49 protein-coding genes, 2 tRNA genes, 6 pseudogenes and 1 riboswitch (1 of these 58 cut by a window edge) are annotated in these 53,852 nt (G+C 69.8%); of the genes and pseudogenes, 26 read left to right on the top strand and 31 right to left on the bottom strand.

The features are described 5' to 3' along the window. Nucleotides 1-732 precede the first annotated feature (732 nt). Nucleotides 733-960, top strand: coding sequence for a hypothetical protein (locus tag ACWDAS_RS09195; protein ID WP_450388212.1), 228 nt, complete (start codon nucleotides 733-735; stop codon nucleotides 958-960). A gap of 35 nt (nucleotides 961-995) precedes the next feature. On the opposite strand, the gene ACWDAS_RS09190 is transcribed toward ACWDAS_RS09195, so the two are convergent. Then, nucleotides 996-1,184: a hypothetical protein gene (locus ACWDAS_RS09190; RefSeq protein WP_450388211.1), complete on the bottom strand. Its 189-nt coding sequence runs from the start codon at nucleotides 1,182-1,184 to the stop codon at nucleotides 996-998. A 486-nt stretch (nucleotides 1,185-1,670) separates the two neighbouring features. On the opposite strand from ACWDAS_RS09190, the gene ACWDAS_RS09185 reads away from it, so the two are divergent. Together ACWDAS_RS09185 and ACWDAS_RS09180 are read left to right on the top strand one after the other, a co-directional pair. Next, on the top strand, nucleotides 1,671-2,426 hold the full coding sequence (locus ACWDAS_RS09185; RefSeq protein ID WP_450388210.1) for a DUF899 family protein: 756 nt from the start codon (nucleotides 1,671-1,673) through the stop codon (nucleotides 2,424-2,426). A 487-nt stretch (nucleotides 2,427-2,913) separates the two neighbouring features. Then, nucleotides 2,914-3,102 (top strand): annotated as a pseudogene (locus ACWDAS_RS09180) (mycothiol transferase); the annotation flags it as partial. A 217-nt stretch (nucleotides 3,103-3,319) separates the two neighbouring features. Here the strand turns inward: ACWDAS_RS09180 and ACWDAS_RS09175 are convergent. Continuing rightward, nucleotides 3,320-5,464, bottom strand: coding sequence for a SpoIIE family protein phosphatase (locus tag ACWDAS_RS09175; RefSeq protein ID WP_450388209.1), 2,145 nt, complete (start codon nucleotides 5,462-5,464; stop codon nucleotides 3,320-3,322). Between the two features lie 209 nt (nucleotides 5,465-5,673). On the opposite strand from ACWDAS_RS09175, the pseudogene ACWDAS_RS09170 reads away from it, so the two are divergent. The 4 genes and pseudogenes from ACWDAS_RS09170 to ACWDAS_RS09155 all read left to right on the top strand — a co-directional run. Beyond that, a pseudogene (locus ACWDAS_RS09170) lies at nucleotides 5,674-5,835 on the top strand (tyrosine-type recombinase/integrase); the annotation flags it as partial. A gap of 450 nt (nucleotides 5,836-6,285) precedes the next feature. Beyond that, a complete protein-coding gene (locus tag ACWDAS_RS09165) occupies nucleotides 6,286-6,513 on the top strand; it encodes a ferredoxin (protein WP_450388232.1) in 228 nt (75 codons plus the stop codon). Beyond that, nucleotides 6,510-7,880: pseudogene (locus tag ACWDAS_RS09160) on the top strand (NAD(P)/FAD-dependent oxidoreductase); the annotation flags it as partial. The gene ACWDAS_RS09165 and the pseudogene ACWDAS_RS09160, both read left to right, overlap by 4 nt. A 243-nt stretch (nucleotides 7,881-8,123) precedes the next feature. Next, nucleotides 8,124-9,137 carry a cytochrome P450 gene (locus tag ACWDAS_RS09155; RefSeq protein WP_450388231.1) on the top strand — a complete coding sequence of 338 codons (1,014 nt, stop codon included), beginning with the start codon at nucleotides 8,124-8,126 and terminating at the stop codon, nucleotides 9,135-9,137. Nucleotides 9,138-9,520: 383 nt separating this feature from the next. Here ACWDAS_RS09155 and msrB read toward each other — a convergent pair whose 3' ends face one another. The 3 genes and pseudogenes from msrB to ACWDAS_RS09140 form a co-directional block, all read right to left on the bottom strand. Further along, complete coding sequence (msrB, locus tag ACWDAS_RS09150) at nucleotides 9,521-9,934, bottom strand: peptide-methionine (R)-S-oxide reductase MsrB (RefSeq protein ID WP_450388208.1); 414 nt, start codon at nucleotides 9,932-9,934, stop codon at nucleotides 9,521-9,523. 349 nt (nucleotides 9,935-10,283) lie between these two features. Next, nucleotides 10,284-10,697, bottom strand: a complete 414-nt coding sequence (locus ACWDAS_RS09145) for a hypothetical protein (RefSeq protein ID WP_450388207.1) — start codon at nucleotides 10,695-10,697, stop codon at nucleotides 10,284-10,286. A 269-nt stretch (nucleotides 10,698-10,966) separates the two neighbouring features. Then, nucleotides 10,967-11,188: pseudogene (locus tag ACWDAS_RS09140) on the bottom strand (GNAT family N-acetyltransferase); the annotation flags it as partial. Between the two features lie 767 nt (nucleotides 11,189-11,955). On the opposite strand from ACWDAS_RS09140, the gene ACWDAS_RS09135 reads away from it, so the two are divergent. Next, nucleotides 11,956-12,675, top strand: a complete 720-nt coding sequence (locus ACWDAS_RS09135) for a DinB family protein (RefSeq protein WP_450388206.1) — start codon at nucleotides 11,956-11,958, stop codon at nucleotides 12,673-12,675. 96 nt (nucleotides 12,676-12,771) lie between these two features. On the opposite strand, the gene ACWDAS_RS09130 is transcribed toward ACWDAS_RS09135, so the two are convergent. Further along, the gene (locus tag ACWDAS_RS09130; RefSeq protein WP_450388205.1) at nucleotides 12,772-13,005 is read right to left on the bottom strand and encodes an e9imm peptide; all 234 of its coding nucleotides are present in this window, start codon (nucleotides 13,003-13,005) and stop codon (nucleotides 12,772-12,774) included. Continuing rightward, nucleotides 13,002-13,421 carry an NUDIX hydrolase gene (locus tag ACWDAS_RS09125; protein ID WP_450388230.1) on the bottom strand — a complete coding sequence of 140 codons (420 nt, stop codon included), beginning with the start codon at nucleotides 13,419-13,421 and terminating at the stop codon, nucleotides 13,002-13,004. The genes ACWDAS_RS09130 and ACWDAS_RS09125 overlap by 4 nt, the downstream gene beginning before the upstream one ends. Before the next feature lie 17 nt (nucleotides 13,422-13,438). On the opposite strand from ACWDAS_RS09125, the gene ACWDAS_RS09120 reads away from it, so the two are divergent. Continuing rightward, nucleotides 13,439-13,720: a tetratricopeptide repeat protein gene (locus ACWDAS_RS09120; protein ID WP_450388204.1), complete on the top strand. Its 282-nt coding sequence runs from the start codon at nucleotides 13,439-13,441 to the stop codon at nucleotides 13,718-13,720. 455 nt (nucleotides 13,721-14,175) lie between these two features. After that, a complete protein-coding gene (locus ACWDAS_RS09115; protein ID WP_450388203.1) occupies nucleotides 14,176-14,484 on the top strand; it encodes a hypothetical protein in 309 nt (102 codons plus the stop codon). Between the two features lie 82 nt (nucleotides 14,485-14,566). On the opposite strand, the gene ACWDAS_RS09110 is transcribed toward ACWDAS_RS09115, so the two are convergent. After that, nucleotides 14,567-15,256: an HAD family hydrolase gene (locus ACWDAS_RS09110; protein WP_450388202.1), complete on the bottom strand. Its 690-nt coding sequence runs from the start codon at nucleotides 15,254-15,256 to the stop codon at nucleotides 14,567-14,569. Nucleotides 15,257-15,490: 234 nt separating this feature from the next. Here ACWDAS_RS09110 and ACWDAS_RS09105 point away from each other — a divergent pair, with 234 nt between their 5' ends. Beyond that, nucleotides 15,491-15,943 (top strand): hypothetical protein, encoded by a 453-nt coding sequence (locus tag ACWDAS_RS09105; protein ID WP_450388201.1) that lies wholly within the window; start codon nucleotides 15,491-15,493, stop codon nucleotides 15,941-15,943. A 501-nt stretch (nucleotides 15,944-16,444) separates the two neighbouring features. Here ACWDAS_RS09105 and ACWDAS_RS09100 read toward each other — a convergent pair. After that, on the bottom strand, nucleotides 16,445-16,564 hold the full coding sequence (locus ACWDAS_RS09100) for a DUF7660 family protein (protein WP_450388229.1): 120 nt from the start codon (nucleotides 16,562-16,564) through the stop codon (nucleotides 16,445-16,447). A gap of 155 nt (nucleotides 16,565-16,719) precedes the next feature. On the opposite strand from ACWDAS_RS09100, the gene ACWDAS_RS09095 reads away from it, so the two are divergent. Continuing rightward, nucleotides 16,720-17,787 (top strand): IS701 family transposase, encoded by a 1,068-nt coding sequence (locus ACWDAS_RS09095; protein ID WP_450388200.1) that lies wholly within the window; start codon nucleotides 16,720-16,722, stop codon nucleotides 17,785-17,787. 269 nt (nucleotides 17,788-18,056) lie between these two features. On the opposite strand, the gene ACWDAS_RS09090 is transcribed toward ACWDAS_RS09095, so the two are convergent. The 3 genes from ACWDAS_RS09090 to ACWDAS_RS09080 form a co-directional block, all read right to left on the bottom strand. After that, a complete protein-coding gene (locus ACWDAS_RS09090; protein ID WP_450388199.1) occupies nucleotides 18,057-18,575 on the bottom strand; it encodes a hypothetical protein in 519 nt (172 codons plus the stop codon). 107 nt (nucleotides 18,576-18,682) lie between these two features. Beyond that, nucleotides 18,683-18,826: a DUF7660 family protein gene (locus ACWDAS_RS09085; protein ID WP_450388198.1), complete on the bottom strand. Its 144-nt coding sequence runs from the start codon at nucleotides 18,824-18,826 to the stop codon at nucleotides 18,683-18,685. Between the two features lie 73 nt (nucleotides 18,827-18,899). Beyond that, nucleotides 18,900-19,334, bottom strand: a complete 435-nt coding sequence (locus tag ACWDAS_RS09080; protein ID WP_450388197.1) for a hypothetical protein — start codon at nucleotides 19,332-19,334, stop codon at nucleotides 18,900-18,902. A gap of 1,209 nt (nucleotides 19,335-20,543) precedes the next feature. Between ACWDAS_RS09080 and ACWDAS_RS09075 the strand changes: the two genes are divergently transcribed. From ACWDAS_RS09075 to ACWDAS_RS09055, 5 genes and pseudogenes are all read left to right on the top strand, one after another. Continuing rightward, a complete protein-coding gene (locus ACWDAS_RS09075; protein WP_450388196.1) occupies nucleotides 20,544-22,334 on the top strand; it encodes a virginiamycin B lyase family protein in 1,791 nt (596 codons plus the stop codon). A 44-nt stretch (nucleotides 22,335-22,378) separates the two neighbouring features. Beyond that, nucleotides 22,379-22,549 (top strand): annotated as a pseudogene (locus ACWDAS_RS09070) (site-specific integrase); the annotation flags it as partial. A gap of 278 nt (nucleotides 22,550-22,827) precedes the next feature. Beyond that, nucleotides 22,828-23,313, top strand: a complete 486-nt coding sequence (locus ACWDAS_RS09065) for a hypothetical protein (protein ID WP_450388195.1) — start codon at nucleotides 22,828-22,830, stop codon at nucleotides 23,311-23,313. A 362-nt stretch (nucleotides 23,314-23,675) separates the two neighbouring features. Next, nucleotides 23,676-24,644, top strand: a complete 969-nt coding sequence (locus tag ACWDAS_RS09060) for a tetratricopeptide repeat protein (RefSeq protein WP_450388228.1) — start codon at nucleotides 23,676-23,678, stop codon at nucleotides 24,642-24,644. Nucleotides 24,645-25,199: 555 nt separating this feature from the next. Next, a complete protein-coding gene (locus ACWDAS_RS09055) occupies nucleotides 25,200-25,511 on the top strand; it encodes a hypothetical protein (protein WP_450388194.1) in 312 nt (103 codons plus the stop codon). A 205-nt stretch (nucleotides 25,512-25,716) separates the two neighbouring features. On the opposite strand, the gene ACWDAS_RS09050 is transcribed toward ACWDAS_RS09055, so the two are convergent. Continuing rightward, nucleotides 25,717-25,786: transfer RNA gene (locus ACWDAS_RS09050), tRNA-OTHER, on the bottom strand. A gap of 276 nt (nucleotides 25,787-26,062) precedes the next feature. Here ACWDAS_RS09050 and ACWDAS_RS09045 point away from each other — a divergent pair. Further along, nucleotides 26,063-26,422, top strand: a complete 360-nt coding sequence (locus ACWDAS_RS09045) for a hypothetical protein (RefSeq protein ID WP_450388192.1) — start codon at nucleotides 26,063-26,065, stop codon at nucleotides 26,420-26,422. Between the two features lie 1,944 nt (nucleotides 26,423-28,366). On the opposite strand, the gene ACWDAS_RS09040 is transcribed toward ACWDAS_RS09045, so the two are convergent. Continuing rightward, on the bottom strand, nucleotides 28,367-28,705 hold the full coding sequence (locus ACWDAS_RS09040; RefSeq protein ID WP_450388227.1) for an NUDIX hydrolase: 339 nt from the start codon (nucleotides 28,703-28,705) through the stop codon (nucleotides 28,367-28,369). Nucleotides 28,706-28,765: 60 nt separating this feature from the next. Here ACWDAS_RS09040 and ACWDAS_RS09035 point away from each other — a divergent pair. Further along, nucleotides 28,766-29,901, top strand: a pseudogene (locus ACWDAS_RS09035) (tyrosine-type recombinase/integrase). Between the two features lie 92 nt (nucleotides 29,902-29,993). On the opposite strand, the gene ACWDAS_RS09030 reads toward ACWDAS_RS09035, so the two are convergent. Both ACWDAS_RS09030 and ACWDAS_RS09025 read right to left on the bottom strand, forming a co-directional pair. Continuing rightward, nucleotides 29,994-30,068 (bottom strand) — tRNA-Val (locus ACWDAS_RS09030). 64 nt (nucleotides 30,069-30,132) lie between these two features. Beyond that, nucleotides 30,133-31,383, bottom strand: a complete 1,251-nt coding sequence (locus tag ACWDAS_RS09025) for a cytochrome P450 (protein ID WP_450388191.1) — start codon at nucleotides 31,381-31,383, stop codon at nucleotides 30,133-30,135. A gap of 430 nt (nucleotides 31,384-31,813) precedes the next feature. Here ACWDAS_RS09025 and ACWDAS_RS09020 point away from each other — a divergent pair, with 430 nt between their 5' ends. Beyond that, entirely contained in the window at nucleotides 31,814-32,983 is a 1,170-nt protein-coding gene (locus tag ACWDAS_RS09020) for a steroid 3-ketoacyl-CoA thiolase (RefSeq protein ID WP_450388190.1), read from the top strand. Nucleotides 32,984-33,024: 41 nt separating this feature from the next. On the opposite strand, the gene ACWDAS_RS09015 is transcribed toward ACWDAS_RS09020, so the two are convergent. From ACWDAS_RS09015 to ACWDAS_RS08990, 6 genes are all read right to left on the bottom strand, one after another. Beyond that, nucleotides 33,025-33,915, bottom strand: coding sequence for an ECF transporter S component (locus ACWDAS_RS09015; protein WP_450388226.1), 891 nt, complete (start codon nucleotides 33,913-33,915; stop codon nucleotides 33,025-33,027). Further along, the gene (locus tag ACWDAS_RS09010) at nucleotides 33,867-35,480 is read right to left on the bottom strand and encodes an ABC transporter ATP-binding protein (protein WP_450388189.1); all 1,614 of its coding nucleotides are present in this window, start codon (nucleotides 35,478-35,480) and stop codon (nucleotides 33,867-33,869) included. Before ACWDAS_RS09010 ends, ACWDAS_RS09015 begins: the two co-directional genes overlap by 49 nt. Continuing rightward, on the bottom strand, nucleotides 35,477-36,664 hold the full coding sequence (locus tag ACWDAS_RS09005) for a CbiQ family ECF transporter T component (protein ID WP_450388188.1): 1,188 nt from the start codon (nucleotides 36,662-36,664) through the stop codon (nucleotides 35,477-35,479). Before ACWDAS_RS09005 ends, ACWDAS_RS09010 begins: the two co-directional genes overlap by 4 nt. Then, on the bottom strand, nucleotides 36,661-37,287 hold the full coding sequence (locus tag ACWDAS_RS09000) for an SCO2322 family protein (RefSeq protein ID WP_450388187.1): 627 nt from the start codon (nucleotides 37,285-37,287) through the stop codon (nucleotides 36,661-36,663). Before ACWDAS_RS09000 ends, ACWDAS_RS09005 begins: the two co-directional genes overlap by 4 nt. Further along, complete coding sequence (locus ACWDAS_RS08995) at nucleotides 37,284-38,480, bottom strand: prenyltransferase/squalene oxidase repeat-containing protein (protein WP_450388186.1); 1,197 nt, start codon at nucleotides 38,478-38,480, stop codon at nucleotides 37,284-37,286. Before ACWDAS_RS08995 ends, ACWDAS_RS09000 begins: the two co-directional genes overlap by 4 nt. Before the next feature lie 27 nt (nucleotides 38,481-38,507). After that, nucleotides 38,508-38,631: riboswitch (cobalamin riboswitch) on the bottom strand. 62 nt (nucleotides 38,632-38,693) lie between these two features. After that, a complete protein-coding gene (locus ACWDAS_RS08990; protein ID WP_450388185.1) occupies nucleotides 38,694-39,698 on the bottom strand; it encodes an MBL fold metallo-hydrolase in 1,005 nt (334 codons plus the stop codon). Between the two features lie 113 nt (nucleotides 39,699-39,811). On the opposite strand from ACWDAS_RS08990, the gene ACWDAS_RS08985 reads away from it, so the two are divergent. After that, a complete protein-coding gene (locus ACWDAS_RS08985; protein ID WP_450388184.1) occupies nucleotides 39,812-41,275 on the top strand; it encodes an aldehyde dehydrogenase in 1,464 nt (487 codons plus the stop codon). Between the two features lie 4 nt (nucleotides 41,276-41,279). Continuing rightward, the gene (locus ACWDAS_RS08980) at nucleotides 41,280-41,513 is read left to right on the top strand and encodes a ferredoxin (protein WP_450388183.1); all 234 of its coding nucleotides are present in this window, start codon (nucleotides 41,280-41,282) and stop codon (nucleotides 41,511-41,513) included. Between the two features lie 35 nt (nucleotides 41,514-41,548). Here ACWDAS_RS08980 and ACWDAS_RS08975 read toward each other — a convergent pair whose 3' ends face one another. Continuing rightward, the gene (locus tag ACWDAS_RS08975) at nucleotides 41,549-42,166 is read right to left on the bottom strand and encodes a TetR family transcriptional regulator (RefSeq protein WP_450388182.1); all 618 of its coding nucleotides are present in this window, start codon (nucleotides 42,164-42,166) and stop codon (nucleotides 41,549-41,551) included. A 406-nt stretch (nucleotides 42,167-42,572) separates the two neighbouring features. Between ACWDAS_RS08975 and ACWDAS_RS08970 the strand changes: the two genes are divergently transcribed. Genes ACWDAS_RS08970 through ACWDAS_RS08960 form a run of 3 tightly spaced genes read left to right on the top strand, consistent with a single transcriptional unit; the run spans nucleotide 42,573 to nucleotide 45,729 of the window. Then, nucleotides 42,573-43,898: a glycosyltransferase family 4 protein gene (locus tag ACWDAS_RS08970; RefSeq protein WP_450388181.1), complete on the top strand. Its 1,326-nt coding sequence runs from the start codon at nucleotides 42,573-42,575 to the stop codon at nucleotides 43,896-43,898. Next, nucleotides 43,892-44,629: a methyltransferase domain-containing protein gene (locus tag ACWDAS_RS08965; protein WP_450388180.1), complete on the top strand. Its 738-nt coding sequence runs from the start codon at nucleotides 43,892-43,894 to the stop codon at nucleotides 44,627-44,629. The genes ACWDAS_RS08970 and ACWDAS_RS08965 overlap by 7 nt, the downstream gene beginning before the upstream one ends. Beyond that, on the top strand, nucleotides 44,626-45,729 hold the full coding sequence (locus tag ACWDAS_RS08960) for a prenyltransferase (protein WP_450388179.1): 1,104 nt from the start codon (nucleotides 44,626-44,628) through the stop codon (nucleotides 45,727-45,729). Before ACWDAS_RS08965 ends, ACWDAS_RS08960 begins: the two co-directional genes overlap by 4 nt. Before the next feature lie 7 nt (nucleotides 45,730-45,736). Here the strand turns inward: ACWDAS_RS08960 and ACWDAS_RS08955 are convergent, their stop codons facing one another. After that, on the bottom strand, nucleotides 45,737-46,024 hold the full coding sequence (locus ACWDAS_RS08955) for a hypothetical protein (RefSeq protein WP_450388178.1): 288 nt from the start codon (nucleotides 46,022-46,024) through the stop codon (nucleotides 45,737-45,739). Nucleotides 46,025-46,139: 115 nt separating this feature from the next. On the opposite strand from ACWDAS_RS08955, the gene ACWDAS_RS08950 reads away from it, so the two are divergent. Next, nucleotides 46,140-46,706 carry a hypothetical protein gene (locus ACWDAS_RS08950; RefSeq protein ID WP_450388177.1) on the top strand — a complete coding sequence of 189 codons (567 nt, stop codon included), beginning with the start codon at nucleotides 46,140-46,142 and terminating at the stop codon, nucleotides 46,704-46,706. On the opposite strand, the gene ACWDAS_RS08945 is transcribed toward ACWDAS_RS08950, so the two are convergent. The 7 genes from ACWDAS_RS08945 to ACWDAS_RS08915 all read right to left on the bottom strand — a co-directional run. After that, the gene (locus tag ACWDAS_RS08945) at nucleotides 46,693-47,706 is read right to left on the bottom strand and encodes an LLM class F420-dependent oxidoreductase (RefSeq protein WP_450388176.1); all 1,014 of its coding nucleotides are present in this window, start codon (nucleotides 47,704-47,706) and stop codon (nucleotides 46,693-46,695) included. The genes ACWDAS_RS08950 and ACWDAS_RS08945 overlap by 14 nt on opposite strands. A 129-nt stretch (nucleotides 47,707-47,835) precedes the next feature. Continuing rightward, nucleotides 47,836-48,222, bottom strand: coding sequence for a hypothetical protein (locus tag ACWDAS_RS08940; RefSeq protein WP_450388175.1), 387 nt, complete (start codon nucleotides 48,220-48,222; stop codon nucleotides 47,836-47,838). 163 nt (nucleotides 48,223-48,385) lie between these two features. Beyond that, nucleotides 48,386-49,222, bottom strand: a complete 837-nt coding sequence (locus tag ACWDAS_RS08935; protein WP_450388174.1) for a hypothetical protein — start codon at nucleotides 49,220-49,222, stop codon at nucleotides 48,386-48,388. Between the two features lie 130 nt (nucleotides 49,223-49,352). Beyond that, a complete protein-coding gene (locus tag ACWDAS_RS08930; RefSeq protein WP_450388173.1) occupies nucleotides 49,353-50,222 on the bottom strand; it encodes an N-acetylmuramoyl-L-alanine amidase in 870 nt (289 codons plus the stop codon). 22 nt (nucleotides 50,223-50,244) lie between these two features. Continuing rightward, nucleotides 50,245-50,907, bottom strand: coding sequence for a class I SAM-dependent methyltransferase (locus ACWDAS_RS08925; protein ID WP_450388172.1), 663 nt, complete (start codon nucleotides 50,905-50,907; stop codon nucleotides 50,245-50,247). A 986-nt stretch (nucleotides 50,908-51,893) separates the two neighbouring features. Continuing rightward, nucleotides 51,894-52,532, bottom strand: coding sequence for a response regulator (locus ACWDAS_RS08920; RefSeq protein WP_450388171.1), 639 nt, complete (start codon nucleotides 52,530-52,532; stop codon nucleotides 51,894-51,896). A 42-nt stretch (nucleotides 52,533-52,574) separates the two neighbouring features. Then, on the bottom strand, nucleotides 52,575-53,852 hold the 3' portion of the coding sequence (locus tag ACWDAS_RS08915) for an amidohydrolase (RefSeq protein ID WP_450388170.1). 354 nt of this gene lie beyond the right edge of the window; only the last 1,278 of its 1,632 coding nucleotides appear in the window; its start codon lies beyond the right edge, outside the window — the gene reads right to left on this strand; the stop codon is at nucleotides 52,575-52,577.

The following is a 53,852-nucleotide window of genomic DNA, read 5'->3' as shown; positions in this document are numbered from 1 at the left end:
TCGTCACGCGGGGTGGCCATGTCGTAGGCGAAGCTCATGCCCATGGCGCCCAGGCCGATGACGCCGACCTCAGGTCCGTGCGTGCCCAGGGTGGTAGTACGCATGTCGGTGTTCTGCCTTCGTGTCGGATCGGAGCGATGCTACGACCGGTGCTAACTCGGCGACCGGTCGACTACTTCGAACGTAGGGGGCTGGGCTGGGGGAATCCAAGGCCAACAGGCCTTGGATCGGAACCTGCTTCCTCTCAACAGATAGGCCTGGACTCCCAGTGCACGTCGGCGCTGAACTCGGCAGCGATCGGTTCGTCCCAGACCGCAGTGGGGAACGGCCTTTCTTGGATCCGGCCAGGCGAGTGGTACAGGGGCGGTGCCATCGTCGGGCAGCCAGGACGGCGTGACACACGAGCAACAAGGTCGGTGGAACGACTTTGGCCGGGAGCTGCTTTGGCGCGAGTGATCACGGCCCCGTAAGCTTCCGGCGCGTCGGGCAGTCTGTGGACCTGCCCGGCAAAGCACGACGTTGGGGCCGTGATCTTCGAGGCTCGCGCCAAAGCGGCTGGCTGAAGTCGTGGAGCCGACCGCCCCAGCCACAACGGGTTTCCCTCCTCGCCCGCATGCGCCCGGCGCGCCGCCGGGCGCGGCCAGCCGGGCGGAGACAGGAGGCAGGCCGCGCCGCAGAGGCGGCGCGCTCCCGCGCCGGGTCACCGGCGACATCTCTGGCCCGCACCGGCGGGTGGTCGGCGGGATCGGCCTGGCGCTGCTGGTCCTCGCTCTTGCGCCCTTCGCCTTCATGGGCGGGAGGGACTCCGTGGAAGGCTGGTCCGCAATCTTCGCCCTGCTGTCGGGTGTCGTGATCGGCAACCTGTGGGCGTTCCTCCGGGTCCGCCGGTCACTGCGGGCGACAGAAGGCGTCGACATCCTCACCGGGATCGACACCGGCGGCTTCGCAGGGAAGCAGTAACCGACCGAGGCCCTGTGGTGGGTCTCGGGATGCCGCTACTCGTCGACCTGATGGAGGAGCCTGGTGCGGATCTTCCCAGCCTCAGCGGCGGTGTCGGCCTGCTCGGTGAGGCGGATGTCCTTCTTCGTGAGCCGGTCACGCCCGGCGTGGACGCGTACCCGGAAGCCGTCCCCGTGAGGCCGGATGCCGCCGCGGTGACTTCGCTCGGTTGTCGAGTTCGCCATGACAACGGAACCTATTCGTGGCCTCGGCAGGATTCGAACCTGCGACACCCGCTTTAGGAGTTCCTGAGGGGTGCTCAGCGAACGGTCCGTAGTCGCCTCTCGTCCGGACGGGGTGTCTCTGGTCGGGTTTCTGAGTACTGCAGCGTGCATACCCGTTGCCGTCAACCGTTGCCGTCAGGCGGTGCTGCATGTGCTGGAGTGCGGGGTGACCAGTTCCAACCGCCGGACTCGTACGGCAGGTCCTTCTGCATGGACCAGATACAGGTGGTGCTCATCGGCTCCGTAGCAGCCGGCATGGTCGCCCTCGGCTATGTCTGTATCAGGATTATCGGCGGCCGGCGTCAGACCGCAGGCCAAGCCGACGTTGCGCATGGCCAACCGGTCCTCTCCATCGCCAGGACCGTGTACTCCGGGGAGGTCGTGGTCAGCAGGGCCTGCCTCGGACTGCACCGATGAGTTCTTGTGGGCTGTGGGGTCAGTACGGGCATGACTGCTGTGAACAAACCGCCGGTCGCCTCCCGCCGGGAGTGGCTGGCCGCCGTCGACACCCTGCGCGCCCGGGAGAAGGCGCACACCCGGGAGGGCGATGCGATCGCCGCCGCGCGGCGACGGTTGCCCATGACCGAGGTGGACCCATCAACTCCGATCGTCGGAGGCAACGGAGAGGTCCCCCTGATCGACGTCTTCGACGGCCGCACCCAACTGTTCGTCTCGTATCACATGTGGCACGACGGCCGCCCCGCAGCCGACCAGTGTGAGGGCTGCACCTTCTTCACCGGGCAGGTCCGCGAACTGTCCTATCTGCACCAGCGTGACGTCACCTTCGCCGTCTTCTGCCAGGGCCCGTTCGACGAGTCCGACCGCTACCGCCGTTTCATGGGCTGGGACATGCCCTGGTACTCCGTACCCGCCGAGTCACGCGAACCGCTCCTCGCCGGTCGTCACTTCGGAATGAAAGCGAGCTACCTTCGCGACGGAGACCGCGTCTACGAGACGTACTGGACCACCGGCCGCGGCGTCGAACCCATGGCGCCCTCCTACGGCATCCTCGACATGACCGTCCACGGACGGCAGGAGAAATGGGAGGACTCCCCTGCAGGCTGGCCGCAGCCGTACGAAACCCTCGGCCAGCAGTTCCGCAAGGATGGACGGCCGACCGCGCAATGGGCACGGATCACCGCAGGCCACGACGACCTCCACAGCGGACAGCCCAGCACGAGCGGCTCAGGCTGCTGCGCCTGAACTTGAACCCGACGGCGGTCCCGGCTGCACGGTCGAGGCCCCGTATTCCTGCGGACCGCCCACACCCGGTTACCGTGAGCGTGCTTCAACGGGCCACATCCCAGCAAGCGCGAAGAGGCCCCGTCTGGGCCAAAAGCGCTGGGGGCCAGCCCTTTTACGTGACGCACTGTCGGTTTCCGGGCTTGAGAGGTTGTCGCATTTGGTGAAGCGGAGACCCTGCGGCGACTGGAGAAAGAACCAGCGGGGCCCTCCCGGTCCTGGCAACACCACAACCGCGGAGAGGAGGATGACCGCCGCGGGTAGTGAAGTCCCAGCTCAAGGCATTTCCAACTCCGTACACAGCTGACGTTCTGGAGAGGATGCGGCGCATGAACTGCACGAGTGAGTACGCAGGTGAGGGTGGCATCACCGCGCTCGCTGCCGCCATCGAGTGCCTGGCAGCAATCAAGCAGTGTGGCATCCGGGAAGTGGCGAAGTGACCGTGGTGGTGGACGCTGAGATCACGGCGTTGCTGCGTGTCTTGCAGGTGCAGCGAGACCACGTGTTGGGGACCGTGGAAGGGCTCAGTGAGGAGGCGTTGCGGCGACCGGTGCTGCCCTCTGGGTGGAGTTGCCTGGGGATGGTGCAGCACCTCACGCTGTCGGTGGAGCGGCTTTGGGCTGGAGCTGCTTTGGCGCGAGTGATCACGGCCCCGTACCGTTCGGTTCCTCCATGTCCTGGCGGGCGACGAGCGCCGAGACAACAACGCCTTGCCCGGTGAGGACGTCATCGATGTGCTCGCAGAGGTCCACGCGCTCGACGGTGTAGTACCCCCCATCGTCCTCGCACCGTCGAGCGCGGTGCAGCACCTCAAGGCCGTTTCGACTCCGAGTACGCGTTCGTGATCAACGCCATCAAGATCGGCCTCCTTGCCGGAGTCCGGGGCGATCTTGGGAGGCGACCTGGCTCGGGCGAAGTGCGCGGGTCCGGGCGAGGAGCAGGGTGACGTCGTCGGATGCCGCGGTCGGCATCGCGTTGACGATTGCTGCGCAGAGGTCATCCAATGGACGGCCTGGTTGCGCAAGTGCGGCGCTCAGGCGGTCCATGCCGGCGCCAATGTCGTGGTCGCGGTCCTCGATCAGGCCGTCGGTGTAGAGGGCGAGCACGCTTCCCTCGGGCAGTTCCAGCGTCACGGACTCGAAGGGGATCAGTCCAACGCCGAGCGGCGCTCCGGAGGGCAGGTCGGGGAAGGTGACGCCGCCGTGCGGGTCGATGATCGCGGGCGGGGGGTGGCCGGCCCGGGCCATCGTGCAGCTTTGGGTGACGGGGTCGTACACGGCGTAGAGACATGTGGCGGCCATCGTCACGGCGCCCGGGTCCCGGGGGTCGGCGTCTTCCGCCGCGAGGCGGAGGCCGACCTCGTCCAGGTGGGTCAGCAGTTCGTCGGGGGGCAGGTTCAGGTGCGCGAGCGTGCGGACGGTTGCGCGGATTTGGCCCATGGTGGCCGCGGCGGTGATGCCGTGCCCGACCACGTCGCCGATGACCAGGGCCACCCGGGCGCCGGACAGCGGGATCACATCGAACCAGTCGCCCCCGACGCCGTGGTGGCTGTCGGCCGGCAGGTAGCGCCAGGCCACGTCGGCGGCGGACCCGCCCGTTGCACGGTGAGGCAGCAAGTGGCGCTGCAGAGCGAGGGCCGCGGAGCGTTCGCGCGCGTATCGGCGGGCGTTGTCCAAGGACAGCGCGGCCATGCTGACGAGTTCCTCGGCCAGGAGCAGGTCGTCCTCCTCGAACGGCATGGAATCCCCCATCCGCATGAACTTCGCCACGCCCAGCACGTCGCCCCGCGCGTGGATCGGGACGACTATCAGAGAGTGCATCTTGTGTTCGCGGACCTTCTGCACCCATGCGCGGTTTTGCAGGGTAGGCCAGACGCCGCAGGAGGTATCCAGAATCGGCTCGAAGTGGGACTTTCTGGAGCGCAGGACGTCGGTGATGGGGAGCGACGTCGGTGCGACGAAGACCGGCTCTCCCTGGAGAAACAGGGACTCCGGGGCCCCCTGGTTGATCGAGGCCACGCCCGCGCGCCAGAAAGTGGGGATTTCTCCGCCCTGCGAGCCGAGGCGGGCCAGGGGCTCCCCACCGAGCGGGACCGAATCCGCCAGATTGACGGTGACGAAGTCCGCAAGACCCGGCACCGCGAGGTCGGCCAGTTCCTGCGCGGTCCGCATGACATCCAAGGTGGTTCCGATCCGCGTACTGGCCTCGCCCAGGACCGTGAGACGCTCTCGCGCCTGCTGATAAGAGGCGACATCCACGCCGATAGCGCACACGCCCAGCGCACGGTCATCCGCATCCTCAAGGCGGAAGAAGGAGCCCACCAGCGTACGGTCCCCGCGCCCATGCGCCGGCAGGAAGGCCCGGTACTCCACGTTGATCGCCGGGATGCCGCTCTCCAGCACCTGGCGCATCACCGCCTCGAGTGCTTCGGCCTCCGGGCCGGGCGCCGTCTCCGTCAGCGTATGCCCCAGCTGCTGCGAGACAGGGATGGCGTCTTTGAAGCCCTCGTTTGCCAAGATGCAGCGCAGCTCGGTGTCGCGTATCGAGACCCCGATCGGTAGGCGGCTCGGGAAGCGTCGCGCAGCCGGGAGCGACTCCACCGCTGATCCATCGGCCGCGTACGAGGGAAACGTCGCGCTGTCATCGGTCGCCGAGACGAGCCACCGGGCCCGGCCGTCCTGTCCGGACAGCCAATGCACGGACAGGCGCACGTCGATCCCGCGGCCGTCGCGGTGACGAACCTTGGTGAAGCGGGACCAGGGAGCCGAGGCACGGCCGTGCACCGAAAGCGCCGATGCGATCGCCCGGACGTCGGCGGCCGCAAGCAGGACGGCAGCGGACCGGCCCACCACTTCAGCGGCCGAGTAGCCGACCAGCTGCTGGGCGGCCCGCGTCCACCCGACCACCGTCCCCTCCGCGTCGAGCACGGCAATCGCCGAGTCGATCGCCTGAAGGGCCGTCTGAGCTGCGATGATTTCCGTTTCCGTAGGACTGTCCATCGATCATCCCTTCTGCGTCCCCCCGCGATGAGGTTCTCCGTGTGCTCGGCCGGTCGCGTGCGCGCCGCTCACCGGCCGTCGTGGTCCTGTCGCTCTCCCCGAGGGCACTCCTTCCGTGCGCTGCCCCGGCGGGCGGCGAAGGACATAAAAGTATATAGTAGACCAGTCGTCTAGACGTGGGGATTCCCATCCAAAATGCCACCCAACCCCGCGAACACGGGGTGCACGCGCTGCGGCACTTCTACGCCTCCGTGCTCCTGGACGCAGGCGAGAACGTCTGAGACCTGAGCAGTTACCCGGGTCACACGGACGCGGGGTTCACGCTTCGCGTCTATACGCACCTCATGCCGAGCAGCGAGGGACCGTCCTGATGACTCCCGGAGCGACCGCGTAGACCCTGATCCTCTGCGGCCCGAGCTCCTGGACGAGCGGACGCCTCCCGCCTCGGCAACCTGGCGTCACCTCGCGCACACAACCATCCGAAAGCCCAGGCCACGTGCCCAGCGCGGGCAGATTGCGCCGATCGGCCGTATGCCGCCCTGACCCCGACCGCGGGTGGCTCCGGCACCAGCCGGCAGGCCCCCTTCCCGGAGTGCGGGTGATGCGCGTGCGAGCTAGGTTTTACGGTATAATATGAATTTTTCTGGGATTTTCAGGTGCCGATCGCCTTAGCCGCGATGATCAATTCTTTCCATGGAGACCCGACGAGCGCGTCCCCCCCCCGCATTTCGCAGGAGTGGGCGGCGGCCGAATCCCGCTCGATGCACGCCGGAGTACGCCGGCGTGAGGGTCTGCGGCTCCCACTCCCTGTGGAGGTCGGGGTGAAAGTTGTCGTTGATCTTTCCCGATGTGAAGGGTATGCGCAGTGCGCGTTCCTGGCTCCGGAGGCGTTCCGGATGCGCGGTGAGGAAGCGCTCATGTACGACCCGAACCCCGATGACGCCTGGCGCGACCAGGTGCTACGCGCCGCGGCGGCCTGCCCGGTCCAGGCGATCCTGGTCGACCAGCTGGCGGCGCGGCACGCACCGGCGGAGGCGTCGCCGTCATGACCAGTGCCGACAATCTGCAGGCGTTCAAGCGCGATGGCCGCATCGTGGTCGTCGGGGCGTCACTGGCGGGACTGCGGGCCGCGGAGGCGCTGCGCGACGAGGGCTTCACCGGATCGCTGACCATGATCGGCGACGAGTTGGGCGAGCCCTACGACCGGCCTCCCCTGTCCAAGCAAGTACTCACCGGGTGGGTGCCGGCCGGGGGCACCGCTTTGCCCCGCCGTCGTGGCATCGATGCGGAGTGGCTGCTGGGCGTGCCCGCCAGCGGGCTGGACCTCGCGACGAACCACGTGCGACTCGCCGACGGACGCGAGGTTCCCTTCGACCGTGTGCTGATCTCCACCGGGGTACGGGCCCGGCCATGGCTCGTCGAGTCCGAGGGGGCCCTGGACGGGGTGTTCGTCGTACGTACACGCGAGCATGCCGAGAGCCTGCAGCGAGCCCTCGCTGCCGGGCCTTCCCGCGTTCTGGTCATCGGTGCGGGATTCACCGGCTCCGAGATCGCCTCCATCTGCCGAGAGCGGGACATCCCGGTGACCGTCGCCGAACTCGGGCCGGCCCCGCTGGTCGGGGCGCTCGGCACCATGATCGGCGAGGTTGCGGCCGACATGCAGCGCGCTCATGGTGTCGACCTGCGGTGCGGTGTCAAGGTCGCCCGGCTGGAGGGCGACGCGCAGGGACGGTTTCGCCGCGCTCACTTCGACGACGGCAGTACGGTCGACGCCGATGTGGCGGTGGTGGCACTCGGGAGCATCCGCAACACCGAGTGGCTGCGGGAGTCGGGACTGGCGGCGGGCGTGTGGGGAATCACCTGTGACACGGGTTGCCGCGCCCTCGACATCAATGGCCGCGTCACCGACGACGTCTTCGCCGCGGGAGACGTGGCACGTTGTCCGAACCCCGTCTACGAATACCGGCTCGTCTCACTGGAGCACTGGGCCAACGCCGTGGAGCAGGCAGAGGTCGCGGCACACAACATGGTCAGCGCCCAGGCGGACCGCCGGCCCCACCTGTCCATCCCGCTGTTCTGGTCGATCCAGTTCGACGTCAACATCAAGTCCGTCGGCGTGCCGACCTTCGCCGACGAGGTGGTCGTCACCCAGGGATCGCTGGACGACCACCGTTTCGTCACCGCATACGGCTATCGGGGCCGTGTCACGGCTGCCGTGAGCTTCAACAACGGCAAGTGGCTGCACCACTACCGACGGTTGATCGAGACGGCCGCATCTTTCCCGCCCCCCTGCCCCACACCGGACCGGCCGGCCGACATGAAACCGGCGCGCGTCGACTTCCCCGGCCCCGCCCTGCTCGCGCAGGGCGCCACGGTGGTCGTCACAGGCCATGACCCGGGTGAGCGCCGCGTCACGGCCGTGCGCCGGCATCGGCAGGAGGAAAGCCGGACGACCACTACCGGGACGCCCGGCACGCTGCGACGGATCTTCGACTACTCCGCCCGGGCCGACCCCTACCCGCTGTATGCCGAGTTGCGCAGGACGCCGGTGGCTCGGCAGGAGGACGGCAGCTACGTCATCAGCACCTATGGCGAGATCACGGACATACTGAATGACCCGCATCTGAGTTCCGACTTGCGCAATCTGTCGCGTCCTCCGATGCCCTCAGTCGAGGGGGAGGCCACGTCGTCGTTCATCCACATGGACGCGCCCGAGCACGATCGCCTGCGGCGTATGGCGACGCGTCACTTCGGCCCCCCGCACACCCCTGGACTGGTGACCGGACTTGAAGGCTTCCTGACCGCCACCGTCGGCAGCCTGATCGACGATTTGGCGGGCAAGGAGCGGATCGACGTCGTCGACGACTTCGCCTTCCCGTTCCCCGTAACCGTGATCTGTCACTTGCTCGGCGTGCCACGCGAGGACGAGCCGAGGTTCCACCTCTGGGTGAACGACATCATGAACTCGATCGACTACGACCCCGAGACCGACCCGAAGGAGAAACTGGACAAGGGCGTACAGGCCCGCAAGGACCTGCGCCAGTGCCTCGGCGAGCTGGTGGAACAGCGCCACGGCCGGCCGGGAGACGACCTGCTGTCACGGCTGGCCAACGACGACGGGCCCGACGGTCGGATGGCCGACGCCGAAATCGTCGCCACCGCCAAACTGCTCCTCATCGCCGGCCATGAGACCATCGTCAACCTCATCACCAACGGCATGCTGACGCTGCTGCGCCACCCGCAGGTGCTGCAGCGACTGCGCGACGAACCGGACCTCGTCGTGCCGCTGGTCGAGGAATTGCTGCGCTACGAGCCCCCCGTGCAGATCATTCCCTGGCGGACGGCGTACAGCGACATCACCGTCGCCGACACCGTCATCCCCAAGGGTTCGCAGATCATGCTCATGTTGGCCTCAGGCAGCCGCGATCCGAAGCGCTTCCACGATCCCGACCGCTTCGACCCGGATCGACGAGACAATCAGCACCTAGGGTTCGGCAGCGGCATCCACCTGTGCTTCGGCGGCCCGCTGGCCCGGCGGGAAACCCAGATCGCGCTGACCGAGCTGGTACGCCGGCTCGACCGCCCCAGGCTGGTCGCCGACCCGCCGCCGTACCGGCCCAGCCCTGTCCTTCGGGGTCCGATCCATCTGGACATCGACCAGGGTGACGGTTGACGCTTGACGCGGCAGCCGAGGGCGGCCCGCTCGAATGAGCGAGGTCGACGCATCCTGCGTGGCGTGCACCCCGCCAACAGAGTGACCCGCAGCATTCCGGATGCTGGCTAGAAATGTAGAGCACTGGATTACAGCGTTACTGCTGGGTCCTGCACTAATATCCAGCCAAACGTGGGATAGTTGGCCAGGTGGAGTATCCGCTCTGGCCGGTCCTGCCGTAAAGGTCAAAGCTGCTGCGGCCATAAAGAGAGCCGCAATTGGAGCGAACAATCTGTTGATTTTGCCGCGACCCAGCGCCGGGAATGGCGATTGGGTTAGCATGTTATTCCCTGTCGTCAGATGCAAGCAGGCTGGGCTGGGCAGGGGAGGCGCGTTGATTCAGGTCATTCGGAATCGGCAGGCTTCAGCCGCAGAGCGAGGCTGTTGATGCAGAAGCGCTTGTCTGTGGGCGTGGCGAATCCCTCACCCTCGAACAATTCTCCAAGATATGATCCGCAACGAGCGCACCGAACCACGGGGGGGTTCAGGCCGAACAGTGACCGGTGCCGCTGTATCTCGACGGAGTCGAGGTCCTTGGGGTCGTAGAACGAAGGCCAGCCGCAGCGAGAGTCGAATTTCTCCTCAGAAGTGAAAAGCTCGGCACCGCAGGCCCGGCAAGAGTAGACGCCCTTTTCCTTCGTGTCGGTGTACTCACCCGTGAACGGCGCTTCGTCCGAAGCGCCACGCAGCACCCTGTACTCGGCTGGAGTGAGCTCTGCGCGCCACTCGGCTTTTGACTTTTCGACATCGTACGCCATAACGTCATCCTTTAAAGGTGAAATGCCATTTCGGGCCGTTGAACCCTTGTCGCCGTCGACGAGTCCAAAATCAGGCAGAACATGCCAGATCGCAGGACTTCAAGGTGCGAAACTCCGCGTGCCCGACCGGGTGCTTCCTGTCGGGGGGACATGGCCAGATCCCACGGACATCCACTCCATGTGCGTACGGAAACTGCGCCCTCACCAGGTGCGTGATCAGTGACTGCAGATCATCGCAGGTCGGGGCACCGTCTCTGTTTCCGGGGGCGCTCAGCCATCAAGGCTCGGGCCGCCGTGAAAGACCGAAGCCTGGCCGGGACGGACCCGGCCTGCGCCTGGGATCGTTTCTTCAGGACTCGTCGGAGAGGAAGTGCTCGGCGAGGGGGGTGCCGGCGAACTTCTCGTGCATCATGCGGGAGAAGAGCAGTAGCGAGTTGCGCGGCCGGTGGAGCACCGCGAGGTTCTGGGCCTGTCCCGCGGCGTTGCGGGTGACCGTGACGACAACCTTCAGGGGCTGGCCCTGGATCGAAGACTCGTAGATCTCCAGGAAGCCGTCGTCGCCGAAGTCGTCGGCGTAGCTGAAGTCCTGGAACTCGTACAACTCGCGAGCCTTGACCACGATGGTGCGCACCGCTTCCGGCCCATGCGCCGTGCCGTTCATCGCCCCACCTTCGAGGGTGACGTCGTCGGCCAGGTTGTCCAGCCACCACGGGTAGTAGGTCAGGCCCTGCTTGTCGGCGTCGTCGCGCCCCTGGTTCGCCATGTCATGTCTCCTTCGATGGTCCGGCCGCGGGCGGCCGGATCGCGGGTGGGTCTGATCGGCCGCGAACGCTGCCTGCCCATAGATAAGAGCATATGCTCCTATTTTGAAGGGGGCAAGTGAACGTTCGACGGGCGTCGACGACGGGATGGACCTGTGCTGGGCTCGGCCCTTGTCGAGGGATGCCGCCAGGCAGCATGGGCGATGGATGCGGATCGGACGCCGCCTCGTGAAGTGAAGGTCACCGCCTTGACTGAACTTGCCGCCGACGCTCAACTGGACGGCGTGACCCGGGGGCCACACGCTCCGAACCACTGCTCGGCGCCCCGCTCCTCGGACCGTTGCACCTCGGTGAACCCCAGCTTCGCGGCGAGGCGCATCGAACGGTCGTTGGCAGTCTGGGTGCAGAGCACCACCGGCCCGCCGGGAAGCGTGTCGGCGAACCAGCCGAGCGCCGCCGCGCACGCCTCGGTGGCATACCCGCATCCCCACGCTTACGGCAGGCCGTTGACCTGCAGGCGGATGCGGGGCCGGTTGCGCTCCGGGTAGGCCTCGGTGACGGCGACCGGCTCGGCGCCGGCCCCGGGGCGTCGGGGCGGCACCTCCTCAGCACCACGTCAATCGCTCACGTGTTCGACTGTAGCTGTGGGGCCGCCCACCCGAAGAGCGGAGGCGTGCCGATCACCCGAACGAGGCCTGCCCGAAGGTCTCCGGCATGGCTGCTCCTCCCGACACGCGGAGCATGGCATGCCCTCCTCCGTGTTGGCGCTGGTCACAGCCTTGCAGGCATGCGCGGCTCTCTAATGGAAGGGCTCATGCGGCCCGTCATCCGATCAGCCGTTCGCGATCCCGGCGACCCGCAGGGCCCTCGGTCTGCGGGGGAACTCTGTGGTTCCCGAAGCGGTGAGAGGTGATCCCTGCGGGCGGCCTGGTCCACGATGCTAACGACTCCGATGCCCCGTCCCCGGCGGATGCCGGGGACGACCACCACACAGGGCCGGCTCTGTCTTCAGAGGTCAGTGCCTCAGGAGCGAATACGGCTCACCACGTGCCGGTCATCCCCAACATCTTACGTCCCCATTAGGAGCGGCGGTCCGAGGCGCCGGGCCGCGCGCCGCCGCGCTCTGCGCGGCGGGAGCGTCTTGATGAAGTAGAGAAAGTCTTACCGCGCAGCGATCGCTTCATGATCGTCTGAGGCCTGTCCCGTAAGTCGCGACCCGGGGATGCTGGCTTGTCGGTGCTCGGACCTAGTATGCGGAGCATGACGCGGTATGTTGACGAGGATCTGCACGGTGCGGAGTTCCGCGAGTGCGATCTGACCGGGGCACGCCTGATCGGCGTCGTCATGCAGGATGCCGTGATAGACGGGCTCATCACCAACCTCGTGGTGAATGGTGTCGAGGTCACCGAGTACGTCGAGGCAGAGCTCGACCGGCGTCATCCGGTGCGGGTGCTGATCCGATCCGAGGACCCTGCCGATCTGCGCGAGGCATCGCGTCAGCTCCATGCCGGCTGGGCCGCCACGATCGAGCGAATCCGCCGTACGCCCGGCATCGAGCGCCGCAGCGTGAACGACGAGTGGTCGGCGGTGCAGACGATGCGCCACCTGGTCTTCGTCCACGACTCGTGGTTCCGCCGCTGCTGCCTGGGCTCGACGGAGCTGTTCACGCCGATGGGCATCGGGACGACCGTCGAGCCCTACTGTGGAGCGCACGGGCTTGACCTCTCGCTCGATCCGGTCCTCGACGAGATCGTGAGCGTGCGTGACGCACAGGCCGCCGAGCTCGAGGCCTGGCTCGACGAGGTCACCGCTGTGCAGCTCGCAGCGCGAGCGCCGGTGCCCGACGACGATGTCTGGCCGCCGTACGCCCGGGGCCGCTTGGTGCGGCAGTGCCTCGGCGCGGTGCTCAACGAGACCTTCGAGCACCACGGCTTCTGCGTCCGCGACCTCGACCTGATCGAGGCACAGGACGCTGAGTAGGGCCGGCTACGGACTCGAGCCAGCCGTGGGGTCTGCCATGGTCGGCGGTCGTCAAGCATTACCCGGCGCAAGCCTCAACCGGAGCTCCGACAGGCCTCAGAGAGCGAGGGGCCTGTACGCCATGGCTCGGTAGACGACCTGCTCCGTGGTCAGCGCAGGGTCGAAGTCCCAGAAGATGTAGTCCGAGATGTGCGGGCACCGCAGTCCACGCTCCAAGGCGGCCAGGAGCTCAGAGGCTTGCGCCTCATCGGCTGTGTCGCCGGTCAGGAGGCGTTGGACGAGGGGTATTGCCTCGTCGCGGCTCATCCTCTGGCTGCGTTCGGTGTTCATTGGACGGTGGTGAGGCGCTTGCCGTCGTGGCTGCGGACGTGCGGGCCGGCACTGTCCAGGGCGTCCAGGAGACGGATCGCGTAGACCTCGGAGATGCGTTCTGCGATCTCTTCGGGTGTGAGCCAGTCGACGGCTGTGGACTCGTCGGAGGTGCGTTCGGTGCCGCCGGAGGGTTTGCATCGGAAGATCAGGGCGACGATGCCGCGGGTGGTGTTCTTGTAAACCCCGGTGAGCTGGTCCACTTCAACGTGGATGCCGGTTTCTTCCCAGACTTCGCGCTTGATGCCGTCCTCGGGTGCCTCGTTCAGTTCCAGGACGCCGCCGGGGAGTTCCCAAGTGCCGTTGTCGGCGCGGCGGATCGCCAGGAGTCCGCCGTCCTCGCGCACTACGGCTCCAGCCACAGATACCGAGTGCAGTGGTGCAGTTGACGTCGATGGCTGCGAGTTGGGCCACCACAAGGGCCAAGCCGTGGCATGGAGCAACCTCGGCAACACCCTCCGAGAGAGAGCTGCGCCGTTACGACGAGTCCCTCGACGCCCATCAGCGCGCCGTCGACGTCTTCGGCGGTCTCGGCGACATCCACGGCCAAGCCACGGCGTGGAACAACCTCGGTATGGCGCTGCGGGGCCATGGCGAGCTCGGCTCGGCGGAAGAGGCAGGGAAACGGTCGGTAGTGCTGTTTCGAGCAGATAGGGGACGGCTTCCAGCGAGGTAAGGCACTCATCGAGTTGGCGCGGACGTAGTGGCAGGCGGAGCGCGCGGATGGTGAGGTCCAGGCAGTGCGGCAGGCAGCCGCGGAGTCGCTGCGCGCGGTCGGTGCCGACGAATAAGCGCAGCGCGCGCTAAGAGGGATCGAGGATTAGCACTCCAGCCGCCATCTGGCGAACCAGAAATACTCCCTATGGACAAAGACCAGGACAATGACGTCTGAGGACCATGCGCGTCCACGTCTTCCTCCCGCGTGAGCATCCGGGCCCCCGAACAGGCCGAACCTTGAGCACACGCAGGCTGTCCACCACGGGATGGCTCCAGCCCGACACACCGAACAAGATCGCCCGAAAGGTGGGGAAGCAACCCGAGCAGGTTTGCCCCACAAGCAGATCACGCCCGGGGAGATTCAAATATCCCCATCAACGCCCGGGATGCCAAGTCGGCTCCCTAGAGCAGAACATGACGCGAGCTTGGAGCCTTCCGACCGACCCGGTCCTGCCCGGGGAGACCGTCGTCGACGGCCTGCACCGCATCCTCGCGAGGGGCTTTGGCTACTTGGACGCCGAGATCACCGGCTTCCTCGGCACCATCGACACCGACGACTCGGCCACCCGCACCTTCGTCTTCGCGATCAGCACCGGCCAACCCGACGGCATCTGCCGCGACGGCCAGATCCCGCACCGCTGGATCGACAACGTCACCATCAGCGACCTCGTCCCCGGGATCAACCCGGTCCTCCGCACCTACTACGCGACCGACCACGACTGACCCTCACCGATCGCCAGGGCCCGACGACCTTCGGTCGCCGGGCCCTCAACATCGCGCCGAAAGTCGCGTCGGTCTGGCCACTTCAAAGGAGTTGGAGCACATCGGCCAGTGCGCCGGGACGCCGGTCCACGGGCAAGGGATCGACCAGGTGGACCTGGCACCCCAGCTCGGCAGCGCCGACGTCCGCAACTGGCTCGTCTCCCACCATGAGTGCTTCGCCGGGCGCCACTCCGAGCTTGTCGCACGCCATCTGGAAGATCCGGGGATCGGGCTTCTTCACCCCGCACTCGAAGGAGAGGAAGTAGGCGTCTACGAGGTCAGCGACACCGTGGTCGCGGAAGACGGGGCGCATGTCCCAGCCGATGTTGCTGACGACAGCGACCGGGATGCCTCGCCCGCGCAGGGCGCGGAGGGTTTCCTCGGTGTCGGGATACGGCTGCCATGCCCCGGGCACTTGGGAACGTTCATACAGGGCCTCGGCCAGGTCAGCCGCAGGCAGCTTCGCTTCCCGGGTGAGGGCTGTGAAGGCAGCCCGGTGTCGTTCCGCGGTCAGATCGCGCTCCCGCCACAGTGCCTCCAGATGGGGCGGCACTGTGCGCGGAGGAACCCCACCGGGCTGAGCCCCGAACTCTTCCAGCCGGCTGACGCACGCGTCGAGTTCACCCTTGGGCACGTCCAGACCGGCCTTCGTTGCCACCGCGCGCAGCCACTGCGCGGCCGATTCAATCCGGAAGAGGGTCCCGGAGAAGTCGAACATCACACCCTTGATCATGCAGCCGATGCTGGCGGCGCCGACGAGCCGGCCGCAAGACCAAGACGATCAGGATCTGCAACCCGAGCGATCCGCCACGTCCTCAGATCCTTGATGTCCGAATCAGCTGAGGAAAAAGATCTACGCTGGTCGATTTCAAGAATCGCCATCAGCGTGGCCTTTGGAGTCCGCTGGTGGAGGGGCGCCGGAGGCGTGCATGTCCGCTCTGGCTCCGGCCCCTGGCAGGATGGCGACATGGAGATCGTCCCCGGACGCGGTGTCGACCTCGTCAAGATCGGCGACCACCGCTCGCTAGTCGAGGAGCACATCGGGCTGCCCCATCACGGCCCTGGCGGCGAGCGCGCGGTCTACAACACCTCGCCGATGTTGGTGATCAACTATGCGGCGGACGACACAGTCGAACTCGTTGAGATCAGTTACAGCGGCGCGGGAGGGGATGCCGAAGCCGAGTTTGACGGAATCCAGCTGACCTACCGATTTCTCGATGATGTCGTCTCCGAACTCCATGCCCGGGGGTACACCAGCACCCCCTCCGACATCGGTCACGATTTCCATGCTGGCTTCGCAGTGTGGTCCATGCATTCGCTGTGGGCAGGCGACCTCGATCCAGCAGCCAGCGAGGACGATGAACGCGCCGTTGCGGAGGGCGTGTCTGTGGCGCCGCACGCCTACTTCTGCGGGGGATGAGACGTAGACCTGAGAGATGCGAATGCCGCTGAGGCCGGCGGAAGCACAACCGTGCAGCGCTGCGTAGTCCGGTCGCAGCACCAGTTTGGAAGACGCCGTATGCGGGTGACTGCTGACCTGGCGACTCCCTGACCTGGTTCGGAGCGAGGTTGGCGCCGCCGTTCCCCGCGAGTCACCGCTGCGTCCCCTCCGAACGGGCACGCAGCGGGCACGATGAACCCCTCGATGCGAACTATGGGCACGACGGTCGCTGAGGCCTGCTGGGCACGCCGGCCGGTTGCCGGGGGTCGGTGGCGGTCATTCGTAGACGCGGAGGTTGCTGTACTCCGCTGCTGTACGGCCCGTCGCGCCACCGCTTTAGGAGCGAGGTGGGGGCGATCTCGGGCGTGACCTGTGGGTTTCCTGCCTTGGGCGGAGTCCGGCGGGACGTACTCCTGTGCACCCCGATTCCCCGTGAGTCCCCCTCCGTTCTGGCACGGATGTGGCACGACCGCTCTCAGCTCACTCGTAGACCGTGGCAGCAATCAGCGCCCGCGCCAAGAAGGTCCAGTCACCTTGGGCTGGCAGCTCTTGGCGGAAGTTGCGGTACCAACCGGGAGACCCCTCGACCCACGCCGCCAGTGCCTCTAGTACTCCAGCCGTAGATCGTGATCTTGCTGGTCGGGGCCGGTGCGGAGACGGCTGCGGCCACCGTTGATCATCGTGAGTTGTGTCGACAAACGAAGATCAGGCGGTGGCCGCAGATCACAGCTGTAGTTCCTGCCCGGTGGCGGTCGATGTTCGACCAGCTGACGGGCCGTATCGCGGGCCGGTTCACGCGCGTTGAACGACGCCGCCGCGCAACGGCGCTGGTCCTTGGCCTGCTGTCCGACCTGCCGAAGAAGAACTGCTGGACCTTGGCCGAGCACGCGGGCGATGCCACCCCGGACGGCATGCAGCACCTGCTGCATCGGGCGAAGTGGGATGCGGACGCGGTTCGCGACGACGTGCGCGCCTACGTGGTCGAGCACTTGGCCGACGACGAGGCCGTGCTGGTGGTCGACGAGACCGGCGACCTGAAGAAGGGCGCCGCCACGGTCGGCGTCCAGCGTCAGTACACCGGTACTGCCGGGCGGATCGAGAACTCTCAGGTCGCCGTCTACCTCGTCTACTCTGCCGCCGGCGGGCACGCCGCGATCGACCGCGCCCTGTACGTGCCGCGCTCGTGGACCGACGACCCCGGCCGCTGCCGGGCCGCCGGCATCCCCGACAGCCTCGCCTTCGCAACCAAGCCGGTCCTGGCGGCCCGGATGATCGGCCGGGCGCTGGACGCGGGAACGCCCGCCCGCTGGGTCGCGGGCGACGAGGTCTACGGCGACAACCCGCACCTGCGGGCCGCACTCGAACACCGCCGGATGGGCTACGTCCTGGCAGTCTCCAGGCACCCTCCAAGTCTCCACCGCCGCAGGGACGTTCCCGGCCAAGGCCATCGTGGCGAAGATCCCAAAGCGGGCCTGGCAGCGGCGCTCGACAGGAGCGGGCGCCAAGGGCGAGCGGTACTACGACTGGGCCCAGGCCGACATCCATGGCCCCGCCGACCGACCCGGGCACTGGTGGCTGCTGATCCGCCGCAACCAGCGAAGCGGCGAACTTGCCTTCTTCCGCTGCTTCTCACCCTGTTCTGTCCCGCTGACCGACCTGATCCGGGTGGCCGGACGGCGCTGGACGGTCGAGGAGACGTTCCAGGCCGGCAAGGGCTTGGCAGGGCTGGACGAGCACCAGGTCCGCCGCTGGACCTCCTGGCACCGCTGGGTCACCCTCGCGATGCTCGCCCACGCCTTCCTCGCCGTTACCGCGGCCGCTGAACGCCGCGACCACTCCCTCTCCGACGACCTGATCCCCTTGACCTGCAACGAGCTCCAGCGTCTGTTCACCACCATGACCAGCCCGGCCCACGACCTCGTGCACCGACTCCGGTGGTCGCACTGGCGCCGCCGCCACCAGGCCCGCGCACGCAAGTCTCACTACCAACGGCAAGCGGCCACCCAGCTGTGACTGAACGCTGTAGTTGGCCCGTCTGGCCATGTAGGGGCTCAGTCGTAGCTTGCCATGCAGACCGAGCCCGGCCCAGAAGCTAGCGGCCGACGGTGCTCCAATCGGCGGGGGCGGGCGGCACCGTACGGCCTGCGGCATGTTCGCGGAGGCGTCGGGTCAGTTCCGGCAGGTCGTAGGCGGGGAAGCTCACCTGGAGGAGGCGCAGGCCGAAGTGCGATGGTTGGTCCTCCTGGAACATCGCCGCGTCCATCGGCTTGATGTTCACATCCCAGGCGTCCGGGGCGGCCCAGTGAGTCATCCGCACGTAGAAGGCGTCTCGCGGGCCGGCGTTCGCCGCGGCCGAGAGGAAGGCGAGGCCGCTGTCGACCGGGAAGTCGATGAGCATCCAGCCACGGCGGGACTCCACCCACTCCGCCATGTGCGGCAGCTTCTCCGGCCAGTCCGCGTTGCTCTCTGCCAGGTCCTGGCAGCAGGTGAACGTGTCGAGGCCGCACTCCCAGATTGCCTGGATCGTGGGTGCGAGCTGTTCGTCGATTTGGGCATGGCGGCTACCCACCCGGACGAGAACGGTCCGATGCGTTCCTTCGTAAGACGTCATCGCAGGAGTATAGAAGCGGGGCACGACATCGAGGCGGGCGGAGCCCCAGGCCGCTTGGGCCGCTCCCCGGGCCAACTGGAGAGCACACCGGCCATGAAGATCACGATCTACGGCTGGAGTACTAGGAAGCGATCAAGTGTCGGGTTCTCCCACTCGTCTCCCCGCTGGATGAAGTCGTCATGTAGTTCCCGCAAGAACGTGATGAACGCCTCTCGGTCGGGAATCTGCTCGTCAGGGCGCAAGAGCGGCATGGGGGCACGCTACCGCTCGGGCGGTAGCGCGGGGGTGGAAGATCAGTTCTTCTGGTTTTGATGTGGGTTTTACCTACAGGGACATGCCGCAGTACAGGCGTCGTCGCGGCCCGGCGTCGCGGGCGAGTTCGCCGAGGCGTTCCAGGAAGTCGGCCATCAGCCCGGGGTCCTCCCCGCCACCGTCCTCCGTGTGGGTCCATGCGGTGGCGGCTTCGAGCAGGCGCTTCGGGGTGGCCGCCGCTAGGGCGTCACGGAGGGTGTCTGTGAGCGAGAAGAGCCAGGGCCCTTCGTGCTCAGGGTCGTTGAGCAGTTTGCAGAAGCGAGGGTCAGCTTCCACTTGCTCCTCGGATACTCCTGTCAGGTGGGCTTCGACGGTTCCGAGGATCAGGTAGGGGTCTGCCCCTTTGAGGCCGAGGGTGCCAAATGGGTCAGCTATGCAGTCGTCTTCGAACAGCGCGAGGGCCTGCGTGTCGTCGGTGGCCGCGTAGTAGTCGTAGATGGTTCCCATGGCTGGATTGTGGCAGCCCGGGGGAGCGTCGTTCAGTGGTGCCGTCGGATCGGATCAGGTGATGTTGAGGGTTGTCAGGGGACGGGTGGCGTCTCGGCTGGGCCTGCACAGGCCGGCGTGGAGAGGCTTTGGGCTGGAGCTGGCATGGGGCGAGAGATCGGGGCCCGTACGCTGGCCGCGAACCGGGCTGGCTCCTTGCCTGCCCGCAATAGCCCGATGTGGGCCCCGATCTTAGAGGCTCGCCCCATGGTGGCTGCGTAAAGCCTCGGAGCGCCGGCCGCCCCAGCCACCGCGGTTCTCACCTCATGCCCCTTGGCCTACCCCACCTGAGCGGCCGGCGGGTCAAGAGGCCGGACGCCGATGGTCCATCTGGCACGTAAGTGGCACGGCGGTCCTCACGCAGGGCAAAAGATCAAGGCCCAGGTATCCGGACTCACACCGGTTGACCTGGGCCTTTTGCTTGCCACGGGGCTGGTGGGCATGGACGGTTTCGAACCGCCGACATCTGCCTTGTAAGTTCGGGCCAGGTTCTGGGCGGACTGCAAGAAGGCGCCCACACGGGCGTGCTTTGGTCGGTCTTCGGCTGCCTCGTGCCCTGGTTGTCCCCGGGCGTTGATGTCATCTAGTGATGTCAGCCACGACCGAGCCGGCGCTTAGAAGATGCGGGCACACCCCCTGTAGCTCGCGCCGGCAGGCTTCCGGGACCGCTGCGGAGGGTTGGTGAGAGTTGCCGTCGCTCGACCGAATGACTCACGTGCACGCTTTCCAAGTCTGCGTATGCCAGTCACAGGTCGGTACGGGATCATTCCCCTCTGTTCACGTTGGCTCGTTCCTGCAGGTTTCGGCCGGAGGCGGGACTCGTCTGGACGGGGCTGAACGCCCTGGCCGTCACGACGCTATCTGCGCCCATGAGACGTCCACGATGACGCTGCGTGAAGCGCAACAGAAACATTCCTGAGCTCATGAGAGAAGTCCCGGGAAGCGGTCACGTTCAGAGCATTCCGGCTGGCAGAGCACCGTGGCGGCCCAAAGGATGTGCATTGACGGAAGGCGGGGCAGTCAGTACTGCTCAGCCGTCGCAACTCATCATGACGACTCCCAAGAGCCGACCAGCCTGGAGGAACAATGTCCCTCGTCCCCCCTGAGCTCATATCCGGCGGCGTCTTCGCAGACTTACGCCGTAGCGCAGGGCACCAGTGGCTCACCCGGTTGAGCGTCATCCTGGCAGCGCTTTCCCTCGCCCTCCTGCCCACCGCTGCTCCTCACGCCTCCGCAGCAACACACAAAGACCTGCTCCACAATCGCTTGAACCCCGCGGGCGGATCCGAGGTGCCCGCTGTGCAGGGGCGTGTGGCCGCGCCGTTGAGCGCGGCGTTCTCCACGGTGACGATCCCGGCGGGCACGACCCCGCTGGCGGTGGCGGTGGCGCCGAACGGCAACGTCTATGTCGGGAACGCCAATTCGGCCAACGTGACGGTGATCAGCAGCACCACGAACACCGCCCTGGCCACCGTCCCCGTCGGCTCGGACCCGGCCATGATCGCGGTGGCGGCGAACGGAAACGTCTACGTCACCAACCAAAGCTCGAGCAACGTAACAGTGATCAGCAGCGCCACGAACACCGTCCTGGCCACCGTCCCCACCGGCGGGGGCCCGTTCGCCTTGGCGGTGGCGCCCAACGGCCGCGTCTACGTCGCCAACTCGACGTCGAACAACGTGACGGTGATCGACAGCGCCACGAACACGGTCGTCGGCTCCCCGATCCCCGTCGGCGCGGTCCCGGACGCGGTGGCGGTGGCGCAGAACGGCAACGTCTACGTCGCCAACCGCAACGACGGCACCGTGACGGTGATCGACAGCGCCATGAACACCGTCCTGACCACCCTCTCCTCCGGCGGGTTCCCGGGCGCGGCGGCGGTGGCGCAGAACGGCAACGTCTACATCGCCAACCAGACCTCGAACAACGTGACGGTGATCAGCAGCGCCACGAACACCGTCCTGGCCACCGTCCCCGCCGGCTCGGTCCCGGGGGTGTTCGCGGTGGCGCCGAACGGCAACGTCTACGTCACCAACACCGTTTCGAACAACGTGACGGTGATCGACAGTGCCACGAACACCGTCCTGGCCACTGTCGGCACCGGCCGGGGCCCGTTCGGGATAGCGGTGGCACCGACCGGCAATGTCTACGTCGGCAACTCAAATTCGAACAACGTGACGGTGATCGACAGTGCCACGAACGCGGTCCTGGCCACCGTCCCCGTCGGCGCGTTCCCGTTCTCGGTGGCGGCGGCGCAGAACAGCAACGTCTACGTCACCAACGCCAATTCGGCGAACGTGACGGAGATTTCGCCATTGACGGTGACGACCTCACCCACGTCGCCGACGTGCGGGCAACCGGTGACGTTCCGCATTTCCGGGGGCACTCCGAGCGGTACAGCGGTGGTGGACTTCGGGGACGGCAGCGCCACGGTCACCGTCGCCCTGGATGCCACCGGGAGCGGGCAGACCACCCACACCTACGCCCCCGGTACGTTCACCGCGACCGTGAACGGCAACCCCACCTCCGTCACCGTGCCGAGCGGATCCGGCAAGGGGTGTTGTCGCGATTGGTCCCACCCGGGCGATGGCGCTAAGCCTTCGCGGTCACCCCGACCGCACTGCTGCGCCGACATGGGCCCGTCAAAGGCAGATGGACCTTCGCCCAGCACCGTCGCTCCGGCCGCCCATCCATCGCCCCGACCGTCAAGCGGCTCATCCTGCCCTTGGCCCGCGAAAACAGCAGCTGGGGCCACCGCCGAGCACAAGGCGAACTCGCCTGCCTCGGCTACCCGATCGCCCCATCCACAGCCTGGGAAATCCTTCATGCCGCCTGAATCGACCCTGCCCCGCAATGCTCCGGCCCGACCTGGCGCCAGTTCCTCACCGACCAGGCCCGCGGCATCATCGCCGCCGGCTTCCTGCACCTCGACACCGTCTCACTCAAGCGCCTGTACGCCCTGATCTTCATTGAGCACGGCACCCGGCGCGTCCACCTCGCCGGCATCACCGTGCTGCTGACCGCGGTCGGCGTCGCGCCCCGCGTGGTGATGGAGATCCTGGGCCGTAGCCAGATCGCGGTCACGATGAACGTGTACACGCACGTCGTACAGGACACCCAGCGTGAGGCCGTGAGCCACATGGACCGGCTGCTCCGGAGGCGTCCCGGCCGTGAGTGAGCGTGGCCGTTGATGTCGGATCCGGATGTCAAAGACCCCCAGCCATGACCGGCTGGGGGTCTTCTCACTGGTGGGCGTGGACGGTTTCGAACCGCCGACATCTGCCTTGTAAGCCTGGTGGTCAGGGTCATCGAGGGTGCGCAGGTCAGAGCGGCTTTGAAGGAACCCCAGTTCAGCGGGGCGTCTCGACTGCGGCGAACCGTCATTGACCGTGGCTGACCGTCCGATGTGGCACGGTTGTGGCACGCCTGTCGTCGGCGGCCTGCGAACATGGGGCGGTGCACACCGAGTGGGAGCTCCCCGGGTTGATGGCGTCGTTGGCTCGGGAAGAGGGAGTCTTTGGCCGCGTGTCGCCCGACGCTGAAGGTCCCGTCGAGGAGCAGATCCGAGATCTCGTTGCCGAAGCCGACCGGGGCTGGCAGCGGTACGTCGTGCCGGGGGCAGTCGGACCTGACTCGCCGACAGAGGTAGCAGAGGCGCTAATTCAGGTCGAGCCAAAGCGCGCGGTGGAGCTCATGACTTACCTCGCGGCGGACGATCTCGTGTTCCATGGCAAGCCGAGACGTGATCGCGCCCATGCTCATCAGGCTGCGGCCCGCGTGGTGGAGCTGCTGGGCTACAGGTCCACCTGGCACACGAACATCAGCGATCTCTCGGAACAGGTGCGCGCCTGGAACTCCGTAACCCGGTACACCTTCGACGGCGTCGTCGCCGGCACCGGCAACGGCGTCGTCGTGGTGCTATTGCAGGTAGGCGAAGACTGACCCTGTGGTGATCCTTGCCTTGTAAGTTCCATTCCTGCACCCAGCGATCTGCCGGAACCACGAGCAGCGGTGGCTCCCGATCCACTGGAGGTCCGCTCGATCCACCCACGTCCGACGACGTTGATGTCAGCAGTGGATGTCAGAGACCTTCTGAGCCGTAGGATCGGGCACCCCGTTGGGAAGGTGTGGCTCGCCTCCTCCCGGAGTGATCGCCAACGGTGGTGATCATCGGCCTCTGTGCGCCGTCGTTGCCGTCAGGGTTGCTGTCACTTACGGATCAGGGGCGGTTGCGCCACCGCGCAAGCAGAGGGTTTCACAGAACCTCGGGCCACGGATATTCTCCGGCGATGTCGAATCAGTCAGTGACAACAGGAGTCGCTCTCGCCGGTGTGATGGCGCACTGCGGTGGAAGCCCGGTCGGCGCCGTGGAGTTTCTGGTGGGGGCGATAGCCTCCGCGCCGGCGGCCCCGGAGCCCTACGCTGCCCTCGCCGAGTTGTGGCGGGACCGGCGCTCGGAGCTGAAGGAGGGTCTCGAAGGGGACGGATCCTTGAGCGCTGTGCTGGCGCAGGCGTACTTCCTGTTCCTCGACGGGGACATGGACAACGCGGTGATGGCCCTTGGTTCGGTCACGGGCGTGCGGCCCGACGTGCCATGGGGCGCTGCACCCTGGTTCGGAGATGCACACTTTCTCGGCGCGGTTAGTGTCGAGGCGCTGGCCGAGGCGTGTCTGCGGACGTTGGACTACGGCCACGACCTGGACACCGACGAGATGCGGGAGCGGTTCGCGCCCTGGTTCCACGCTGTCGACGTGGTGTCCGAACGCAGTCCCGTACCGGAGTCGCTGGCGGCCATGGCCCGGCTGCCCCGGGCCTGCGGTCGCTACGAGTTGTCCTTCGCTCTGTGCGACCGCGCCGATGCCGTCGATCGGGTCATGTGGACCGCAGTCGCACGAGCGGCCACATGGCGCGTGACGGGCGACTTGGACCAGGCTGCGGCGGCCTTCGAAGAGGCCCTGGCCCTGGACCCTGCCAACTGGTCCCTCTACCTGGACCTAGCCGACGTGCGTGCCGAGCAGGGCGACTTCGCCGCAGCCGCGAGCCTCGTCGAGCAAGGCCTGGAATACGAACCACACGAAGTCTCCCTGCGCGCAGCGGGCGCCGCCTATCGCACACGCCTGTCCGGCTCGTCCGACGATCTGCGGGCCCTGATCGCCCTGGCGCCGGAACTCGCGAACACCTCCTACCGGGACCTGCTGATCGACTACGCGTGCGCGGGGCCGGGGCTTCCCCCGAGTCTCGTGGCCAAGGCCCGACGCATCAGCACGAACTGAACACGCATCATGCCTGAGGAGCTGGCGTGGCCTGGTGACCGACTCCGGACGCGCGTACATCGAGCTCGGGGCCCTAAGGATCGGTTCAGCGACCCAGCTCCTCGAAGCCTTGCCCTCGCGAAAATGAAGGTAGCGGTGCCTCGGCAGGACTCGGACCTGCGGCCAAGCGCTTAGAAGATGCGGGCACGCCCCCTGCAGCTCAGGGCGGTAGGGTTGCGCCATCGCCGTAGCGGGCCATTGCCAGTTGCTGTCGTTCGCCCTCGTTGCCGTCAGCGCTGCCGTCACCCCGAGACTTCCCGACTGACGTCGCGTGCAGGTGGCACGACGGGTCGACAAGCCGGGCTCACTTGACGGTGTCCGCACGGGCGGCGGACAGACTGAGGCATCCGCTATGGGGCCTGCAGGCCTGCGGCTGACGTACCTTGTAGTGCAAGTATGTAGGGTGCGAGCATGCAGCCCGTGACAATCTCCTCTAGATCATCGTTTGGCAGTACGGCTCCGTTCTTCCGCTGGGTGGCCGCTATCCGTAGGGCCCCGGTCAGCTCGGCGAAGGACGTGGCCGACTTCCACCAGGGCATTGAACTCCGGGTACGTGCACTGTTCGTCAGGCCGGACAGCAAGGTCAAGGTGCAGTGGGGTGAGTTGCGCCTGTCGAACTCCGCGGACGCCATATGGGAAGGCAGGCTCGGCAAGGATGCGCTGACGATCCCGCTTGCCACCACCACTATCGCCCCCGCGGACAAGCACATCTCCATGGGCACTGCCGCATTCGATCTCACGCTTGCCGACGGGAACGTGCAGCGCATGAGGGTTTACACCCGAGACGCCAGTCTGATCAATGCCGTGTTCGGCAAGACTGGCGAATAGGACCGACCTGCAAACCTGGTGGCAAACCCGACACTGCCACTACTGGCGATTCGAAGTTCCCCGGTGTTCCCCGCTCGTGCCTGCACCATCGGGGAACACCGCGCGCACGTGTGCCCTCAGGACCCTGGGCTGTCGGCGCCCCGTTGTGGATCATAGACGGCAATACGTTTTGCCCCGGACCATGGTCGGTCCGGGGCCGTTGCGCTGGTGCCGCCGACAGGATTCGAACCTGTGACACCCGCTTTAGGAGTTCGATCCGGGTCCGCTGCGGCGGCTTTCGTCGATTGGTGCGACGGCCGGGCAGAGGTGCTGGAGTACGCACCCTTCCAGCGTCGTTGATGTCAGCCGCTGATGTCAGCCCCCGCACGCGGTCTTTGCAGGGGGGCGACGCTGTTGAGCGATTTGGGCTGTCCCTGGCGTGGCGGAGGATGGTGCTCATGTGCGCTCTTTTCGACCCCCCTGAGCCTCGCGGCGTCTCGCCGGGCGAGTACCCAGTGTGGGACCAGGCTCTCGCCCTTCTGAACCGGGACCTGGCGGTGACGCTTCCCCAGTTGGAACCCCTGCAGCTGCTGGCCTTTCCGTCCTACGACGCGGATGAGCCGGAGAACGTCTACGTCGCCATGGCCAACGGCGAGTGGCACGGTAACCACTTGGACCCGAACTCACAGGACAGCCTTGCCTCTGCACTGGCGAGCGTTGCCGATGCCGCGCAGGAGACTGTCATGGAGCTTCTGCGGCAGGCGTGGCCTCTGTGCCCCGAGCATGGCCTGGGCATGCATCCAAGGGAGGACACAGAAGAGCGACTGTCCTGGTGGTGCGCGGGAGAACGGTTGCGTCGCGGCCCGGCTCATATCCACGCGGCCGTGGGTGCACTCGACGCTCTGGGAGCGTCGATCCGTACACGGTCTTGAAAACCGTCGTGGCAGCGATGTCACCGTGGGTTCAAATCCCACACTCTCCGCAGTAGGCCAGCGAAGGCGCTGGACAGAAGGGGTGCCCCAAGACACGGGGGCGCCCCTTCTTCGTGCTCGTTGGCACCGTGGTTCCCCGCGGTTTCCCGTGCGATCGGGCACGACAGGGGCACGGGCTGGGACGGAGTGCATGCCCGCCGCGTAGGCTGTCGCCCGATGAGGTCGCCCGCACGGTAAAGGACGGGACCTGGGGTGCGGACAGGGTCGTCTGCCTCATCCATCTAGGGGCACGGTGGACAACCAGTTTGGAAGACTGAGGCCCCGGATCCTGTCTCACCTGGGCGGACGCTGACCTGCGGCAAAGCGACCCCGTCACCGCTGTTCCCCGTGGGTCCCCGTTCGGCACCGCCTCACCTGGCACGGCTGTGGCACGCCCGATCCCCTCGATGCGAACTATGCGCACGGAGGTCGCTGAGGTCTAGTGGTCTGGTCAAACGGGCTGTCGGGGGCATGTGCGGTTGGCGTCGGTCGGCGGGGTTGCTGTACTTCGCTGCTGTACCGCACAGGCGCCGGAGGCCTGTGACCCCTACCTGTTCTGACCCTCTACCTTCCTGATCCGGCGAAGGTGCACGGCTCCGGCAATCCAGCTTGCGAACAGCAGGCCAAAAGCGGACTCAAGCATGGCGACCCAGCGGTCCCCATCCGTGATCAACTCGGCAAGGTAAATCCCCGCGTCAAGGCTCCCCAGCGCGAAGAGGTAGACCGCAGCAACACCAAGCGATCCCCGTGTCTTGCCCGTTCTTGCTCCCACTTGGACACTCTGCATGCCGCTCATGATGACTGCGATCAGGCCGCATGGCCATATCCCTACGGCTCTCGTGACCATGGGACGATGCCATGACTCGCCCACGCGGTCGGCGGAACGACTTTGGCCGGGAGCTGCTTTGGCGCGAGTGATCATGGCCCCGTAAGCTCATGGCGAGTCGGGCGGTCTGTGGACCTGCCCGTTAAAGCACGACGTTGGGGCCATGATCTTCGAGGCTCGCGCCAAAGTGGCTGGCTAAAGTCGTGGAGCCGACCGCCCCAGCCACAGCGGGTTTCCCCCTCGTCCGCCCGCAGCACGTAGCGCGCCGCCGGGCGCGGCCAGCCGGGGCGGAGACAGGAGGCGGGCCGCGCCGTCGAGGCGGCGCGCGCCCGCGCCGTGCGCGGGCCTTGATGAAGTAGAGAAAGTCTTACCGCGCTGCAATCGCTTCATGATCGTCTAGGGCAATCGTCACGCATCACCCGACGCCAAGCCTCAACTGGGCGCTGCCGCCCTACGTCACAACGCGCGCCGCCCCGAACGGCCGCTCGCCTACCTCGGCCTCACATGATCACAAACCGGACGTCATCCAGCTTTGCCGAAGCCCTGGGTCCGACGGTTGAGGTTCATCTACTCTGTCGTCATGGCATGCAGGGTATGTGGACTCGGTGGGCACAACAGTCGCACATGTCAGGGTGAACACCCCACGTGTCCGAACTGCGGTAAGCCGACAGCCAACATGAGCGACTATTCCGAGCGACACGACAGCGATTACTGCTCTCCGTTTACCTCATCCGATTGCTGGGGTGATGCGCGGTGACAGCGCTTGTCTGTACAGGGTGTGACGCTCTCGTCGAGAACGCGACTGACTGGGACGAGGAGTCTCAGATGTGCATCGCTTGTTTTGAAGTCAGCGGCGGCCCCACGTACTGCTGCGGCGTTATGTACGACGATGGCGAAGACGCCTGTAGGAGTTGCGGCGACCCGCTTTAAGAGACCGTTGTGCTCCAATGTTGCGTCGCGGGCCTGCGATGCAACGCCCGCGACCCCCAATGGCTCCTCGCGCTCCCCGGCCTCGGATGATCACAAACCGGACGCAACGCGACTACGTCGAGGCCCTGTCCTCTGACTGGGCTCGACGTTCATTGGGCGGTGGTGAGGCGCTTGCCGTCATGGCTGCGGACATGCGGGCCGGCGCTATCTAGGGCGTCCAGGAGCCGGACCGCGAAGACCTCGGACATGCGCTCTGCGACTTCTTCGGGTGTGAGCCAGTCGACGGCTGTGGACTCGTCGGAGGTGCGTTCGGTGCCGCCGGATGGTTTGCAGCGGAAGACCAGGGCGACGATGCCGCGGGTGGTGTTCTTGTAGACACCGGTGAGCTGGTCCACCTCGACGTGGATGCCGGTCTCTTCCCAGACTTCGCGCCTGACACCGTCTTCGGGTGCCTCGTCCAACTCGAGCACGCCACCAGGGGCCTTCATCGCGGCCCACACGGTCCAGCCGGTCACGAGCGGCGCGGCGCGGCTGAAGGCGGTGGCCTGATGGCGAATTCCAAGGGGCGCCGTCGTCGCTTCGGGTCGGTGCGGAAGCTGCCTTCGGGGCGTTTCCAGGCGCGCTATCGGGGCCCGGACGGGCTGATGCGGACGGCGGACAAGACCTTCGGCAGTCAGACCGATGCGGACCGCTGGCTGGTGAAGCAAGAAGCCGAGATCCTTCACGGCGACTGGCAGAACCCCGACGTCAAGATCGCGTTCGGTGAGTACGCCGAGACCTGGTTCAAGGACCGCGACTACGCCGCCACCACCCGCGAACGGAACGGCAGCGCGCTGAATTGCACATCCTGCCGACCTTCCGCGCGGTGCCGCTCCGGGACATCACCACCCCGCAGGTCCGGCGTTGGCGGACGACCCTCCTTGACCAGGGCGTCGGCGGGGCGACCGTCGCCAAGGCGTATCAGATCCTCCGCGCCATCATGAACACCGCCGTGGACGACGGCCTGGTCCAGCGCGATCCGTGCCGTATCAAGGGCGGTGCCACCGCACCGAGTGCCGAGCGCCCGTTCCTGTCGGTGGCGGAAGTCTTCCGGCTCGCGGACGCCGTACCCGCGCGCTACCGCGTGATGATCCTGCTCGCGTCCTTCACTGCGCTGCGCTTCGGGGAACTGGCCGGCCTCCAGCGGTGGGACGTGGACCTGGAGCGACGCACCATCTCGGTCCGCCGGTCGGTCGCCGAGACCCGGTCGGACGGACTGACGGTCAAGGCTCCCAAGTCCGCGGCCGGCGTGCGCACCGTGGCGTTCCCCGCCTCGCTCACGGTCGAGCTGGCTGCGCATCTCGCCGAGTATGCCGAGCCTGGCCGCACGGGTCGGGTCTTCGTTGGGCCGCGCGGGGGAGTGCTTCGGCGGAACAACTTTCGGCGCATCTGGCTGCGTGCCATCGCTACGGCCGGCCTCGGGGACGTCCACTTCCACGATCTGCGGCACACCGGCAACACCCTCGCCGCGACGGGCGGGGCATCCACGCGGGAGCTGATGCACCGCATGGGGCACTCGTCGGTGCGGGCCGCGCTGATCTATCAGCACCTCGTCAACGGCCGCGACCACGAGATCGCCGGGCACGTGGACGACCAGATCCGGCGGGTCCAGGGGCCGGACGCAGAGGATCCATCTGGCACGTGAGTGGCACGGCGGCCCTCACCCAGGGCAAAAGATCAAGGCCCAGGTTTCCGGACTCGTGCCGGATGACCTGGGCCTTTGCCATGCGCTGGGGCTGGTGGGCGTGGACGGTTTCGAACCGCCGACATCTGCCTTGTAAGGGCAGCGCTCTACCGCTGAGCTACACGCCCGCTGGACATGCGAAAGCACAGCCTACCCTGCCATACCCCGTGCCCAGCAAACGCACGCGCGCGGTCAGGAGTAGGTCACGCGGAGTTCCTTTACGCCGTTCAGCCAGGGGGAACGCAGGCGGCGGGGCTCGCCGGCGAGGCGGATGGCGGGGAGGGTGTCGGCGATGGCGTTGAAGATGAGGTCGATCTCGAGGCGGGCGAGGCTGGCGCCGAGGCAGAAGTGGGGGCCGCCGCCGCCGAAGCCGAGGTGGGGGTTGGGGTCGCGGGTGATGTCGAAGGTGTCCGCGGCCGTGAAGACCTCGGGGTCGTGGTTGGCCGAGGCGTAGAAGATGCCGACCCGGTCGCCCTCGCGGATCTTGGCGCCGCAGAGCTCCGTGTCGTGCGTGGCGGTGCGCTGGAAGGAGGTCACCGGCGTGGCCCAGCGGACGATCTCGTCGGCGGCGGTGCGCGGGCGCTCGGCACGGAAGAGGTCCCACTGGTCGCGGTGGGTGAGGAAGGCGTGCATGCCGTGGGTGATGGCGTTGCGCGTGGTCTCGTTGCCCGCGACGGCCAGGACGAGGACGAAGAAGCCGAACTCGTCGGTGGTGAGGTTGCCCTCGTCCTCGGCGGCGACGAGCTTGGTGACGATGTCGTGGGCGGGGCAGGCCTTGCGCTCGGAGGCCATGTTCATCGCGTAGGAGATGAGCTCGATGGAGGACTCGGTGCCGATCTCCTCGGTGATGGCGAGCTCGGGGTCGTCGTAGCCGATCATCTTGTTGGACCAGTCGAAGATCTTGTTGCGGTCCTCCTGGGGGACGCCGATGAGTTCGGCGATGGCCTGCAGCGGCAGTTCGCAGGCGATGTCGGTGACGAAGTCGCCGGTGCCGCGGTCGGCGGCCTCGGCGACGATGCGCTCGGCGCGCCGGCGGAGTGCGTCCTCCAGGGCCCGGATGGCGCGGGGGGTGAAGCCGCGTTGGACTATCTGGCGCAGGCGGGTGTGCTCGGGCGGGTCCATGTTGAGGATGATCAGTTGCTGGGCGTCGATCCGGTCGCGCTGCATGTGCTCGTTGAAACGGATGATCGCGGTGTTGGTGCGGGAGGAGAAGGTCTCCGGGGTGGTGGAGACCGTCTTGACGTCGGCGTGCCTGGTGACGGCCCAGTAGCCGTCGTCGCCGAAGCCCGCGAGGCCGTGGGGTTGGGGGATCCAGGAGACGGGCGCGGTCCGCCGGAGGGCGGCGAACTCCGGGAGCGGGATGCCCTGCTGGTTGACGTCCGGGTCGGTGAAGTCGAAGCCGTCGGGGAGGGCGGGGCAGGAGGGGGGCGGCGTGGCGGACATCGGCGGCTCCTGGTCCGGGTGGTCCGTGCGGTCCTGGTGTTCCGGGTTCTTCGGGAATATTGCCTGGTGGGGGTGTTTGTAGCGAGTTGCTGCGATTGTTTCGGCTTGATGTTGATCCGTTTGGATCGAGATGGGGTGGCCGGGGGCTTCCGTGGTGCCGTGCGGTGCTCCGGGGCGTGCCGCGGCGTCCCCCGGCGCGTTCCAGGCGTTCCGGGCGGCCCGATCTCTGACGCTCCATCAGATTTGCCTGTGGACGGTAGCCCCGGGCCCTGTAAGAGGCAAGGGCCGTGACGGCGCGGATCGGTCAGGCTCGTGCACGACCCTTGCGCCCGCGTACCGCCGGTAAGCAGACTGCTGGGCGGAACTAGAACGCGTACTAGTTCTGCCGTGGGCGCCGGGACGCCCCGCGGCCGAGGAGAGGACGAGGTACATGGCCGCTGAACCCGTCATCGTCGAAGCTGTACGCACCCCCATCGGCAAGCGCGGCGGCGCGCTCGCCAACCTCCACCCCGCCTACCTGCTCGGTGAGACGTACCGCGAACTGCTCGGCCGCACCGGCATCCAGCCCGACGCCGTGGAACAGATCGTCGGCGGTACGGTCACCCACGCCGGGGAGCAGTCGATGAACCCCGCGCGCAACGCCTGGCTGGCCTGCGGGCTGCCGTACGAGACCGCCGCGACGACCGTGGACTGCCAGTGCGGCTCCTCGCAGCAGGCCAACCACATGGTCGCCAACATGATCGCGGCCGGCGTGATCGACATCGGGATCGGCTGCGGCGTCGAGGCCATGTCGCGGGTGCCGCTGGGCAGTGGGTCCAAGCACGGGCCCGGCAAGCCCTTCCCGGACGAGTGGAACGTGGACCTGCCCAACCAGTTCGAGGCGGCCGAGCGCATCGCCCGGCGCCGCGGGCTGACCCGGGAGCACGTGGACCGGCTCGGGCTGATCTCGCAGGAGCGGGCTGCGCGGGCCTGGGCCGAGGAGCGCTTCAAGCGGGAGACCTTCGCCGTTCAGGTGCCCACCACGGAGGAGGAGCAGCTCGCCGGCCAGGGCATGTGGCGCCTCGTCGACCGGGACGAGGGACTGCGCGACACCAGCGTGGAGGCGCTGGCCGGGCTGAAGCCGATCATGCCGACGGCCGTGCACACCGCCGGGAACTCCTCGCAGATCTCCGACGGCGCGGCGGCAGTGATGTGGGCGTCCAAGCGGATGGCGCGGGCGCTCAAACTGCGGCCGCGGGCCCGGATCGTGGCGCAGGCGCTGGTCGGCGCGGACACCCACTACCACCTGGACGGCCCGATCGACGCCACGCGCGCGGTGCTCGGCAAGGCCGGCATGACGCTGAACGACATCGACCTCGTCGAGATCAACGAGGCCTTCGCCTCGGTGGTGCTGTCCTGGACCCAGGTCTTCGACCAGGACCTGGAGAAGGTCAACGTCAACGGCGGCGCCATCGCGCTCGGCCACCCGGTGGGGGCCACCGGCGCCCGGCTGATCACCACCGCCCTGCACGAACTGGAGCGTGTGGACAAGGAGTTCGCGCTCGTCGTGATGTGCGCGGGCGGCGCGCTGGCGACAGGGACGATCATCCAGCGGATCTGAGCCGCGGGCAGCGGCGCCCGTCGGGCCGCCGCGCCGGGTCGTCAGCCCGACCGCGGCGGCCCGCCGGCGGCCTCCCCGTCGAAGGCCACCGGCGCGCCGAACGCGGCGCGTCGGGTGGCCCGCCGCAGGGCGCGCAGGACGAACGGGCCGAGGGTGAGGACCAGGACCGCGGTCAGCGCGGCGCGGGGCAGGTCCCAGCCCAGCGAGGTGGCCAGGCAGTACGCGACGAAGCGGCCCAGGTTGGCCGACAGCGTGTCGCCGGGTACGAAGGAGACGCCGGAGGACAGCCCGCCGATGTACGGCCAGCCCTGCAGGTTCATGACCGTGCCGTACGCGACCGAGGACACCGCGCCGTAGCCGGCCAGGACGGCGAGTTCGGCGCGGCCGCGCAGCCGGCCCGGGCCGGGGAGCAGGCCCGCGCCGAGCGCCACCCAGCCCATGGAGAGCATCTGGAACGGCATCCACGGCCCGACCCCGCCGGTGAGCAGGGCGGAGGCGAACATCGTCACCGCGCCCAGCGAGAAGCCGAAACCGGGACCGAGGACCCGGCCGGCCAGCACGACGAGGAAGAACATGGGCTCGATGCCGGCCGTGCCCCCGCCGAGCGGACGCAACGCGGCCCCCGCGGCGGCCAGCACGCCCAGCATGGCGACGGACTTGGCGCTCAGGCCCTCCTCGTCGTCGGCGATGGTCGCCATGACGACGGCGATCAGCAGCGGCAGCAGGGCCGCGAACAGCCAGGGCGCGTCGCCGCTGTGGGCGAGGCCCGACCCGGGGTCGGCGAGCAGCGGCCAGCCGAAGGCGGCGACGCCGATCACCGAGACCAGCGTGAGGGCGACGACGGCCCGCTTGCCCAGCCGGACGGCGCGGGGCGGACGCGCGCTCACGCCGTCGCCGCCAGGGCCGCCTCGACCTGGGCGACCGTCAGCCAGGGCAGCGGGCTGAGCACCTTGGCGACCTGCGGGGCGAAGGCGGGGGAGGAGACGACGACGTCGGGTGTGGGGCCGTCCGCGACGAGGTCGCCGTCGGCGAGGACGACGACGCGATGGGCGAGCTCGGCGGCGAGTTCGACGTCGTGGGTGGCCAGGACGATGGCGTGGCCGTCCGCGGCGAGCGCGCGCAGGTGGGCGGCGAGCCGGGCCTTGGCGGCGTAGTCCAGGCCGCGGGTCGGCTCGTCGAGCAGGATCAGCGGGGGCCGGGCGGTCAGTACGACGGCGAGGGCGAGCGCGAGGCGCTGCCCCTCGGACAGATCGCGCGGGTGGGTGTCGTCGGTGACGCCCGGCAGCACTTCGCCGACCAGGGCGCGGCAGGTGCCGGGGGGCGCGTCGGCGTCGGCGTCGGCGGCGGCGCACTCGGCGGCGACGGTGTCCGCGTACAGCAGGTCGCGGGGGTCCTGCGGGACGAGGCCCACGCGGCGGATCAGTTCGGCGGGCCTGGTGCGGGACGGTTCGAGTCCGCCTACGGTCACGGTCCCCGAGGTGGGGGCGTGCATGCCGGCGAGAGTGGCCAGCAGGGTGGACTTGCCGGCGCCGTTGCGGCCCATGAGGGCCACGGTCTCGCCGGGCCGTACGGTCAGGCCGACCCCGCGCAGCGCCTCGACGCGGCCGCGGCGGACGGTGAGACCGGAGACGGCGGCGACGGGTTCGCCGGGCGGGAGCGCGGGCGGCGCGGACGGGGTGCGGCCGGCGAGGCGTTCGCGCAGCGGGGCGGCGGCGCGGCGGGCGTCGCGTACGGACAGCGGCAGCGGGGACCAGCCGGCGAGCCGGCCGAGCGCGACGACCGGCGGATGGACCGGGGAGGCCGCCATGACCTCGGCGGGCGGGCCGGCGACCGGCGCGGCGCCGCCGCCCGGCAGGAGGACGACCTGGTCGGCGTACTGCACGACGCGCTCCAGGCGGTGTTCGGCCATCAGCACGGTCGTCCCCAGGTCGTGGACGAGCCGCTGCAGCACGGCGAGCACCTCCTCGGCCGCGGCGGGGTCGAGCGCGGAGGTCGGCTCGTCCAGCACCAGCACCCGGGGGTGGACGGTGAGGACGGAGCCGATGGCCACCCGCTGCTGCTGCCCGCCGGACAGGGTGCTGATCGGCCGGTCGCGCAGATCGGCGAGGCCGAGCAGGTCGAGGGTCTCCTCGACGCGGCGGCGCATCACGTCGGGGGCGACGCCGAGCGACTCCATGCCGTAGGCGAGTTCGTCCTCGACGGTGTCGGTGACGAAGTGCGCGAGCGGGTCCTGGCCGACGGTGCCGACGACGTGGGCGAGTTCGCGGGGCCGGTGGGTGCGGGTGTCGTGCCCGGCCACGGTGACCCGGCCGGTGAGGGTGCCGCCGGTGAAGTGCGGTACGAGGCCGGAGACGGCGCCGAGGAGGGTGGACTTGCCGGTGCCCGAGGGCCCGACGACCAGGCAGAGTTCGCCCTCGGGGACGGTCAGGTCGACGCCGGCGACGGCGGGCGCGGCGGCGCCGTCGTAGGTGACGGAGACCTGCTCGAAGCGGATCACGGGCGGGCTCCCTTCAGATGTGCTGGCAGCAGCCCCAGCAGGGCGGCGGCCGCGGCCCACAGCGGCAGCGACGGCGCGGTCAGAGGTACCGCGGGCGGGTTGAGGCCGGCGGGGGAGGCCGCGGCGGCCCAGACGGTCAGCGCGGCGACGGCCACGCCCGAGGCGGTGATCAGCCACGCGGTCCCGTCCCACGGGTCGGGGCGGTAGCGGGTGCGGACGGAGCGGCGCCCGCCCAGGCGCAGCCCCGCCACGGCGGCGGCCAGGCCGGCCAGCAGCAGGGGCAGCCCGTAGGCGGCGCCCTCAGCGGCGAGCAGCGCGTACGTGCCCGCGCACAGTCCGAGCAGCCCGCCGAGGGTGAGCGCGACGGTGGCCCGGCGCACGGCGGGCGGCACCTTCGCCGTACGGCCGTAGCCGCGGGCGTCCATGGCGGCGGCGAGGGCGACGGACCGCTCCAGGGCGCCTTCGAGGACGGGCAGGCCGACCTGCAGCAGGGCCCGTACGCCCTTGTCCGCCCGGCCCCGCAGCCGGCGCGCCGCCCGCAGCCGGCGTACGTCGGCGACCAGGTGCGGCGCGAAGGTCATGGCGACGACGACGGCCACGCCCGCCTCGTACAGGGCGCCCGGCAGCGACTTGAGGAGGCGGGAGGGGTTGGCCAGGGCGTTGGCGGCCCCCAGGCACACCAGCAGGGTGGCCAGCCGCATGCCCTCCCGGAACGCGAACCACAACCCCTCCGCCGTGACCCGGCCGCCGAGGCGGACCCCCTGCGCCCAGTGGGGGAGCGGCACTTCGGGGAGGGTCAGCACGGTGTGCGTACCGGGGACCGGCGAGCCCAGGACGACGGCGAAGGCGAGCCGGATGGCGAGGACGACCAGGCCCAGGCGGAGGAACGCGGCGTACGACCGCGACCAGGGCGCGTCCGGCACGCGGCACACGGCCACGACGTACCCGGCGACCGCGGCGAGCAGCGCGAGCAGCGCGGGGTTCGTCGTGCGCGAGGCGGCCGTGGCGAGCCCCAGCGCCCACAGCCACCACGCCCCCGCGTGCGGTCCGCGCCGCCCGGCGCCGTGGGGCGCGTCGCGCCGCGGTCCCTGCTCTCTGGCGGGCCGCGGCGTTCCCGTCCGCCGGCGGCGCGGGCCCCGGCCCGTGGCGCCGCGGGGCCACGGCAGAGGCGTCCCCGCGGTCATGGGCGCTCGTTCCGGCGGCGCCGGGCCTGCCAGACGGCGGCCGCGGCGACGGCGAGGACCGCGGCGGCGGCGCCGTACGTGCCGAGGGAGGGGCCGGAGGAGGGGGCCGGAGCGGCGGGCGCCGCGGCGTCGTCGGTGACCTGCTCGCCGCAACCCGTGGCGGGGTAGCCGGCGATGGCGCAGACGAGGCCCGCGGAGTTGTAGCGGAGCGGGGGAGCGGCGGCGGCGAGGGCGTCGGCGGAGGTGGCGCCGGACGGGACGCGGGCGCAGGCGGTGCGGGCGGGGGGCGCGCCGGCGGCGGTGCCGAAGTCGAGCAGGAGCGCGACGCGCTTGCTGCCCGCGCGGGCCGGGGTGCCGGCGCAGATCGCGGCGAAGCGGGCCGTTCCCCGGGGGCGGGCGGCCGAGCCGGCGTCGGGGCTGACCCCGAAGCGCCAGCCCTCGACGGTGCCGTCGGCGGGGCGGCTGAGGGCGGGGCCGGTCTGCGCGTACGTCCAGGCGCCGCCGGCCGTGTCGCGCTGCCAGAAGGACCAGTACCGGTAGGTGGCCGCGTGCGCGGGTGTCGCGACGAGGGCGGCCACCAGGGCCAGGAGGAGTGCCGCCGCCGCCAGGGGCGGCCGCTTCACAGCCGGTGCTTCCGGCCGGTGAGCAGGACGCCGATACCGATGCCGGCGACCAGGCCCGCGCCGACGATCCACCACACCGAACTGCCGCCCGAGGAGTCGGACTTCTGCTCCGCGACCGGGCCGAGGGCGCTGAGCCGGGTGATGTGGTCCCGCGTGGGGTTGCCGGTGGCGTACGCGGCGAGGGCGAGCTGGGCGAGGGCGGTGGGGTTGTCCTTGGCCCAGGCGCCGGAGTTGGCGGCGAGCCAGTTGTACGCGCCCTTGGCGGCGTCGAGGTGCCCCCCGGCGGCGAGGGCGATGACGGCGTCGGCGGTGGCGCCGAAGTCCGGGGTCTTGCTGTCGGAGCCCGGGGTGACGGCGTCGAGGTGGCTGCCGCCCGCGGTGAGCCGGCCGGCGAGCCAGGCGGCGCCGGCGTCGGAGGCGCTGCCGCCGCACTCGCCGCGCACCGCGACGTCGCGGTCGGGGGCCTCGACGACGAAGCCCGCGCCCTCGGCGCCGCGCACGGCGTCGGCGGTGGCCTTGGCGTTGGCCGCCAGGGCGCCGGACTTGGCGTCGGGCTGGTAGGCGAAGGCGCCGCCGTCCTTCTTGCCGCAGGCCAACTGGAGCGAGCGCAGCGCGTCGTAGGGCGACATGCCGTCGGTGGTGACGGACTTGACGTCGGTCCCGGCCGCCTTGAGGCCGCCGATGACGACGCCGGTGGAGTCGGCGTCGGAGGCGCCGCCCGGGTTGTAGGACCAGCCGCCGTCGCGGTTCTGCACCTTGGCGAGCCACTCGGCGCCGCGCTTGACCGCGAAGTCCTGACCGTGGACGGCGAGGGCCTGCAAGGCTATGCCGGTGGCGTTGGTGTCCTCGGCCTTCGGGTCGCAGGGCGCCGTCGGGTCGGGACGGTAGGAGGCGAAGCCGCCGTCCGCGCACTGCTGCTTGGCGAGCCACTCCACCGCGTCCCCTGCCGGGTCCGCGTCGGCCGCGTGGAGCGCCAGCAGCGCGTACGACTGGCGCCACACGCCGTCGTACGTCGGGTCGGCGTGGCCGTACAGCGCGGCGGGCGCCTTGGCGGGCGACGGCGACGGGGACGCGGCGATGAGGAGCGGGCTGAAGGCGGCCAGGGCGGCCGCGGCGGTGCGGCGCAGGTGCATCGGGTGGTGCCTTTCGGGTGAGCGGTTGCGCAGCCGGACGCGGGCGCGCGGTAACGGCACCGGGCTCCGGCTCCGTATACCTCGACGGAAGAGCCGCTCCCGTCCGCGCGGGTGCTCCGGCTGGGCCCTCCCCGGGCGGGGACGGCTCACGGTTGCGGGTCAGCGCCGGATTCGCACCGGCTTCCCCCACACGGACGTGATTGGACTTGGATGTGTCGAGCACACCTTAGCCGGGACCGGGCCCCGTGCAGCGCCCGGCCTGTGCGGTCTGGCTCACACCGCCGTGTACGCGACCGGATCCGATCCCGGTACGGGCTCCGCGTGCCCGAGTTTGACCAGGCGGCGCAGGTGCGCCTCGGCCTCGGCGACGGCGATGTTGCGGGAGGGGAAGGGGATCTGCTCCCAGGGACGGTTCCACTGCATGGCCTCGGCGAGCTGCCAGGGGGTGCGCGGCGCGGCGGAGACCAGGGCGCGCAGGGAGGCGAGGCGGGCGGTGTGGTGGTCCAGCAGTTCGCGCACGCGGGCGGCGGCGTCGGCGAAGGGGTACTTGTGGGCGGGCAGCACCTCGGCCGGGTCCAGCCGGGCGACGCGTTCCAGGGAGTCGAGGTAGTCGCCCAGGGGGTCGCTGACGGTGGCCTCGTCGGGGTCCTCGTACAGGCCGATGTGGGGGGAGATCTCGGGCAGCAGGTGGTCGCCGGAGAAGAGGCGGCGGCCGCTCTCCTCGAAGAGGCAGACGTGGCCCGGGGTGTGGCCCGGGGTCCAGATCGCGCGGATGGCGCGGCCGGGCAGCGGCACCCGCTCGCCGGGGACGATCTCGCGGTCGGGGAGGGCGGGCCGCAGTCCCGGTACGGGTCCGGCGCGGCGCTCGGCGCGGACGGCCCGCAGCGGGGCGAGGTGCTCCTCGGGGGCGCCGGCGGCGGCGAGTTTGGCGGCGAGGTAGTCCAGCCACAGCCCCGGCTCCGCGCCGCGGGCCCGGCGGACGATCGCGGTGTCGGCGGCGTGCATGGCGATCCAGGCCCCGGAGGCCTCGCGGACCTGGCCGGACAGGCCGTGGTGGTCGGGGTGGTGGTGGGTGATGAGCACGCCGTGGACGTCGGCGACGGAGGTGCCGAGGGCGGTGAGCCCGTGGGCGAGGGCGTCGTAGGAGGCGGGGTCGTCCCAGCCGGTGTCGATCAGGACGGGGCCGCGGTCGGTGTCGACGACGTAGACCAGCGTGTGGCCCAGGGGGTTGTCGGGGATCGGGACCGGGATGCTCCAGATGCCGTCGCCGTGCTCCATGAGGTCCCCTCTCCGCAGCGTCGCATGCATTGCCCACCATAACTAGAACTGGTATCAGTTCTGAAGCAGAGTCACTTTCTGACGAGGCATCAGCCAGAGGCGGGACGGGACAGATGGACGGGAACGCGATCGTCGAACACGGACAGCTCTTCATCGGCGGGGAGTTGGTGGACCCGCTCGGCACCGCCACCATCGAGGTCGTCTCGCCCCACACCGAGCGGATCTTCGCCCGGGTGCCGCATGCCTCCCGCGAGGACGTCGACCGGGCGGTCGCCACCGCCCGCACGGCCTTCGACGAGGGACCGTGGCCGCGCATGACGCTCGACGAGCGGATCGCCGTCGTCACCCGGATCAAGGACGCGATCGCGGTACGCCACGAGGAGATCGCCCGCGTCATCAGCTCCCAGAACGGCTCGCCCTACTCCTGGAGCGTGCTGGCCCAGGCGCTCGGCGCGATGATGGTGTGGGACGCCGCGATCACCGTGGCGCGCGGCTTCACCTGGGAGGAACGGCGCGCCGGGGTGCTCGGCCCGATCATCGTGCGCCGCGAGCCGGCCGGCGTCGTCGCGGCCGTCGTGCCGTGGAACGTCCCCCAGTTCACCGCCGCCGCCAAGCTCGCCCCGGCACTGCTCGCCGGGTGCGCCGTGATCCTCAAGCCGTCGCCGGAGTCGCCGCTCGACGCGTACGTGCTCGGCGAGATCGCGGCCGAGGCGGGGCTGCCCGAGGGCGTGCTGTCGATCCTGCCCGCCGACCGCGAGGTCAGCGAGTACCTGGTCGGCCACCCCGGCGTCGACAAGGTCTCCTTCACCGGCTCGGTCACGGCGGGCAAGCGCGTCATGGAGGTCGCCTCCCGCAACCTCACCCGCGTCACGCTGGAGCTCGGCGGCAAGTCCGCGGCGCTGATCCTGGCCGACGCCGACCTGGACACCGCGGTGCCCGGCATCGTTCAGGCGGCCTGGATGAACAACGGCCAGGCCTGCGTCGCCCAGACCCGCATCCTCGCCCCGCGCTCCCGCTACGACGAGGCCGCCGAGCGCCTGGCGGCCGCCGCCTCCGCCCTCGTCGTCGGCGACCCCCTCGACCCCGCCACCCAGGTCGGCCCGCTGGTCGCCCGGCGCCAGCAGCAGCGCTCCCTGGACTACATCGCCCTGGGCCAGCAGGAGGGCGCCAAGGTCCTCACCGGCGGCGGCCGCCCGCAGGCGCAGCCCACCGGCTGGTACGTCGAGCCCACCCTCTTCGGCGACGTCACCAACTCCATGCGCATCGCCCGCGAGGAGATCTTCGGCCCGGTGATCTGCCTGCTGCCGTACGAGGACGAGGACGAGGCCGTCCGCATCGCCGACGACTCCGACTACGGCCTGTCCGGCAGCGTGTGGACCGGCGACGTCGAGCACGGCATCGACATCGCCCGCCGGGTGCGCACGGGCACCTACAACGTCAACACCTTCAGCCTCGACATGCTCGGCCCCTTCGGCGGCTACAAGAACTCCGGGCTCGGCCGGGAGTTCGGCCCCGAAGGACTCGGCGAGTACCTGGAGCACAAGATGATCCACCTCCCCGCCGGCTGGGAGGGCTGACCCCGTGGGAGACCGCTGGCACATCGAGGTCGACCGGGGCGTGTGCATCGGCTCGGGCATGTGCGTGAACTCCGCGCCGGGCGGCTTCACCCTCGACTCCGCCCGGCAGTCCCACCCCGCGGTCCCGGACACCGACGCCGCGGAGGCGCTGCTCGCGGCGGCGGAGGGCTGCCCGGTCGAGGCCATCAGCATCACCCTCGCCGACTCCGGCGAGGCCGTCTTCCCGCCCGAGGAGTGAACGCGGCCCGGCGGCGCGCGGGCCCGGACCGGCCCTCAGGGCCTCGCGCGACGCGGGTCGGTGAGGTCGATGAGACGGCAGACGGTCTCGATGTCGATCTTCACCTGGGCGATCGAGGCACGCCCGGACAACCAGGTGACCAGGGCCGAGTGCCAGGTGTGCTCGATGACCCGGACCGCCGAGAGCAGCTCGGGCCCCGGCGGTCCGTCCAGCCGCATCGCGTCGAGGATGATCGCGGTCGTCAGCCGGGACACGGCGTCCACCTCCGGGCTGACGGAACGGTCCGCGAAGGTCAGCGCCCGCACCATGGCGTCCGCCAGGTGCGGCTCCCGCTGCATCGCGCGGAAGGCGCGCATCAGCGTCTCCGCCACCCGGTCGGCCGGCTCCGTCGCCGAGGGCGGGCGCTTGCGCAGGGCCTCGTGCAGGCGCTCGAGCTGGTCCCGCATCGTCGCGACGAGGAGATGGATCTTGGAGGGGAAGTACCGGTACAGCGTGCCGAGCGCGACGTTCGACTGCTCGGCGACCTCCCGCATCTGGACGGCGTCGAAGCCGCCCCGTACGGCGAGCTCGGCGCTGGTGCGCAGAATGCGGCGGCGGCGGGCTTCCTGACGCTCGGTCAGCGGCACCGGGGACGGCTGAGGAGCTGCGGTCATCTGTCCCAATCCGAATCTGTGCGCCGTGTGCCGTACGCCGTGCGGAAACGGTTTCCAGATTACCGCGATGCCGCCATGCGGGGCCGGGCTGTGTTCGGGTGCGTTCTGGTTGCGGGGGCGGGGGTGTCCGGCGCGGTCGGCTGCCGCCTGCACCCCACCCCCCGACAGAAAGCGAAAACGACCCGCACACACGCAACGCGCACAAAGCGAACCGCCCCGGGAAACCCGTGCTCCGCGCGGCCCCGCGGGGCGTGGCGCGAATCACCTGTCCCGGCCCAGGACGCCGACACCGGGGCAGGTATCTTCAAGCTCTCGGGCAACTCCTGAGTAACCGAATCTGAAACTTGTTCTAGCAAGGCACGGGCGGCTACGCTCCCGCCGAAGTGCAGTGAGAAGGGGGCCGTGAGTGACCGCAGAGGCCAGGCCGCTCCGGATCGCGCTGCTCACCTACAAGGGGAACCCGTTCTGCGGGGGCCAGGGCGTCTACGTGCGCCATCTTTCCAGGGAACTCGCCCGGCTCGGCCACAGCGTCGAGGTGATCGGCGCCCAGCCCTACCCCGTGCTCGACGCGGTCGGTGACGGGGTACGCCTCACCGAGCTGCCGAGCATGGACCTCTACCGCCAGCCCGACCCGTTCCGCACCCCGAAGCGCGAGGAGTACCGCGACTGGGTGGACGCGCTCGAGGTCGGCACGATGTGGACCGGCGGGTTCCCGGAGCCGCTGACCTTCAGCCTCCGCGCCCGCCGGCACCTGGCGGCCCGGCGCGGCGCGTTCGACGTCATCCATGACAACCAGACCCTCGGCTACGGACTGCTCGGCGGCACCCGCGCCCTCGGCGCGCCGCTGGTGACGACCATCCACCACCCCATCACCGTCGACCGGCAGCTCGAACTGGACGCCGCCGACGGATGGAAGCGCCGGGCCTCGGTCCGCCGCTGGTACGGCTTCACCCGGATGCAGAAGCGCGTCTCGCGCCGCCTGCCGTCCGTGCTCACCGTCTCCGGCAGCTCCCGCCGGGAGATCGTGGACCACCTCGGCGTCCGCGAGGAGCGCGTGCACGTCGTCCACATCGGCGCTGACACCGGACTGTTCTCGCCCGACCCCTCCGTGCGCGAGGTGCCCGGCCGGATCGTCACGACCTCCAGCGCCGACGTGCCCCTCAAGGGCCTGATCCACCTCGTCGAGGCTCTGGCCAAGCTCCGTACCGAGCAGCCCGACGCCCACCTCGTCGTCGTCGGCAAGCGGGCCGACGACGGCCCCGTGGCCGCCGCGATCGAGCGGTACGGGCTCGGCGGCGCCATCGACTTCGTCAAGGGCATCAGCGACGCCGAGCTGGTCGACCTCGTGCGCAGCGCCCAGGTGGCGTGCGTGCCGTCGCTGTACGAGGGCTTCTCGCTGCCCGCGGCCGAGGCCATGGCCACCGGCACCCCGCTGGTCGCCACCACCGGCGGTGCCATCCCCGAGGTCGCCGGCCCCGACGGCGAGACCTGCCTCGCGGTGCCGCCGGGCGACCCGGGCGCGCTGGCCTCGGCGCTGGGCCGGCTGCTGCGCGACTCCGAGCTGCGCCGCCGCCTCGGCCGGGCCGGCCGGGAACGCGTACTGGCCCGCTTCACCTGGGAGCAGGCCGCCATCGGCACCGCCGAGCACTACCACGCGGCGATCGAGGCCGCGGGGGACCCGCGGCACACCGTTCAGTCACCGTCCCGGACGAAAGCAGACTCCACGTGCTGACCGTCGACTTCTCCCGCTTCCCGCTCGCCCCGGGCGACCGCGTGCTCGACCTGGGCTGCGGCGCGGGCCGCCACGCCTTCGAGTGCTACCGGCGCGGCGCCAACGTGGTCGCCCTGGACCGGAACGGCGACGAGATCCGCGAGGTCGCCAAGTGGTTCGCCGCCATGAAGGAGGCCGGCGAGGCCCCGGCCGGGGCGACCGCCACCGCCATGGAGGGCGACGCGCTCAGCCTGCCGTTCCCCGACGACAGCTTCGACCGCGTCATCATCTCCGAGGTCATGGAGCACATCCCGGACGACAAGGGCGTGCTCGCCGAGATGGTGCGCGTCCTCAAGCCGGGCGGGCTGATCGCGATCACCGTGCCGCGCTACGGGCCGGAGAAGATCTGCTGGGCGCTGTCCGACGCGTACCACGAGGTCGAGGGCGGCCACATCCGCATCTACCGGGCCGACGAGCTGCTGGGCAGGATCCGCGAGGCGGGCCTGCGGCCGTACGGCACCCACCACGCGCACGCGCTGCACTCCCCGTACTGGTGGATCAAGTGCGCCGTCGGCGTGGACAACGACCGGGCCCTGCCGGTGAAGCTGTACCACAAGCTCCTGGTCTGGGACATCATGAAGAAGCCGCTGGCCACCCGGCTCGCCGAGAACGCGCTGAACCCGCTCATCGGCAAGAGCTTCGTCGCCTACGCCACCAAGCCGCACACCCCGAAGGCGGGCGTCGACGCGTGAGGCGGACCGAACACCTCGTACTGCCCGGTGTCCTGACCTCGCAGCAGGCCGCGGACACCGTCGCCGGGATCCTCGCCGTCCAGCGCCCCGACGGCGCCATACCGTGGTTCGACGGCGGCCACCTCGACCCGTGGGACCACGTCGAGGCCGCCATGGCGCTGGACGCCGCCGGGGAGCACGAGCGCGCCGAGGCCGCCTACACCTGGCTCGCCGAGCGCCAGAACCCGGACGGCTCCTGGTACGCCGCCTACGGCTACGCCGACGGCGCCGAGGGCGAGCCCACCGACCTGGGCCGGGAGAGCAACTTCTGCGCCTACATCGCGGTCGGCGTGTGGCACCACTACCTCTCCACCGGCGACGACGCCTTCCTGGAGCGGATGTGGCCGGTCCTGTACGCGGCCGTCGAGTACGTACTGGAACTCCAGCTTCCCGGCGGCCAGATCGCCTGGAAGCGCGAGGACGACGGGACGTACCCCCAGGAGGCGCTGCTGACCGGCTGCTCGTCGATGTACCAGGCGCTGCGCTGCGCCCTGGCCGTCGCCGAGTACCGCGAGGACCCGCAGCCGGACTGGGAGCTGGCCACCGGCGCCCTCGGGCACGCCGTGGCCCATCACCCGGAGCGGTTCCTGGACAAGGGCCGCTACTCCATGGACTGGTACTACCCGGTGCTCGGCGGGGTGCTGCGCGGTGAGGCCGCCCGGGAGCGCGTCCAGTCCCGCTGGGACGAGTTCGTCGTGCCCGGTCTGGGCGTCCGCTGTGTCGTGCCCAATCCCTGGGTGACCGGCGGCGAGAGCGCCGAACTCGCCCTCGCCCTGTGGGCGATGGGCGAGTCCGATCGCGCGGTGGAGATCCTCGCCGCGATCCGGCACCTGCGCGCCGAGGACGGCATGTACTGGACCGGGTACGTCTTCGAGGGCGACGCGGAGACCGGCAGCAGCCCCGCGGTGTGGCCCCGGGAGCGTACGACGTGGACGGCCGGGGCCCTGTTGCTCGCCGTCGCCGCCCTGGGAGGGGACGAGGCGACGACGGCGGTCTTCGGCGGTGACCGGCTGCCGCTCGGCCTCGCGCCCGAGGCGGCGGGGTGCTGCGCCGGCAGGTGAGCGGGCGTCAGGCCCGGTTGACGCGGCCCGCCACGGCATGCCCGACGACCAGGTAGACCGCCGCCGGCAGACCGTAGTTCAGCAGGGTGCGCGCCCATGCGGATCGGGTGGAGAAGATGTCGTGGGCCCAGCCACCGAGCCAGGACGCCATGTCGTGGATCCACTCCACGAGGTCGTTCGCCCGGTTGGCGTCGAGCACCCACAGCACGATCCAAAGGATCAGGATGAATGCCGCCACGTCTGCGGCCACCATGATGACCGTGGCCGCCAGATTGCCGCGATATCGTCTGGACATACCTGCCGTCTTGCCCCGATCGGCCGAGTGAAACGTCGCCGGTCGGCAGCCGCCTGACGCCCCGTACGGCTCCGCTGCGGTGGCCGGTCCGGCGCCCCCGGGCCAGGATGCGATCATGCACCGCATCCTGCCGGGAGAGACCGCCATGCCCCTGCGCCGTGCCCTGACCGCCCTGCTGCTGTCCGGCGTGCTCCTCGTCGTCCCCGCCTGCGGCGGCGACTCCGGCGAGACCGGCAGCGGCGGCACCGCGAGTCCCACCTCCTCGGTGGAGAAGCAGAAGCTCGCCAAGACGCGCTTCGTCGCCAACGTCGGGCTGGCTGCCGGGGCGACCTACCAGTGGATCGTCAAGCCCTACCGCGCCGGCAAGTTCAAGAAGGAGGCGGACGGGCGCAAGCTGGCCCTGGTGAAGGCGGGCCTGGCCGGTGCCTTCGCCTACAACCGGCTCAAGGCCGCCTCCGAGAACGCCAAGGGCGACCCGACCCTCTCCAAACTGATGGCGCCCCTGACCGCGGGCATCGAATCGCTCAAGGACCTGCCCAACAAACTGCGCAGCGGCGAGGGCACGGACGACATCGTGGGCACCTTCCAGGACACCATCAGCGGCGTGAAGTCGGCCGGTGAGGACGCGGGCGCCAAGGTCACCGACAAGGTGCCCTCGCTGTCGCAGCTCAGCGGCGGCTGAGCTCCGCCAGCACCCGCAGGGTGGCCGGGTCGGGCGCGGTGACCAGCAGGTCGGTCACCGGGCCCGACCGCCACGCCTCCAGCCGCTCCGCGATCCGCTCCCGCGGCCCGACCAGCGAGATCTCGTCCGCGAAGGCGTCCGGCACCGCCCGCACCGCCTCCTCGCGCTTCCCGGCCAGGAACAGCTCCTGGATCCGCCGGGCCTCCTCCTCGTACCCCATCCGCGCCATCAGATCGGCGTGGAAGTTGCGCGACGCGGCACCCATCCCGCCGATGTAGAAGCCGAGCATCGCCTTCACCGGCAGCAGGCCCTCCGCCGGGTCGTCGCACACCCGGGCCCGCACCATCGGGGCGATCATGAAGTCCTTGGGGGCGTCCGCCAGCGACACCTCGTGGACGTCCGTCCGGAACGGCGACCAGTACAGCGGCAGCCAGCCGTCGGCGATGCGGGTGGTCTGCGCGATGTTCTTCGGGCCCTCCGCGCCCAGCAGGATCGGCAGGCCGGCGCGGAGCGGATGCGTGATCGGCTTGAGTGGTCTGCCCAGGCCGGTCGCGTCCGGTCCCGCGTACGGCAGCGGATGGAAGCGCCCGTCGAGCGCCACCGGGGCCTCGCGGCAAAGCACCTGCCGGACGACGTCCACGTACTCGCGCGTCGCGGTCAGCGGACTGCGCGGGAACGGCCTGCCGTACCAGCCCTCCACCACCTGTGGTCCCGACAGGCCGAGGCCGAGCATCATCCGGCCGCCGGAGAGGTGGTCGAGCGTCAGCGCGTGCATCGCGGTGGCGGTGGGGGAGCGGGCCGCCATCTGGGCGATGCCGGTACCGAGCCGGATCCGGGTGGTGTGCGCCGCGATCCAGGTGAGCGGGGTGAAGACGTCCGAGCCCCAGGCCTCGGCCGTCCACACCGAGTCGTAGCCGAGCCGTTCGGCCTCCTGCGCCAGGGAGAGGTGGTCGGGGGAGGGGCCGCGCCCCCAGTAGCCGAGGGCCAGACCGAGCCGCATGCGCACGCCTCCTGCCGTCTCTGACGGTCCGTCAGGCGTACGGTACGGCAACCACGTCCCGCCCCGGAAGAGACGGAGCCGTGTCCCGGACCGCCCGGCCCGGGACACGGCTCCCATCGAACGCGCGCTTCAGCCGTTCTGCGCCGGGTTCCCCGCGGGGGCGGCGGGCGGGGGCGGCATGTCGGGAGCGCCGTAGGCGGGGGGCGCCGGAACCATCTGCTGCGGAGCGGCGGGGGCGCTGCTCCGGGCGGCCAGCGAGCGGAAGAAGTTGACCACCATCAGGACGGGCAGGATGAACGCCTTGAAGAAGATGACGTACTCGCCGCCCTCGAAGATGAATCCGAGGTAGATGCCGTAGCCGGTGAAGGCCAGGCCGGCGATCACGTTGAAGGCGCGCCAGCCCTTGCTGAGGCCGGCGGAGTCGACCGCGCCGATGACGATCATCGCGATGCCGCTGATGATCAGGAGTACGACGTACCAGGAGAAGAGCGGCTCGGCACTGAAGCCGAGGTTCACAGAGATTCCCGTGTGCAGATGTGGCGATCACATGATCGGGGGATAGTCGCGTACGTTACTGGGCGTACGAACGTGTGTGCGCTTTCTTTACCCGGGCTTTGGGCTTTGGGCAGCACTTCGCCCCCACCGGCCGGGCCGGTGGGGGGCGAAGGATGTCCGGGGATCAGCCGCGCTGGATGCCGCTGACGTCCTGGAGCACGCCGCGCCGGCCGTCCTGGGTCTGCGCGACCAGGGCGGCGCCGCGCTGGTCCACCGCCAGGTACCAGGTGCCGGGGGTCAGCTCGGCGATCTGCTGGGCCGAGCCGTCCTCCGCGTACAACGGCCGCGCCACGGGCACCGCGAACCAGAAGGCCGCGAACTCGGGCTGCGGCTGCGGCTGCTGCTGGGGCTGCTGCCCCTGCGGGTAGCCGTACTGGCCGCCGCCGAAGGACTGGTCGGCCTGCGCGCCGTGACCGCCGGTCTGCCCCGGATAGCCGTACCCGCCCTGCTGCTGCGCACCGGGGTAGGGCTGGCCCGGCTGGCCGCCGCCGTACGGCTGCGCCTGCGCCTGCTGCGGACGCGGGGCGGGCAGCAGCGGCGCCTTGAGGGCGGGCAGGCCCTGCAGGGTGAGCAGCATGGCGGCGGCGAGAGCGGCGGCGGCGACGAAGGAGAGGTAGGCGCCGGCGCCGAGTTCCCAGAGCTCGTTGCCGTTGAAGAGCGACCAGAGCGCGTCCCAGGCGGCGGCGACGGCCAGCACCGCGCCCCAGTGGGCGAGGCCGATGCCGAGCACCTTGCGGTTCTCCGGCTGGAAGCGTGAGGCGACGAACAGGCCGGCGGCGATCAGGCCCATGAGGTGCACCGAGGGCAGCAGCGGGAACAGCTCGCTCTTCCACGCGCTGACTGCGCAATCGTCCGCGGCGCAGTTCTTCGCGGCGTAGAAGGTCAGGAACGAGGCGATCAGCAGCAGCAGCGCCGCGCCGATCACCGCGCCGTCTCCTCGGGTGAGGGAGCGGTTATTCACTAGGAGTCCTTGTCAGTCGTCTCGTTGTCGCTGTCGCCGGGCGGTTCCCCATCGTATGAGGGCCGTTGCCGGCGGGTGAGCCCGGTATGGGCCTCGGTGACACGATCGGGACCCAATGCTCACCGGCTGCTCACTCGCGGCCCTCCAGAAAGGCCGTGATGCCGTCCGCGATGCCCTCCGCGGCCTTCTGGCGCCAGGCCGGGCTGCTCATCAGCGCCGCGTCCTTCGAGTCGCGCATGTTGCCGCACTCGATCAACACCTTGGGAACGGTGCTGAGGTTGAGCCCGCCCAGGTCGCGGCGGACGTCCAGGCCCGTGCCGTCGCCGACGTAGTTGGACGGCCGCGTGCCGGTCTCCGCCGCGAAGTGCCGCTTGACAGCGGTACCGAGCAGCTTCGAGGGCGCGCTGATCTTCCGGGTGTCGGCGATGCCGCGGTGCAGCGCGGCTGGCAGGATGACGTGGAAGCCGCGGTTGCCGGCCGCCGAGCCGTCACCGTGCACCGACACGACCGCGTCGGCCTTCGCCTTGTTGCCGGTCCGGGCGCGTTCGTCGATGCAGGGGCCGTACGCCCGGTCCCCGTCGTGCGTCAGCTTCACGGTCGCCCCGCGCGCCTTGAGCAGCGCCTCGGCCCGCCGGGACACGTCCAGGGTGAACGCGGCCTCGGCGTAGCCCGCGTTGGTCGCGGTGCCCGTGGTGTCGCACTCCTTGCGGGCGGTGCCGATGTCGACCTTGCGGTTGATCTCGGAGGTGTGCCGGTTGTTGCGCGTGTTGTGCCCCGGGTCGAGGACCACGACCTTCCCGGCGAGCGGCTTGGCGGCGGTGGAGGACTCCGGCGTCGAGGACACGGCAGAGGGGGCCGGGCGCACGCTCTGCGGGAGGTCGCCGTTCCTTCCGGGATCGTCCGGGCCGCTCGTCGCGTCCCACACCAGCCACGCGGCCGCACACGCCGGCACCAGCGCGGCCACGACGACCACGGTGGTGCGGCCTTTCCTCTTGAACACGTCAGCGATGCTATCCGCCGGCTCAGATCCCGGCGCCCGTACGCCGCAGGACGTGCAGCGAACCGGTCACGGAGAGTTCCGTGAAGGCGCCCGATTCCAGCGCGCGCCGGTAGATCCGCCAGGGCGCCTGGCCGCCGTCGGCCGGGTCCGCGAAGACGTCGTGGATGACCAGGAGGCCGTCCTGCGCGAGGTGCGGCACCCAGCCCTCGTAGTCGTTGGTGGCGTGCTCGTCGGTGTGACCGCCGTCGACGAAGACCAGGCTCAGCGGCTTCCCCCACGCGGCCGCCACCTGCGGGGAGCGGCCCACGATGGCGACCACGTGCTCCTCCAGCCCGGCTGCGTGCAGGGTCCGCCGGAACGTGGGGAGGGTGTCCATCAGGCCGACCTCGGGGTCGACGAGCGTCGCGTCGTGGTACTCCCAGCCCGGCTGCTGCTCCTCGCTGCCGCGGTGGTGGTCGACGGTGACGGCGACGGTCCCGGCCTCGCGGGCGGCGGCGGCCAGCAGGATCGTGGAGCGGCCGCAGTACGTGCCCACCTCCAGCAGGGGCAGGCCCGGCAGGCGGGTGGCGGCCTCGGCGGCGGCCGCGTAGAGGGCGAGGCCCTCGTGGGTGGGCATGAAGCCCTTCGCGGCCTCGAAGGCGGCCAGTGCGTCTGCGGGGACCTCTGCGGGGGGTGGCGTGCTCATGGCCCCCTATCGTGCCGTACCCCTGCGGGGCGTAACGGTCCGGGGTGTGCTTGCGGCCGGTGGGTGTGTGCGGCTCCGTTGCGCCTGCGGCGGGCAGTTCTCCCGCCCTCCCGCCCTCCCCCGGTCCTCGGCCGGCGGTGCCCCCATCCGGCGCGGTCAGTGCGGGCCTGCGCTCTGTTCGTCTGGGGTCGGTGCCGCGCCGGGGTCCTCCCCCCCCCCGCCTTCGGCCGGGGGTGCCCCCACCTCGGCGCTCGCGGCGCTGCCTCACGTCATCCGGCGCCGGGTCCGCCGCTCGTCTCCCCCCGCTACCGCTGGGAGGTGCCCCCATGGGCGGACCCAGACACACCCCCGCCCGTCCGGTTGGGGCGACAGACGGCCAGTGGGAGTGGTGGGGGAAGGCCCCTCCCCCCACCAGAGCGCGCCGGTACAACGGGGCGGTCCGCTCGTGGGGAATGCACCGCACAACACGCCCACGGGTTCACCCCGCCCTCGGATCGTCGGCGACGACCGGGGCCTTGGCCTACTCAGGGGGAATCAGAGTGTAGTTGGGGATGGGCCGCTCACGCTGCGCGTCGTCCCGGCTCCGGATCTCCCCGGTCTCGGGTCTGGGGCATCTCCCGAGGTGGATCCCGTGGAGACACGTACCGCACCAGAGTGCGGCCATGACGTATGGAGACGCCCCCCTAGGCGCCGTGAAGGCCAGGTTGAGGTCAGCTCGTCCACAGCGTGGACACGGTTGTCCTGCGAGGGTGGAACCGTCGGTCCACGCCTCCTCATAGATGTCGAGCCATCGCGAGAAATTCATCGAGCCACCTATCTGTGTCGCGAACCGACGCCGAAAGGCCCGCCGCCTCACAAATGTGCGGTCCGGAATGGCCGGCCCCGGAGGCCCCGACCCCGGCCCACCACGAACAGGGCACCACGGCCACTGAACGCGCCGGGCAACCCCCGCCCCCAACCGCAACGGCGCCGCACGCGCGGCACGGTCAGAGCCACCCGTTGTGGCGCGCCGTCCGCACCGCCTCCATACGGTTCCGGGTACCGGTCTTCCCGATGGCGGAGGACAGATAGTTCCGCACCGTCGACTCCGACAGATGCACCCGCGCCGCGATGTCGGCCACCGTCGCCCCGTCCGCCGCCGCGTTGAGGACGTCCTGCTCGCGCGGCGTCAGCGGGCTCGGCCCCGCGCTGAGGGCGGCGGCCGCCAGGGCGGGGTCGATGACCCGGTGGCCGGCGAGGGCCCGGCGGATGGCGGCGGCGAGGTCCTCCACCGGGCCGTCCTTGACCAGGAAGCCGGACGCCCCGGCCTCCATGGCGCGGCGCAGATACCCGGGGCGGCCGAACGTGGTGAGGATCAGCACCTTGCAGGACGGGAGCCGCTCGCGCAGCTCCGCGGCGGCGTCGAGGCCGCTGCGGCGGGGGAGTTCGATGTCGAGCAGCGCGATGTCGGGCCGGACGCCGAGGGCGGTGGGGAGGATCTCGTCGCCGGCGGAGACCTGGGCGACGACCTCGATGTCGTCCTCCAGATTCAGCAGCAGGGCCAGCGCTCCCCGCATCATGCCCTGGTCCTCCGCGAGGAGGACTCGTACCGGATTCTCGGGGCGCTCGCCGTCGGGCTCGGTCATGGGGTCAGAGTAGGCGGCGGACAGGCCCGTCCGCCGCCCTCCCTATGCTTCGAATCCCGCGCCGTCGAAGCCGAAGCGGCCCTCGACCAGGGTGGCCAGCACCGTCGTCCCCGCGATCCGCTCCGGGGCCACCGCGGTCGGGTCCGCGTCCAGGACCGCCAGGTCGGCCAGCATGCCCGGGCGGATGCCGCCCTTGCGGTCCTCCGCGAACTCCGCGTACGCCGAACCCCGGGTGTACGCGCCCAGCGCCTCCAGCGCCGTCACCGACTCCTCCGGGCCGAACGGCGCGCCGCTCTCGGTGCGGCGGTTGACCATGTCGTGGATGCCGCGCAGGGGCGCCCCCGGCACGATCGGGCGGTCGGAGCTGCCGGGTACGGCCAGCCCGGCGTCGAGGAAGGAGCGGTGCCGGTAGCACCAGGCCACCCGGTCGGCCCCCAGTGCCGACCGCATCCCGTCGCCGAGCCGCCCCACGAACGCCGCCTGCGGCACCGGGATCACGCCCAGTGAGCGCAGCCGGGCCAGCTGGTCGGGACGGGTGACCCCGCAGTGCTCGATGCGGTGCCGGGTCCCGGTCCGGGGGTACGCGCGGGCCGCCTCCTCGTAGGCGTCGAGCACCACGTCGATCGCCCGGTCCCCGATGGCGTGCGTGGCCACCTGCCAGCCGGCGGCGTGGGCCGCGGTGATCCGGCTCCGCAGCTCCTCCTCGCCGGACTGCAGATAGCCGCGGTTGCCCGGCTCTCCATGGAAGTCGCAGCACATGGCCGCGGTACGGCCGATCAACGAGCCGTCGGAGAACACCTTCACCGCGCCCAGCCGCAGCCAGTCGTCGCCGAAGCCGGTGTGCAGCCCCAGGTCCAGTCCCGTTCGGACGGTGTCCTCGGCATGGTGCCCGACCGGGTGCAGGGTGTCGGTGCCGACCATCAGCCGGACCCGTACGCCGAGCCTGCCCTCCGCCCTGGCCCGCTGATAGGCGGCGGCCTCGATCGGTGAGTGCCCGATCCAGCCGAGTCCGATGCCCGCCTCGGTGCAGGAGGTGATGCCCTCGCGCAGATAGTCCTCGCTCGCCCGGGCGATGGCGTCCGACAGCTGCCCGAGGGAGTACGGATAGACCAGGTCGCGCACCAGTTGCTGGGCCTGCTCCTCGATCAGCCCGGTGGGCAGGCCGTCCGCGCCGGGCACGATCCGCCCGCCGGACGGCACCCGGGAGGTGTCGATCTCCTCCAGGACGCGGGAGTTGACCACGCACATGTGCGCCGAGGTGTGCCTCAGCCAGACCTTGTGGCCGGGGGCGATCCGGTCGAGCACCTCCCGGTGCGGGTG

Source organism: Streptomyces sp. NPDC001070, assembly GCF_053598835.1.
Note: the sequence above shows the minus strand (reverse complement) of the source record. Positions and strands in the feature narration are given on the sequence as shown.

What these genes read in the sequence shown, in the direction of transcription:
- ACWDAS_RS09145 (WP_450388207.1), bottom strand. Translation starts at nt 10,697, where the DNA reads ATGGCGAACCAGGGGCGCGACGACGCCGACAAGCAGGGCCTGACCTAC.
- ACWDAS_RS09025 (WP_450388191.1), bottom strand. Translation starts at nt 31,383, where the DNA reads ATGTCCGCCACGCCGCCCCCCTCCTGCCCCGCCCTCCCCGACGGCTTC.
- ACWDAS_RS09185 (WP_450388210.1), top strand. Translation starts at nt 1,671, where the DNA reads ATGACTGCTGTGAACAAACCGCCGGTCGCCTCCCGCCGGGAGTGGCTG.
- ACWDAS_RS09135 (WP_450388206.1), top strand. Translation starts at nt 11,956, where the DNA reads ATGACGCGGTATGTTGACGAGGATCTGCACGGTGCGGAGTTCCGCGAG.
- msrB (WP_450388208.1), bottom strand. Translation starts at nt 9,934, where the DNA reads ATGGCGTACGATGTCGAAAAGTCAAAAGCCGAGTGGCGCGCAGAGCTC.
- ACWDAS_RS08985 (WP_450388184.1), top strand. Translation starts at nt 39,812, where the DNA reads ATGGACGGGAACGCGATCGTCGAACACGGACAGCTCTTCATCGGCGGG.
- ACWDAS_RS09090 (WP_450388199.1), bottom strand. Translation starts at nt 18,575, where the DNA reads ATGACGTCTTACGAAGGAACGCATCGGACCGTTCTCGTCCGGGTGGGT.
- ACWDAS_RS09085 (WP_450388198.1), bottom strand. Translation starts at nt 18,826, where the DNA reads ATGCCGCTCTTGCGCCCTGACGAGCAGATTCCCGACCGAGAGGCGTTC.
- ACWDAS_RS09040 (WP_450388227.1), bottom strand. Translation starts at nt 28,705, where the DNA reads ATGAAGGCCCCTGGTGGCGTGCTCGAGTTGGACGAGGCACCCGAAGAC.
- ACWDAS_RS08990 (WP_450388185.1), bottom strand. Translation starts at nt 39,698, where the DNA reads ATGGAGCACGGCGACGGCATCTGGAGCATCCCGGTCCCGATCCCCGAC.
- ACWDAS_RS09155 (WP_450388231.1), top strand. Translation starts at nt 8,124, where the DNA reads ATGCCCTCAGTCGAGGGGGAGGCCACGTCGTCGTTCATCCACATGGAC.
- ACWDAS_RS09175 (WP_450388209.1), bottom strand. Translation starts at nt 5,464, where the DNA reads ATGGACAGTCCTACGGAAACGGAAATCATCGCAGCTCAGACGGCCCTT.
- ACWDAS_RS08920 (WP_450388171.1), bottom strand. Translation starts at nt 52,532, where the DNA reads ATGACCGAGCCCGACGGCGAGCGCCCCGAGAATCCGGTACGAGTCCTC.
- ACWDAS_RS08950 (WP_450388177.1), top strand. Translation starts at nt 46,140, where the DNA reads ATGCACCGCATCCTGCCGGGAGAGACCGCCATGCCCCTGCGCCGTGCC.
- ACWDAS_RS09130 (WP_450388205.1), bottom strand. Translation starts at nt 13,005, where the DNA reads ATGAACACCGAACGCAGCCAGAGGATGAGCCGCGACGAGGCAATACCC.
- ACWDAS_RS09095 (WP_450388200.1), top strand. Translation starts at nt 16,720, where the DNA reads ATGTTCGACCAGCTGACGGGCCGTATCGCGGGCCGGTTCACGCGCGTT.
- ACWDAS_RS09110 (WP_450388202.1), bottom strand. Translation starts at nt 15,256, where the DNA reads ATGATCAAGGGTGTGATGTTCGACTTCTCCGGGACCCTCTTCCGGATT.
- ACWDAS_RS08945 (WP_450388176.1), bottom strand. Translation starts at nt 47,706, where the DNA reads ATGCGGCTCGGTCTGGCCCTCGGCTACTGGGGGCGCGGCCCCTCCCCC.
- ACWDAS_RS09105 (WP_450388201.1), top strand. Translation starts at nt 15,491, where the DNA reads ATGGAGATCGTCCCCGGACGCGGTGTCGACCTCGTCAAGATCGGCGAC.
- ACWDAS_RS08925 (WP_450388172.1), bottom strand. Translation starts at nt 50,907, where the DNA reads ATGAGCACGCCACCCCCCGCAGAGGTCCCCGCAGACGCACTGGCCGCC.
- ACWDAS_RS09020 (WP_450388190.1), top strand. Translation starts at nt 31,814, where the DNA reads ATGGCCGCTGAACCCGTCATCGTCGAAGCTGTACGCACCCCCATCGGC.
- ACWDAS_RS09115 (WP_450388203.1), top strand. Translation starts at nt 14,176, where the DNA reads ATGACGCGAGCTTGGAGCCTTCCGACCGACCCGGTCCTGCCCGGGGAG.
- ACWDAS_RS08975 (WP_450388182.1), bottom strand. Translation starts at nt 42,166, where the DNA reads ATGACCGCAGCTCCTCAGCCGTCCCCGGTGCCGCTGACCGAGCGTCAG.
- ACWDAS_RS09190 (WP_450388211.1), bottom strand. Translation starts at nt 1,184, where the DNA reads ATGGCGAACTCGACAACCGAGCGAAGTCACCGCGGCGGCATCCGGCCT.
- ACWDAS_RS09120 (WP_450388204.1), top strand. Translation starts at nt 13,439, where the DNA reads ATGGCTGCGAGTTGGGCCACCACAAGGGCCAAGCCGTGGCATGGAGCA.
- ACWDAS_RS08955 (WP_450388178.1), bottom strand. Translation starts at nt 46,024, where the DNA reads ATGTCCAGACGATATCGCGGCAATCTGGCGGCCACGGTCATCATGGTG.
- ACWDAS_RS09005 (WP_450388188.1), bottom strand. Translation starts at nt 36,664, where the DNA reads ATGACCGCGGGGACGCCTCTGCCGTGGCCCCGCGGCGCCACGGGCCGG.
- ACWDAS_RS09080 (WP_450388197.1), bottom strand. Translation starts at nt 19,334, where the DNA reads ATGGGAACCATCTACGACTACTACGCGGCCACCGACGACACGCAGGCC.